54 protein-coding genes (2 of these 54 running past the window's edge) are annotated in these 54,918 nt (G+C 60.7%); 30 read left to right on the top strand and 24 right to left on the bottom strand.

Going from position 1 to position 54,918, the window contains the following annotated elements:
• The 3 genes from trpB to ACQ4LH_RS01570 form a co-directional block, all read left to right on the top strand.
• Window positions 1-795 carry the 3' portion of a tryptophan synthase subunit beta gene (gene trpB, locus ACQ4LH_RS01560; RefSeq protein WP_430695597.1) on the top strand. 420 nt of this gene lie to the left of the window's left edge, so only the last 795 of its 1,215 coding nucleotides appear in the window; its start codon lies beyond the left edge, outside the window; it ends in the stop codon at window positions 793-795.
• Entirely contained in the window at window positions 795-1,604 is an 810-nt protein-coding gene (trpA, locus tag ACQ4LH_RS01565; RefSeq protein WP_430695599.1) for a tryptophan synthase subunit alpha, read from the top strand. The genes trpB and trpA overlap by 1 nt, the downstream gene beginning before the upstream one ends.
• Before the next feature lie 201 nt (window positions 1,605-1,805).
• A complete protein-coding gene (locus ACQ4LH_RS01570; protein ID WP_430695601.1) occupies window positions 1,806-2,438 on the top strand; it encodes a TetR/AcrR family transcriptional regulator in 633 nt (210 codons plus the stop codon).
• 30 nt (window positions 2,439-2,468) lie between these two features.
• Here ACQ4LH_RS01570 and argA read toward each other — a convergent pair whose 3' ends face one another.
• The 4 genes from argA to ACQ4LH_RS01590 all read right to left on the bottom strand — a co-directional run bounded on the left by argA (window position 2,469) and on the right by ACQ4LH_RS01590 (window position 7,240).
• On the bottom strand, window positions 2,469-3,767 hold the full coding sequence (argA, locus tag ACQ4LH_RS01575; protein ID WP_430695603.1) for an amino-acid N-acetyltransferase: 1,299 nt from the start codon (window positions 3,765-3,767) through the stop codon (window positions 2,469-2,471).
• A 99-nt stretch (window positions 3,768-3,866) separates the two neighbouring features.
• A complete protein-coding gene (argE, locus tag ACQ4LH_RS01580; RefSeq protein ID WP_430695605.1) occupies window positions 3,867-5,045 on the bottom strand; it encodes an acetylornithine deacetylase in 1,179 nt (392 codons plus the stop codon).
• A 212-nt stretch (window positions 5,046-5,257) separates the two neighbouring features.
• Complete coding sequence (locus ACQ4LH_RS01585) at window positions 5,258-6,523, bottom strand: inorganic phosphate transporter (RefSeq protein WP_430695607.1); 1,266 nt, start codon at window positions 6,521-6,523, stop codon at window positions 5,258-5,260.
• A 39-nt stretch (window positions 6,524-6,562) separates the two neighbouring features.
• Window positions 6,563-7,240 carry a TIGR00153 family protein gene (locus tag ACQ4LH_RS01590; protein WP_430695609.1) on the bottom strand — a complete coding sequence of 226 codons (678 nt, stop codon included), beginning with the start codon at window positions 7,238-7,240 and terminating at the stop codon, window positions 6,563-6,565.
• 149 nt (window positions 7,241-7,389) lie between these two features.
• Between ACQ4LH_RS01590 and ACQ4LH_RS01595 the strand changes: the two genes are divergently transcribed.
• Window positions 7,390-7,989, top strand: coding sequence for a serine acetyltransferase (locus ACQ4LH_RS01595; protein ID WP_430695611.1), 600 nt, complete (start codon window positions 7,390-7,392; stop codon window positions 7,987-7,989).
• A gap of 26 nt (window positions 7,990-8,015) precedes the next feature.
• Window positions 8,016-9,380: an inorganic triphosphatase gene (locus ACQ4LH_RS01600; protein WP_430695613.1), complete on the top strand. Its 1,365-nt coding sequence runs from the start codon at window positions 8,016-8,018 to the stop codon at window positions 9,378-9,380.
• Between the two features lie 90 nt (window positions 9,381-9,470).
• On the opposite strand, the gene ACQ4LH_RS01605 is transcribed toward ACQ4LH_RS01600, so the two are convergent.
• Window positions 9,471-10,529 carry a polyamine ABC transporter substrate-binding protein gene (locus ACQ4LH_RS01605; protein ID WP_430695615.1) on the bottom strand — a complete coding sequence of 353 codons (1,059 nt, stop codon included), beginning with the start codon at window positions 10,527-10,529 and terminating at the stop codon, window positions 9,471-9,473.
• A gap of 150 nt (window positions 10,530-10,679) precedes the next feature.
• The gene (locus ACQ4LH_RS01610) at window positions 10,680-12,056 is read right to left on the bottom strand and encodes a glutamine synthetase family protein (RefSeq protein WP_430695617.1); all 1,377 of its coding nucleotides are present in this window, start codon (window positions 12,054-12,056) and stop codon (window positions 10,680-10,682) included.
• A 276-nt stretch (window positions 12,057-12,332) separates the two neighbouring features.
• On the opposite strand from ACQ4LH_RS01610, the gene ACQ4LH_RS01615 reads away from it, so the two are divergent.
• The 9 genes from ACQ4LH_RS01615 to ACQ4LH_RS01655 all read left to right on the top strand — a co-directional run bounded on the left by ACQ4LH_RS01615 (window position 12,333) and on the right by ACQ4LH_RS01655 (window position 22,543).
• Window positions 12,333-13,085: a gamma-glutamyl-gamma-aminobutyrate hydrolase family protein gene (locus tag ACQ4LH_RS01615; protein WP_430695619.1), complete on the top strand. Its 753-nt coding sequence runs from the start codon at window positions 12,333-12,335 to the stop codon at window positions 13,083-13,085.
• A gap of 43 nt (window positions 13,086-13,128) precedes the next feature.
• A complete protein-coding gene (locus ACQ4LH_RS01620; protein WP_430695621.1) occupies window positions 13,129-14,487 on the top strand; it encodes a glutamine synthetase family protein in 1,359 nt (452 codons plus the stop codon).
• Between the two features lie 95 nt (window positions 14,488-14,582).
• Entirely contained in the window at window positions 14,583-15,956 is a 1,374-nt protein-coding gene (locus tag ACQ4LH_RS01625; protein ID WP_430695623.1) for an aspartate aminotransferase family protein, read from the top strand.
• 159 nt (window positions 15,957-16,115) lie between these two features.
• Complete coding sequence (locus ACQ4LH_RS01630; protein WP_430695625.1) at window positions 16,116-17,213, top strand: extracellular solute-binding protein; 1,098 nt, start codon at window positions 16,116-16,118, stop codon at window positions 17,211-17,213.
• A gap of 68 nt (window positions 17,214-17,281) precedes the next feature.
• On the top strand, window positions 17,282-18,373 hold the full coding sequence (locus ACQ4LH_RS01635) for a polyamine ABC transporter substrate-binding protein (RefSeq protein ID WP_430695627.1): 1,092 nt from the start codon (window positions 17,282-17,284) through the stop codon (window positions 18,371-18,373).
• 113 nt (window positions 18,374-18,486) lie between these two features.
• Window positions 18,487-19,629, top strand: coding sequence for a polyamine ABC transporter ATP-binding protein (gene potA / locus ACQ4LH_RS01640; protein WP_430695629.1), 1,143 nt, complete (start codon window positions 18,487-18,489; stop codon window positions 19,627-19,629).
• Between the two features lie 26 nt (window positions 19,630-19,655).
• Window positions 19,656-20,537, top strand: coding sequence for an ABC transporter permease subunit (locus ACQ4LH_RS01645; RefSeq protein WP_275961549.1), 882 nt, complete (start codon window positions 19,656-19,658; stop codon window positions 20,535-20,537).
• The gene (locus ACQ4LH_RS01650) at window positions 20,534-21,427 is read left to right on the top strand and encodes an ABC transporter permease subunit (RefSeq protein WP_430695631.1); all 894 of its coding nucleotides are present in this window, start codon (window positions 20,534-20,536) and stop codon (window positions 21,425-21,427) included. The genes ACQ4LH_RS01645 and ACQ4LH_RS01650 overlap by 4 nt, the downstream gene beginning before the upstream one ends.
• A 177-nt stretch (window positions 21,428-21,604) precedes the next feature.
• Window positions 21,605-22,543 carry a sensor domain-containing diguanylate cyclase gene (locus tag ACQ4LH_RS01655; RefSeq protein WP_430695633.1) on the top strand — a complete coding sequence of 313 codons (939 nt, stop codon included), beginning with the start codon at window positions 21,605-21,607 and terminating at the stop codon, window positions 22,541-22,543.
• 2 nt (window positions 22,544-22,545) lie between these two features.
• On the opposite strand, the gene ACQ4LH_RS01660 is transcribed toward ACQ4LH_RS01655, so the two are convergent.
• The 11 genes from ACQ4LH_RS01660 to ACQ4LH_RS01710 form a co-directional block, all read right to left on the bottom strand.
• Window positions 22,546-22,974, bottom strand: a complete 429-nt coding sequence (locus ACQ4LH_RS01660) for a hypothetical protein (protein WP_430695635.1) — start codon at window positions 22,972-22,974, stop codon at window positions 22,546-22,548.
• 103 nt (window positions 22,975-23,077) lie between these two features.
• Window positions 23,078-23,464: a hypothetical protein gene (locus ACQ4LH_RS01665; protein ID WP_430695636.1), complete on the bottom strand. Its 387-nt coding sequence runs from the start codon at window positions 23,462-23,464 to the stop codon at window positions 23,078-23,080.
• A gap of 40 nt (window positions 23,465-23,504) precedes the next feature.
• Window positions 23,505-25,709, bottom strand: a complete 2,205-nt coding sequence (locus ACQ4LH_RS01670) for an OsmC domain/YcaO domain-containing protein (protein WP_430695637.1) — start codon at window positions 25,707-25,709, stop codon at window positions 23,505-23,507.
• Window positions 25,710-25,787: 78 nt separating this feature from the next.
• Window positions 25,788-26,237 carry an NUDIX hydrolase gene (locus ACQ4LH_RS01675; RefSeq protein ID WP_430695638.1) on the bottom strand — a complete coding sequence of 150 codons (450 nt, stop codon included), beginning with the start codon at window positions 26,235-26,237 and terminating at the stop codon, window positions 25,788-25,790.
• Window positions 26,238-26,292: 55 nt separating this feature from the next.
• Window positions 26,293-26,697 (bottom strand): DUF1801 domain-containing protein, encoded by a 405-nt coding sequence (locus ACQ4LH_RS01680; protein WP_430695639.1) that lies wholly within the window; start codon window positions 26,695-26,697, stop codon window positions 26,293-26,295.
• A gap of 94 nt (window positions 26,698-26,791) precedes the next feature.
• Window positions 26,792-27,574, bottom strand: a complete 783-nt coding sequence (locus tag ACQ4LH_RS01685) for a Crp/Fnr family transcriptional regulator (RefSeq protein WP_430695640.1) — start codon at window positions 27,572-27,574, stop codon at window positions 26,792-26,794.
• A 176-nt stretch (window positions 27,575-27,750) separates the two neighbouring features.
• Window positions 27,751-28,194, bottom strand: a complete 444-nt coding sequence (locus ACQ4LH_RS01690; protein WP_430695641.1) for an MAPEG family protein — start codon at window positions 28,192-28,194, stop codon at window positions 27,751-27,753.
• A gap of 126 nt (window positions 28,195-28,320) precedes the next feature.
• On the bottom strand, window positions 28,321-28,686 hold the full coding sequence (locus ACQ4LH_RS01695; RefSeq protein ID WP_430695642.1) for a lysozyme inhibitor LprI family protein: 366 nt from the start codon (window positions 28,684-28,686) through the stop codon (window positions 28,321-28,323).
• Between the two features lie 88 nt (window positions 28,687-28,774).
• Window positions 28,775-29,371: a hypothetical protein gene (locus tag ACQ4LH_RS01700; RefSeq protein ID WP_430695643.1), complete on the bottom strand. Its 597-nt coding sequence runs from the start codon at window positions 29,369-29,371 to the stop codon at window positions 28,775-28,777.
• A gap of 346 nt (window positions 29,372-29,717) precedes the next feature.
• Window positions 29,718-31,211: a M20 family peptidase gene (locus ACQ4LH_RS01705; RefSeq protein ID WP_430695644.1), complete on the bottom strand. Its 1,494-nt coding sequence runs from the start codon at window positions 31,209-31,211 to the stop codon at window positions 29,718-29,720.
• A gap of 17 nt (window positions 31,212-31,228) precedes the next feature.
• Window positions 31,229-33,604, bottom strand: coding sequence for a penicillin acylase family protein (locus ACQ4LH_RS01710; RefSeq protein WP_430695645.1), 2,376 nt, complete (start codon window positions 33,602-33,604; stop codon window positions 31,229-31,231).
• 107 nt (window positions 33,605-33,711) lie between these two features.
• On the opposite strand from ACQ4LH_RS01710, the gene ACQ4LH_RS01715 reads away from it, so the two are divergent.
• Both ACQ4LH_RS01715 and ACQ4LH_RS01720 read left to right on the top strand, forming a co-directional pair.
• Window positions 33,712-34,767: an AraC family transcriptional regulator gene (locus ACQ4LH_RS01715; protein WP_430695646.1), complete on the top strand. Its 1,056-nt coding sequence runs from the start codon at window positions 33,712-33,714 to the stop codon at window positions 34,765-34,767.
• A gap of 34 nt (window positions 34,768-34,801) precedes the next feature.
• Window positions 34,802-35,587 carry a substrate-binding periplasmic protein gene (locus ACQ4LH_RS01720; protein ID WP_430695647.1) on the top strand — a complete coding sequence of 262 codons (786 nt, stop codon included), beginning with the start codon at window positions 34,802-34,804 and terminating at the stop codon, window positions 35,585-35,587.
• On the opposite strand, the gene ACQ4LH_RS01725 is transcribed toward ACQ4LH_RS01720, so the two are convergent.
• Window positions 35,588-36,196, bottom strand: a complete 609-nt coding sequence (locus ACQ4LH_RS01725) for a DUF6436 domain-containing protein (protein ID WP_430695648.1) — start codon at window positions 36,194-36,196, stop codon at window positions 35,588-35,590.
• A gap of 85 nt (window positions 36,197-36,281) precedes the next feature.
• Between ACQ4LH_RS01725 and ACQ4LH_RS01730 the strand changes: the two genes are divergently transcribed.
• Window positions 36,282-37,214, top strand: coding sequence for an alpha/beta hydrolase (locus ACQ4LH_RS01730; RefSeq protein ID WP_430695649.1), 933 nt, complete (start codon window positions 36,282-36,284; stop codon window positions 37,212-37,214).
• Here the strand turns inward: ACQ4LH_RS01730 and ACQ4LH_RS01735 are convergent, their stop codons facing one another.
• The gene (locus ACQ4LH_RS01735) at window positions 37,215-37,982 is read right to left on the bottom strand and encodes a hypothetical protein (protein ID WP_430695650.1); all 768 of its coding nucleotides are present in this window, start codon (window positions 37,980-37,982) and stop codon (window positions 37,215-37,217) included.
• Window positions 37,983-38,086: 104 nt separating this feature from the next.
• Between ACQ4LH_RS01735 and ACQ4LH_RS01740 the strand changes: the two genes are divergently transcribed.
• Window positions 38,087-38,710 (top strand): 2OG-Fe(II) oxygenase, encoded by a 624-nt coding sequence (locus ACQ4LH_RS01740; protein ID WP_430695651.1) that lies wholly within the window; start codon window positions 38,087-38,089, stop codon window positions 38,708-38,710.
• A gap of 6 nt (window positions 38,711-38,716) precedes the next feature.
• On the opposite strand, the gene ACQ4LH_RS01745 is transcribed toward ACQ4LH_RS01740, so the two are convergent.
• Window positions 38,717-39,274, bottom strand: coding sequence for a DUF6160 family protein (locus tag ACQ4LH_RS01745; protein WP_430695652.1), 558 nt, complete (start codon window positions 39,272-39,274; stop codon window positions 38,717-38,719).
• A gap of 221 nt (window positions 39,275-39,495) precedes the next feature.
• Between ACQ4LH_RS01745 and ACQ4LH_RS01750 the strand changes: the two genes are divergently transcribed.
• The gene (locus ACQ4LH_RS01750) at window positions 39,496-40,008 is read left to right on the top strand and encodes a DUF523 domain-containing protein (protein ID WP_430695653.1); all 513 of its coding nucleotides are present in this window, start codon (window positions 39,496-39,498) and stop codon (window positions 40,006-40,008) included.
• A gap of 37 nt (window positions 40,009-40,045) precedes the next feature.
• Window positions 40,046-40,483 (top strand): DUF4399 domain-containing protein, encoded by a 438-nt coding sequence (locus tag ACQ4LH_RS01755; RefSeq protein WP_430695654.1) that lies wholly within the window; start codon window positions 40,046-40,048, stop codon window positions 40,481-40,483.
• 71 nt (window positions 40,484-40,554) lie between these two features.
• On the opposite strand, the gene serA is transcribed toward ACQ4LH_RS01755, so the two are convergent.
• The gene (gene serA, locus ACQ4LH_RS01760; protein WP_167146271.1) at window positions 40,555-41,784 is read right to left on the bottom strand and encodes a phosphoglycerate dehydrogenase; all 1,230 of its coding nucleotides are present in this window, start codon (window positions 41,782-41,784) and stop codon (window positions 40,555-40,557) included.
• 185 nt (window positions 41,785-41,969) lie between these two features.
• On the opposite strand from serA, the gene ACQ4LH_RS01765 reads away from it, so the two are divergent.
• The 5 genes from ACQ4LH_RS01765 to ACQ4LH_RS01785 all read left to right on the top strand — a co-directional run bounded on the left by ACQ4LH_RS01765 (window position 41,970) and on the right by ACQ4LH_RS01785 (window position 46,694).
• A complete protein-coding gene (locus tag ACQ4LH_RS01765) occupies window positions 41,970-43,364 on the top strand; it encodes an FAD-binding oxidoreductase (RefSeq protein WP_430695655.1) in 1,395 nt (464 codons plus the stop codon).
• 161 nt (window positions 43,365-43,525) lie between these two features.
• Window positions 43,526-44,191, top strand: coding sequence for a fumarylacetoacetate hydrolase family protein (locus ACQ4LH_RS01770; RefSeq protein WP_430695656.1), 666 nt, complete (start codon window positions 43,526-43,528; stop codon window positions 44,189-44,191).
• Between the two features lie 124 nt (window positions 44,192-44,315).
• Complete coding sequence (locus tag ACQ4LH_RS01775; RefSeq protein WP_430695657.1) at window positions 44,316-45,251, top strand: SdiA-regulated domain-containing protein; 936 nt, start codon at window positions 44,316-44,318, stop codon at window positions 45,249-45,251.
• 84 nt (window positions 45,252-45,335) lie between these two features.
• On the top strand, window positions 45,336-45,683 hold the full coding sequence (locus ACQ4LH_RS01780; RefSeq protein WP_430695658.1) for a NirD/YgiW/YdeI family stress tolerance protein: 348 nt from the start codon (window positions 45,336-45,338) through the stop codon (window positions 45,681-45,683).
• Between the two features lie 90 nt (window positions 45,684-45,773).
• Window positions 45,774-46,694: an SdiA-regulated domain-containing protein gene (locus ACQ4LH_RS01785; protein ID WP_430695659.1), complete on the top strand. Its 921-nt coding sequence runs from the start codon at window positions 45,774-45,776 to the stop codon at window positions 46,692-46,694.
• On the opposite strand, the gene ACQ4LH_RS01790 is transcribed toward ACQ4LH_RS01785, so the two are convergent.
• Window positions 46,675-48,072, bottom strand: a complete 1,398-nt coding sequence (locus ACQ4LH_RS01790) for a NorM family multidrug efflux MATE transporter (RefSeq protein WP_430695660.1) — start codon at window positions 48,070-48,072, stop codon at window positions 46,675-46,677. The genes ACQ4LH_RS01785 and ACQ4LH_RS01790 overlap by 20 nt on opposite strands.
• Before the next feature lie 138 nt (window positions 48,073-48,210).
• Here ACQ4LH_RS01790 and ACQ4LH_RS01795 point away from each other — a divergent pair, with 138 nt between their 5' ends.
• Window positions 48,211-49,140, top strand: coding sequence for a LysR substrate-binding domain-containing protein (locus ACQ4LH_RS01795; RefSeq protein WP_430695661.1), 930 nt, complete (start codon window positions 48,211-48,213; stop codon window positions 49,138-49,140).
• 340 nt (window positions 49,141-49,480) lie between these two features.
• Window positions 49,481-50,269, top strand: a complete 789-nt coding sequence (locus ACQ4LH_RS01800) for a gamma-glutamyl-gamma-aminobutyrate hydrolase family protein (protein ID WP_430695662.1) — start codon at window positions 49,481-49,483, stop codon at window positions 50,267-50,269.
• Window positions 50,270-50,325: 56 nt separating this feature from the next.
• Here the strand turns inward: ACQ4LH_RS01800 and ACQ4LH_RS01805 are convergent, their stop codons facing one another.
• Together ACQ4LH_RS01805 and ACQ4LH_RS01810 are read right to left on the bottom strand one after the other, a co-directional pair.
• Window positions 50,326-51,825, bottom strand: coding sequence for a YifB family Mg chelatase-like AAA ATPase (locus ACQ4LH_RS01805; protein WP_430695663.1), 1,500 nt, complete (start codon window positions 51,823-51,825; stop codon window positions 50,326-50,328).
• 39 nt (window positions 51,826-51,864) lie between these two features.
• Entirely contained in the window at window positions 51,865-52,134 is a 270-nt protein-coding gene (locus ACQ4LH_RS01810) for an accessory factor UbiK family protein (protein ID WP_430695664.1), read from the bottom strand.
• A 427-nt stretch (window positions 52,135-52,561) separates the two neighbouring features.
• On the opposite strand from ACQ4LH_RS01810, the gene glnK reads away from it, so the two are divergent.
• The 3 genes from glnK to ACQ4LH_RS01825 form a co-directional block, all read left to right on the top strand.
• Entirely contained in the window at window positions 52,562-52,900 is a 339-nt protein-coding gene (glnK, locus tag ACQ4LH_RS01815; RefSeq protein WP_021700071.1) for a P-II family nitrogen regulator, read from the top strand.
• Between the two features lie 36 nt (window positions 52,901-52,936).
• Window positions 52,937-54,250, top strand: a complete 1,314-nt coding sequence (locus tag ACQ4LH_RS01820) for an ammonium transporter (protein WP_430695665.1) — start codon at window positions 52,937-52,939, stop codon at window positions 54,248-54,250.
• Between the two features lie 79 nt (window positions 54,251-54,329).
• Window positions 54,330-54,918, top strand: the start of a protein-coding gene (locus tag ACQ4LH_RS01825; protein WP_430695666.1) for an ammonium transporter. 662 nt of this gene lie beyond the right edge of the window; only the first 589 of its 1,251 coding nucleotides appear in the window; its start codon is at window positions 54,330-54,332; its stop codon lies off the right edge, out of view.

A 54,918-nucleotide genomic window follows, 5' to 3' on the forward strand; every position in this document is an offset into this window, starting at 1 on the left:
GGCACCACCGACATCGACCGCCAGCAGGCCAACGTGTTCCGCATGAAGCTGCTGGGTGCCACCGTGATTCCGGTGGTCGCCGGCACAGGCACGCTCAAGGACGCGATGAACGAAGCGCTGCGCGACTGGGTGACCAACGTGCACAACACCTTCTACATGATCGGCACCGTGGCCGGCCCGCACCCGTACCCGGCGATGGTGCGTGACTTCCAGGCGGTGATCGGCAAGGAAACCCGCGAGCAAATCCTCGCCCAGGAAGGCCGCCTGCCAGACAGCCTGGTGGCCTGCATCGGTGGCGGCTCCAATGCCATCGGCCTGTTTCACCCCTTCCTTGATGACAAAGACGTACAGATCGTCGGCGTGGAAGCGGCCGGCTACGGCATCGAAACCGGCAAGCACGCCGCCAGCCTCAACGGCGGCGTACCCGGCGTACTGCACGGCAACCGCACCTTCCTGCTGCAGAACGACGACGGCCAGATCATCGACGCCCACTCGATTTCCGCGGGCCTGGATTACCCCGGCATCGGCCCTGAGCACGCCTGGTTGCACGACGTTGGCCGGGTTGAGTACACCTCGGTGACCGACGAAGAAGCCCTGGCCGCGTTCCACACCTGCTGCCGTCAGGAGGGCATTATCCCGGCCCTGGAAAGCGCCCATGCCCTGGCTGAAGCCTTTAAGCGTGCGCCGAAGCTGCCCAAGGAGCACCTGATGGTGATCAACCTGTCCGGCCGCGGCGACAAGGATATGCAGACCGTTATGCACCACATGGAAAACACCTCGCAGGAGAAACACTGATGAGCCGCCTGCAAACCCGCTTTGCCGAACTGAAAGAGCAGAACCGCGCCGCCCTGGTGACCTTCGTCACTGCCGGTGACCCGAACTACGATGCCTCTCTGGCCATTCTCAAAGGCCTGCCGGCTGCCGGTGCTGATGTGATCGAGCTGGGTATGCCCTTTACCGACCCAATGGCCGATGGCCCGGCGATCCAGCTGGCGAATATCCGCGCCCTGGAAGGTGGTCAGGACCTGGCCATGACCCTGCAGATGGTTCGCGAATTCCGTGAAGGTGAACAGGCCACGCCGCTGGTGCTGATGGGCTACTTCAACCCGATCCACAAGTACGGCGTCGAGCGTTTTATTGCCGAAGCCGTGGCCTCCGGCGTTGATGGCCTGATCGTGGTCGACCTGCCGCCAGAGCATAACGTCGACCTCTGCGATCCGGCTCAGGTCGCGGGTTTGGACTTTATCCGCCTGACCACCCCAACCACCGACGACAAGCGCCTGCCGAAGGTGCTTAACGGCAGCTCCGGCTTCGTCTATTACGTCTCGGTCGCCGGTGTGACCGGTGCCGGTTCGGCGACCCTGGATCACGTCGAACAGGCTGTTGCCCGTCTGCGTCGCCATACCGATTTGCCGCTGTGCATCGGCTTCGGCATCCGCACCCCGGAACATGCCGCGACTATCGCCCGTCTGGCCGATGGCGTAGTGGTGGGCTCGGCACTGATCGACCAGATTGCCAACGCCACCAGCAGCGAGCAGGCGGTGGATGGCGTGCTGAGTCTGTGTGCGGCACTAGCTGAAGGCGTGCGCGGCGCGCGGGTCTGACCCCTCGGATCTGCTGCGCGTCGGCGATACTGCGTTAAAAATGGCCTCGGAATGCTCATTTACAACTCGTAAACTCCGCTTCCTCGGCCATTTTTGCCTTGTCTCACTCTAGCTCGCGAGATCCGAAACCGGTTCTGAGAAACTTGCGAGTCGGCCGCTGCCTGGCGTCCAATAGCGCGTCCCTTGTCCTTGAGCCTCGCCATGTCACGTCCACCTATCGCCCGCAAACCCCGCGCCAGTAGCCAGAGCCGCATCGCCGGCATTCTTGCCGCTGCCCGTGAGTTGCTGGCCGAGCAGGGCGTGGCCAGCCTGTCGATCTACAGCGTGGCGGAACGGGCGCAGATTCCGCCGTCGTCGGTGTATCACTTCTTCGCCAGCGTTCCGGCGTTGCTGGAAGGGCTGACGGCAGATATCCACGGGGCGTTTCGTGCCTGCCTGCAGGAGCCGATTGAGCATGCGCTTCTGCGTGACTGGCGTGATCTGTCGCGTTTAGTGGAGCAGCGCATGCTGGCGATCTATGCCGCTGATGCCGCTGCGCGTCAGTTGATCCTGGCGCAGCACGGCCTGGCGGAAGTGACCCAGGCGGATCGCCAGCACGACATCGAACTGGGCCAGTTGATGCAGCAGTTGTTCGACCGCCACTTCCCGTTGCCGCAACTGCCGGATGATGTCGATGTCTTCGCCCTCGCGATGGAGCTAGGCGACCGCGTGTATGCGCGCTCGGTGCAGCTGCACGGTGAAATCACCCCGCGCATGGCCGAGGAAGGCATGCGGGTGTTCGATGCTTACCTGGGTTTGTATCTGCCACCCCATCTACCAAAAAGGGCGCTCTAAGCGCCCTTTTCAATTCCCCCCGCAGCTCGCTCAGAGCGCCTTTTCAAACACCTGCGAGTTGCGCTGGTAGTTGTACAGCGAGGCGCGCGCAGCGGGCAGGCGGTCGACGCTGCTGGGCTCGAAGCCGCGTTCGCGGAACCAGTGAGCGGTGCGCGTGGTGAGTACGAACAGGGTTTTCAGGCCCTGGGCGCGGGCGCGTTCCTCGATGCGTTCGAGCAGCTCGTCGCCACGCCCGCCGTGACGGTAGGCCGGATTCACCGCCAAGCACGCTAGCTCGCCGAAATCCGAGTCGGCAATCTGGTACAGCGCGGCGCAGGCGATAATCAGCCCTTCGCGTTCGACGATGCTGAACTGCTCGATCTCGCGCTCCAGCACTTCGCGTGAGCGGCGCACCAGGATGCCCTGGTCTTCCAGCGGAGTGATCAGCTCCATTAGCCCGCCGACATCCTCGATGGTTGCCTCGCGCAGCGATTCGAACTGCTCCTGGGCCACTAGGGTGCCGTTGCCGGTGCGGGTGAACAGCTCGCTGAGCAGCGCACCGTCTTCGGCATAGCTAACGATATGGCTGCGGCGTACCCCGGCCTTGCAGGCTTCGGCGGCGGCGTCGAGCAGTTCACCCTGGTAGCTGCTGCCCAGACGCTGCAGATGCGCTGGCACCTGTTGTGGGCGCAGCTCGCGTACCAGCTTGCCGGCTTCGTCGAGCAGGCCGCATTCAGCGCCGAACAGCAGCAGCTTGTCGGCGTCCAGGTCGATGGCGGCGCGGGTGGCGACGTCTTCGCAGGCCAGGTTGAAAATCTCCCCGGTGGGCGAATAACCCAGCGGCGACAGCAGCACGATGCTGCGCTCATCCAACTGGCGGTTGATGCCCTTGCGGTCGATACGCCGCACTTCGCCGGTATGGTGATAGTCGACGCCATCGACCACGCCAATCGGCCGCGCGGTTACAAAGTTGCCGCTGGTGATGCGCAGGCGGGAGCCCTGCATCGGCGAGCGCGCCATGTCCATCGATAGGCGCGCTTCGATGGCGATGCGCAGCTGGCCGACGGCGTCGATCACGCATTCCAGGGTCGGGCTGTCGGTGATCCGCAGGTCGCGGTGATAGCGCGGGGTCAGGCCGTTGGTGGCCAGGCGCGCCTCGATCTGCGGGCGCGAACCGTGCACCAGTACCAGGCGCACGCCGAGGCTGTGCAGCAGCACCAGGTCGTGAACGATATTGCCGAAATTCGGGTGGGCAACGCCTTCGCCCGGCAGCATCACCACAAAGGTGCAGTCACGGTGGGCATTGATATAGGGCGAAGCGTGGCGGAGCCAGTTGACGTGGTCGTGCATTGCTTGAAGAACCTGTGTCGAATACGGAACGCATGGATTGGCGCGGGCGCGCCAGACGAGGCAGCCAGGAGCGGTTTTATCGTCGCAGTTGGGGCAGCTTCACGCGTTCTCTCCTCCGGATGGCACAGGTTGTTTGGCTTGCAGGCAGTAATGCTCGATTAGCTGTTGCAGCAGACGCACAGTAGGCTGCAAACGTGACATTTCCAGGTACTCCCCCGGCTGGTGAGCGCAGTCGATATCGCCTGGGCCGAGCACCAGGGTTTCGCAGCCAAGCTGCTGAAGATAAGGCGCTTCGGTGGCAAATGCCACTGCGGCGGCGGTATGCCCGGTCAGACGTTCGGCAATGCGTACCAGCTCACTGTCGGCGTTTTGCTCGAATGGCGGCACGCTGGGGAACAGTGGGGCGAAGTCGATTTTCACCTGATGCTGCTCGGCTAGCGGCTGCAGCTTCTGGCGGATCGCCGCGCGCAGGGCTTCTGGCTGCATGCCGGGTAGCGGGCGCAGGTCGAATTCCAGCGAACACTGGCCACAGATGCGGTTGGGGTTGTCGCCGCCGTGGATGCAGCCGAAGTTCAGGGTCGGCTTGGGCACGCTGAATTGCGGGTTGTTGTATTCGCGCTGCCATTGCGCGCGCAAGCCACGCAGTTCCAGCATCACGTCCTGCATGGCTTCCAGCGCACTGTGGCCGAGGTTGGGGTCAGAGGAGTGGCCGCTCTGCCCCAGGATGTCGATGCGCTCCATCATGATGCCCTTGTGCAGGCGGATCGGCCGCAAGCCGGTCGGCTCGCCGATCACCGCTGCGCGGCCCAGCGGTCGTCCGGCTTGCGCTAGGGCGCGGGCGCCGGACATCGAGCTTTCTTCATCGCAGGTGGCGAGAATTAGCAGCGGCTGCTGGAAACGCTGTGCCAACAAGGGTTGCACGGCTTCGATAATCAGGGCGAAAAAGCCCTTCATGTCGCAACTGCCCAGGCCTATCCAGCGGCCGTCGACTTCGGTGAGCTTGAGCGGGTCGGTCTGCCACAGCGCAGTGTCGAACGGCACGGTGTCGCTGTGCCCGGCCAACACCAGGCCGCCTGGGCCGGTGCCATAGCTGGCGAGCAGATTGAATTTGCCGGGGGAGATTTCCTGCACGTCGCAGGCGAAACCGAGGTCGCCGAGCCAACTCGACAGCAGTTCGATCACCGCGCGGTTGGACTGATCCCAATGTGCCTGGGTGCAGCTCACCGACGGAGCGGCGATCAGGGCGGCGAATTGGTCTTTGAAGGAAGGCAGGGGCATCGGTCATCTCCGCAAGCGAGGCCCATCATAGGGCCATCGCCGGCAGAGATAAAACCGCGAAGGGCATTCTTAGAATCTGTTTACGATCTAGCGAGCTAGAGCCCTGCAAGGCAAAAACAGGCGAGGAAGCGGAGTGTACGAGTTGTACATGAGCATTCCGAGCCTGTTTTTAACGCCGCAGGGCCGACGCGTAGCAGATCGTAGATAGGTTCTTAGAGGAAAATGCCGCGCAGGATATAAAAGAAGATAATCGACAGCGCTGCACCCACCGGCAGGGTGATCAGCCAGGACATAAAGATCTTGCCGATCACGCCCAGGTTCAGCGCGCCGATGCCGCGCGCCAGGCCGACACCGAGTACCGCACCGACCAGGGTGTGGGTGGTGGACACCGGTAGGCCGATGGCCGAGGCGCCTACCACGGTGGTGGCGGTGGCCAGTTCGGCGGCGAAACCACGGCTTGGGGTCAGTTCGGTGATTTCCTTGCCGATGGTGGCGATCACCTTGTAGCCGTAGGTGGCCAGACCGATGACGATACCCACGGCGCCGAGTAGCAACACCCAGCCTGGTACGGCCGACTTGGCACCAACAGCCATTTCGCCGCCGGACTGAATCACCCCGACAATTGCCGCCAGCGGGCCAACTGCGTTGGCCACGTCGTTCGAGCCGTGGGCAAAGGCCATGGCGCAAGCGGTGAAGATCATCAGTACGGCGAAGACTTTCTCCACGCTGGCGTAGTGGAAGTCCTTGTCCGCTTCGACGTCGATCTTGATGCGGCTCAGCAGAACGATGCCGAGCAGCATGATCAGGCCGCCTACACCCAGCGAAAGGAAGAAACCCTCAGTGCTGGAGAGGTTCAGGCCGATATGCTTGAGGCCTTTGGTCAGAGTCATGATGCTGACCATGAAACCGGTGGCGAACATATACAGCGGCACGAAGCGCTTGGCGTTGAGGAAGGGGTTGTCAGTGTCGATGATCAGCTTCTGCACGCTGACAAACAGACCGAAGGCGACAAAGCCGGACAGCACGGGGGAAACTACCCAGCTGGCGACGATCGGGCCAACGCCGGCCCAGTTCACCGCATCCATGGACACGCCAACGGCGGCAAAGCCGATCACCGCGCCGACGATGGAGTGGGTGGTGGAAACCGGCCAGCCCTTGGTAGAAGCCACCAGCAGCCAGGTGCCGGCTGCCAACAGCGCCGACATCATGCCCAGGACCATCAGGTCCGGAGTGATCATCGACGCGTCGACGATGCCGCTCTTGATGGTTTCGGTCACCTCGCCGCCGGCCAGATAGGCACCGGCGAACTCGAAGACCATGGCGATCAGGATCGCCTGTTTGATGGTCAGGGCCTTGGAGCCCACCGAAGTACCCATGGCGTTGGCCACGTCATTGGCGCCCACACCCCAGGCCATGAAAAAGCCGAAGAGACAGGCAAGCAGCAGCAATACGAGGCCGTAGTCCGCAATCAGAGACATAAATAATTAATCCGTAGATTCCAGAAAGGACACTGGCGCTTAGCGCGCCAGCAGTTGTTCCAGTCGGTTGCCGACACGTTCGGCACGATCGGCTACGTCGCCGATCCATTCGATGATCTTGTAGAGGAACATCACATCGACAGGGGGAAGGTCCTTCTCCAGTTTGAACAGCGCACGCCGCACTTCGATTTGCATCTTGTCGGTGTCGCGTTCGATTTGTTCCAGCTCCATGACCATGGATTCGACCAGCGCCGCTTCACGGCCACCGAAGCCGGTCTCCAGCAGCTCGTCGAGCTCGTTCATGGCTTTCAGCGCCTGGGCGCTGGCATCCACAGTGCGCTGCACAAAGGCGCGCATCAGCGGCTGCAGAGCCTGTGGAATGGCCATTTCGCGGCCAAGCATGAGGCCGGCGATGTCCTTGGCGCGGTTGGCGACTTTGTCCTGTACACTCAGCAGCTCAAGCAGATCCGAGCGCGGTACGGGCAGGAACAGGCTCTTGGGCAGGTGCAAACGCACACTTTTCTTGAGCTTGTCGGCCTCATGTTCGAGGCTGGCCATTTCCTGTTGTACCTGTTCTACCTTGGCCCAATCCTTGACCATCACGGCTTCGAAGAAAGGCACCAGATTGGCTGCGCACTCGTGGGCTTTGGCAAAGTGTTTTTGCATCGGCCCAATCGGTGAACGGCCAAACAGGCTGGCAAATGGATTGACTGGCATAGGGTGAACCCCGGCGTTGAGAAGGCCGCAAGTATACGGATGACCCGGGACGCCCGCCAGTTCGTGTCATCGGCTGGTAATAATTCGATAGGAATTGGCCCCGGACTCCGGTCAGCCAGTTGTACAGTAAAAGTATCCGAGGTCGCGGAATGACATTCGCCCAATTGAAACGCTACTGGCATATCGAGCTGCTAGGCGGCGCGCACAAGCGCTTCTCCTGGCGGCGCTTGCTGGTCAAGTACCGTCAGCGTTCACGTTATCGCTATCTATTCTGGTACCGCTTTGCGCAATTTCTCCACCAATCCGACTCGAAGTTCTGGCGCAACCGCGCCCGCCGTCTGAGCGACCGTCTCAGCGAGCGCTTCGGCATCGAGATCCCGCTGGATACGCAAATAGGCGAAGGCCTGTTCATTCCCCATCCGGTCGGCATTGTGATTACCCGCAAGGCGGTGATCGGCAGGAATTTCAGCATCTTCCAGAACTGCACCATCGGCCAGAAGCATGACGAGGCCGGCTCGATCGTGATCGGCGATAACGTCAGCGTAGGGGCCAACGCCTGTATCATTGGCGATAATCTACGCATCGGCGACGACGTCACCATCGCCGCGGCCTCGTTCGTCAATAAAGACATCCCCGACCGGCACACCCATATCAGCACCTACACATCGCGACTGATCGAGAATAAAGCCGATTACTCTCCGATTAGTACGCCGCACTCGCGCAAGGCGCGCGACAGTTCGGCCAGCTGAATTCACGTATCCAGACCTAGAGTCCCATGAACAAAGAAACCGAAATCAAACTGCGGGTTAGCCGTGAAACCCTGGCCGCCCTGCGTGATCACCCGTTGCTGAAGAAGCGCAGCAAGAGTGGTTGGGAGCAGCGCGAACTGTTCAATCAGTACTTCGATACGCCCGAGCGTGACCTGGCTGCGGCCAAGGTGGCCCTGCGCGTGCGCCGTGACGGCGAGCAGTTTATCCAGACCCTGAAAACCCGCGGGCAGAGCGTGGCCGGTTTGTCCGAGCGCAATGAGTGGGACTGGAACCTGGCCAAGGCCAAGCTGGATCTGAAAAAACTCGATGACAGCTGCTGGCCGGCGGCCCTGGCCGAACTGGACAAGAAGCAGCTGGTGCCGATCTTCACCACCGACTTTATTCGCGAGAAGGCAGAAATCGCCTGGGGCCGTGGCAAGGCCAAGGTGGTGATTGAGGCCGCGCTGGACCTGGGCAAGGTGATTGCCGGCGAAGGCGAAGAAGAAATCTGCGAGCTGGAACTGGAGCTGCGCCAGGGTGAGCCTGAGGCTCTGCTGGAGCTGGCTGCCGAGCTGGCTGCCGACCTGGCGCTGATGCCCTGCGATATCAGCAAGGCCGAGCGCGGTTATCGCCTGTTCGATGCCGGCAGCTACAGCCTGAATCTGCCAGCGCCGAGCCTGAACGCGGAAACCAGTCTGGATGACAGCGTCGCGGCACTGGGCTGGCACCTGCTGGGCAGCAGCCAGCGCCTGGCCGAACAGTACCGCTTCAATGGGCATTGGCGTTTGCTGGTCGAGTGGCTGGAACAGCTGATCGGCTTGCGTGCGCTGCTCAGCAGCCTGGGTCAGGCCGCGCCGCGTGCCAGCAGCCATGCCCTGCGTGAACTGCTGGATGCCTTGCTACTGGAATGGCGTCCGCGCCTGCTGGCCGGTCAGGACGATGACAGCCTGCGCAAGAACGCTCCGGCGCTGTTCGCCGCCGAGCTGCAGGGCAACCGCTGGGGCCTGTTCTCGCTGAACCTGTCGCGCTGGTTGCTGGCGCGCAGCTGGACGGTGGAGCGCAACAACCGTGGCAATCGCCAGGGCGCTGCCCCGCTGGGCAACTGGCTGCCGACTCTGATTGCCGAAGAAGGTGCCACTCTGCAGCTGCGCCGTTATCAGCAGCAGCCGGAAGACCTGGCCGAACAGCTGCCGCGCATCGAGCGTTTGCTGGTCTGGCTGCATCTGGCCCGTGAGGTTTTGGAGGTGCCGGAAGTCGACCGTTTGTACGGTGAGTTGAACAAGTTGGCAGAACTGGCCAATCAGCCCATTGACCCGGAAGTGCTGGCTGCGCGCAAGGCGCAGCTGCTGACCATCGGTTCGCTTAAAGCCTGGCGTCAGCTGGTCAAGTAACTGCGGCGGCGCTGGCGCTTTTTGTAGGAGCCAGCTAGCTGACTCCTACAGTCGCTAGCCCGGAATACATCCGGGCTCCTCTCGCATCACTCAACTGCCATCACGAAAGCGCGTCCACACTGCGTCGCGGGTAGCGCTGTGCTTTTCCGGCAGGGTTTCCAGTGGGTGCAGACGGCGTTTGGTGTCGCGGTCCGGGTAGAGATCCGGCTGGTTGCGCAGGGCTTCGTCGAGAAACTCGCGGGAATCGGCATTGCCGCTGGGGTACAGGGTTTCGGCGGTGATCAGCGCGGCGACCTTGGGCTGCATCAGGTAGTTGATAAAGCGATGCGCAAGGTCGGGGCGCTTGGCGCTGCTGGGGATCACCAGGTTATCGATAAACAGGATCGAGCCTTCATCCGGCACCAGAAAGCGCACCGGCTGGCCGGCATCGGCGGCGGCCAGGGCATCGCCGACCCAGGCCATAGCCACGCACAGCTTGCCCTGGTTGAGGTCATCGATATAGCGCTCGCTATCGACGTAACGCAGGTTCGGCCGCAAGCCATCCAACACCAGGCTGGAGCGCTCGATGCGGCTCGGCGCGCTGCGTGCCAGGCTACGGCCCTGGTAGTTGAGCAGCAGGGTCAGGGTCTCGTCAGGAGCGTCCAGCACGCTGATGCCGCAACTGGCCAAGCGCGAACTTTGCTCGGCATCGAATAGCAAGCTCCAGCTATTGGGCAGTGGGCCACCAAAGGCTGTTTCGGCCTGCGGCGTGTTGATCGCCAAACCGACTGCGCCCCACAGATACGGCAACGCATGACGGTTGGCCGGGTCGAGGGCGACCAGGGTGCTCAGCAGCTGTTTGTCGAGGTGCTTGCGGTTGGGCAGCAGGCTGAAATCCAGTGGCTGCAGGGTGCCGTTCTTGATCATCGCCGGTAGGGTGTCGTGCGACGGCACGGCAACATCGATCGCTTCACCGCTGGCCAGTACCGTTTCCAGCTCTTCGGCGGTGCTGAAGGTGTGGTATTCCACGCGGATACCGGTTTCCGCCTCGAAGTCTTTGAGCACCTGCGGGGCGATATAGTCGTTCCAGTTGTAGACGCGAATCACCTCTTCGGCGCTGGCCAGCAGCGGCGTCAGGGCAAGCAGCAGTGAGGCAAACAGGCGTGGCATGGAGATCTCCCGAGCAGGTTGATGTCGCGTCAGCAGGAATTCGCGGCGCAGGTTGCCCGTCATCGCGCCGAGGCGTGAATAAAAAGGCAGGTGCTGCGCAACGTGTGGAATAGAAAACGCCGGCTCAAAGGCCGGCGTTTGGGTGTTGCATCAAACCGTGTGCAAGTACCAGTTGTATTCGAGGTCGGAGATCGAGTTTTCAAACTCGGCCAACTCGCTTTCCTTACAGGCAACGAAGATATCGATGTATTTCGGGTCGATATAACGGGCCAGCACTTCACTGTCGTCCAGCTCGCGCAGGGCATCGCGCAGGTTGTTCGGCAGGCTCTGTTCGTTCTGCTCGTAGGAGTTGCCTTCCACCGGTGCGTTTGGCTCGATCTTGTTGGTCAGGCCGTGGTGCACGCCCGCCAGCAGTGCCGACATCAGCAGGTAGGGGTTGGCGTCGGCGCCCGCTACGCGGTGCTCGATGCGTACGGCGTCGGCCGTGTCATTCGGTACGCGCAGCGCTACGGTGCGGTTGTCGATGCCCCAGCACGGCGAGTTCGGCACGTAGTACTGCGCACCGAAGCGACGGTAGGAGTTGACGTTCGGGCAGAGGAAGGCCATCGACGCCGGCATGGTTTCCAGTACGCCGCCGATGGCATGGCGCAGCGCGTCGTTCTGTACCGGGTCCTCGCAGGCAAAGATGTTGTTGCCTTCCTTGTCGAGAATCGAGATATGCACATGCAGCCCGTTACCCGCCTGGTTGGGGTACGGCTTGGCCATGAAGGTGGTGTCCATTTCATGGTCGTAGGCGATGTTCTTCACCAGGCGCTTAAGCAGCAGCGCGTGGTCGCAGGCCTTGATCGGGTCGGCGACGTGGTGCAGGTTGACCTCGAACTGCGCCGGGGCGCTTTCCTTGACGATGGCGTCGGCAGGGATGCCCTGCTCCTTGGCGCCTTCGAGGATGTCCTGCAGGCACTCGGCGTATTCGTCGAGGTCGTCGATCAGGTACACCTGGGTCGATTGCGGGCGCTTGCCCGACAGCGGCGACAGCGGCGGCTGCGGACGGCCGTTCACGTTGGCCTGGTCGATCAGGTAGAACTCGAGCTCGAAAGCGGCACAGATGGTAAGGCCCAGTTCGTCGAACTTCGCAACCACCTGGCGCAACACTTCCCGTGGGTCGGCAAAGAACGGCTGGCCTTCCATTTCATGCATGGTCATTAACAGTTGCGCGGTTGGGCGCTTCTGCCATGGCTCATTGCTCAGGGTGTTGGGGATGGGAAAGCAGACACGGTCGGCGTCGCCGATATCCAGACCCAGGCCGGTGCTTTCCACCGTCGAGCCGTTGATATCCAGGGCGAATAGAGAAGCCGGGAGATTAATGCCGCGTTCGTAAACCTTATGCAGGCTCGCACGCTCGATACGCTTGCCGCGCACCACACCATTCATATCTGCGATCAGAAGGTCGACGAACAGGACCTCAGGATGTTTCTTAAGGAACGCGTTCGCTTCATTAAGCTGAACGGCACGCGGGGGTACCGACATGATGCAACACCTTTTTTGTTAAAAATATCAATCATGCAACTGCACGGGTGTGAGTCAATCTTAAACACCAGATGCTGTCAAGAGAGGCGCATTTTGCCCCAAAAGGGGGCTTGATGGCCAGTTTTAGGGCATTACAGGGCAATACCGCTCTGCTCAAAGCCTTGCCTGCCGCGGTGCTCAGTCGGGTGTGTTCAATTTTTTACATGACTATTGTGAAAAAAAATGAACAACGCTAAGCTCGGTCGAAACCCATAACAGCAATAAAACGGGTGTCTCATGTCACGCCAGCCGATTATCGGCGTTAGTGCCTGTACCAAGCAGATCGGGCACAACATCTACCACACCGCAGGCGATAAATACTTGCAGGCCATCGTTCAGGTGGTTGGCGGTATGCCCGTCATCATTCCCGCACTGGGCGAGCAGCTTGATCAGGCTTACCTGCTGCAGCACATCGATGGCCTGGTGTTTACCGGCTCACCTTCCAACGTTGAACCGCACCACTATGCGGGTGACGCCAGCGAACCTGGCACCGCCCATGACCCGGCGCGTGACAGTACAACCCTTCCCTTGATTAAAGCAGCAATTGCCGCCGGTATCCCGGTGCTCGGCATCTGCCGTGGCTTTCAGGAGATGAACGTGGCCTTCGGTGGTGCGCTGCACCAGCGCGTACACGAGGTTGATGGGCTGATGGATCACCGTGAACCCGGTGACCTGCCCACAGAACAGCAATATGGCCTGCGTCACGCGCTGCATGTGCAGCCGGGCGGGCTGCTCGCCGGCCTCGGCTTGCCGGACGAGATTCAAGTTAATTCCATTCATGGCCAGGGCGTTCAGCGTCTGGCGCCGGGCCTTCGCGTAGAAGCACTGGCGCCTGACGGGTTGATCGAAGCCTTCTCCGTCGAAGGTGCCAAAAGCTTCGCATTGGGGGTGCAATGGCACCCTGAATGGCAGGTACGATCCAACCCGAATTATCTCGCCATCTTCCAGGCCTTTGGTGAGGCTTGCAGGAAGACGGCGGGGCAACGCTGAGCCGACTATATATAGGTCGGCTCTCACCAACCCTGAGGTCTCTATGAGCACCAAACTAGACCAGCTTTCGAGCTGGCTGAAAGAACGCAAAATCACCGAAGTTGAATGCCTGATCAGCGATCTTACCGGCATTGCCCGTGGCAAGATTTCGCCGACCAACAAGTTCCTCGACGAGAAAGGCATGCGCCTCCCCGAGAGTGTGCTGCTGCAGACCGTAACCGGCGACTACGTCGAGGACGACATCTATTACGACCTGCTCGACGAGGCGGACATCGATATGTTCTGCCGCCCGGACGAGAACGCGGTGTTCCTGGTGCCTTGGGCCATTGAGCCGACTGCGATGGTGATCCACGACACCTTCGATAAGCAGGGCAACCCGATCGAGCTGTCGCCACGCAACATCCTCAAGAATGTACTCAAGCTCTACGCTGACAAGGGCTGGAAGCCGATCGTCGCGCCGGAAATGGAGTTCTACCTGACCAAACGCAACAGCGACCCGGACTTCCCCCTGGTTGCGCCGATGGGCCGCTCCGGTCGTCCGGAAGTGGGCCGTCAGTCGTTCTCCATTGATGCCGCCAACGAATTTGACCCGCTGTTCGAAGACGTCTACGACTGGTGTGAAATCCAGGGCCTGGACCTCGATACGCTGATTCATGAAGACGGCCCGGCGCAGATGGAAATCAACTTCCGTCACGGCGAGGCCCTGCACCTGGCCGACCAGATCACCGTGTTCAAGCGCACCATGCGTGAAGCGGCGCTCAAGCACGACGTGGCCGCCACCTTTATGGCCAAGCCGATCACCGATCAGCCGGGCAGCGCGATGCACATCCACCAGAGTGTGGTGGACATCAAGACCGGGCAGAACCTGTTTTCCAATGCCGATGGCAGCATGAGCGAACTGTTTATGCACCACATCGGCGGCCTGCAGAAGTACATCCCTGAGCTGCTGCCGCTGTTCGCGCCGAACGTCAACTCGTTCCGCCGCTTCCTGCCGGATACCTCGGCACCGGTGAACGTCGAGTGGGGCGAAGAGAACCGCACCGTGGGCCTTCGTGTACCGGAAGCCACGCCGCAGAACCGCCGCGTGGAAAACCGCCTGGCCGGTGCCGACGCCAACCCGTATCTGGTGCTCGCCGCCTCCCTGCTGTGCGGCTACATGGGCATGGTCGACGGCCTGCAGCCTAGCGCCCCGGTTGTTGGGCGTGGCTATGAGCGGCGTAACCTGCGTCTGCCGATCACCATCGAGCATGCGCTGGAGCGTATGGAGGCCTGTAAGGACGCCGAGCAGTACCTGGGCGACAAGTTCATGCGCGGCTACGTCGCGGTGAAGCGCGCCGAGCACGAGAACTACAAGCGGGTCATCAGTTCCTGGGAACGTGAGTTCCTGCTGCTGTCGGTGTAACCGTCAGGTGGCTGGCGTGGGTGATCCCTGCGCCAGTCACTGCCAAGAATTTTTATCGGGCTGCAACGCGCAGCCTGTGTAAGCAAGGTGTCGTTATGAACAGTCAAGTGACCAACCCGAAAACCCGCGAGTGGCAGGCCATGAGCCGCGAACATCACCTCGCGCCGTTCAGCGATTTCAAACAGCTGGCGGAAAATGGGCCGCGCATCATCACCAAGGCCGACGGCGTGTACCTGTGGGACAGCGAGGGCAACAAGATCCTCGACGCCATGGCCGGGCTCTGGTGTGTGGCGATTGGTTATGGTCGCAAGGAACTGGCAGACGCCGCCGCGAAACAGATGCAAGAACTGCCCTACTACAACATGTTCTTCCAGACCGCCACGCCGCCGGCGCTGGAACTGGCCAAGGCGATTTCCGAGCTGGCCCCGCAAGGTATGAACCACGTGTTCTTCACCGGTTCAGGTTCGGAAGGCAACGACACCATGCTGCGCATGGTGCGCCATTACTGGGCGATCAAGGGCCTGCCGAACAAGAAGGTCATCATTAGCCGGGTCAACGGCTACCACGGCTCCACCGTGGCCGGCGCGAGCCTGGGCGGCATGAAGTACATGCACGAGCAGGGCGACCTGCCGATTCCGGGCATTGTGCATATTCCGCAGCCGTACTGGTTCGGCGAGGGCGGCGACATGAGCCCCGAGGCATTTGGTATCTGGGCCGCCGACCAGCTGGAGCAGAAGATCCTCGAAGTTGGCGAAGAGAACGTGGCCGCCTTTATTGCCGAGCCGATCCAGGGCGCGGGCGGGGTGATCATCCCGCCGGACAGCTACTGGCCGCGCATCCGCGAAATCCTCGCCAAGTACGACATCCTGTTTATCGCCGATGAAGTGATCTGCGGATTCGGCCGTACCGGCGAATGGTTCGGTAGCGATTATTTCGGCAACACCCCGCACATGATGACCATCGCCAAGGGCCTGACCAGCGGCTACATCCCCATGGGTGGGCTGATCGTGCGCGACGATATCGTCGAGGTGCTCAACCAGGGCGGTGACTTCAACCACGGCTTTACCTATTCCGGGCACCCGGTGGCTGCTGCTGTGGCCCTGGAGAACCTGCGCATTCTGCGCGAAGAAAAGATTGTTGAACGAGTCAAAGCAGAAACGGCACCGTATTTGCAAAAGCGTCTGCGTGAGCTGGCCGATCACCCGCTGGTGGGTGAAGTGCGTGGCGTCGGTATGTTGGGCGCCATTGAGCTGGTGCAGAACAAAGCCAGCCGCAAGCGATTCAGCGCAGATGTGGGCGTTGGCATGATCTGCCGCGGTCACTGCTTTAATAATGGTCTGATCATGCGCGCCGTAGGCGACACCATGATCATTTCGCCGCCGCTGGTAATCAGCCATGCGGAGATCGACGAACTGCTGGACAAGGCCCGTAAATGCCTTGATCTGACCGCTGCAGAGGTGCTGGTCTAAGGTTTAATAATCTTTGGTTTCAGATGCTTACGTCTGAATGTTGTCAACCGGGGTGTGACCTTGCCAGACTGCGCCACTGCGTAGGTCAGGCTCACCGGAAGGTGTTGCAGATGGCTGCGCATCTTCCGGAAAACGACTACAACAACAGGAGCTGTACGCATGAACACATTCGGCAAAACCCTTCTCGCGTTGTCCCTAGCTGGGGCCGTAGTAAGTGCCGCACACGCGGATGACAAGGTCCTGCACGTTTACAACTGGTCCGACTACATCGCAGAAGACACCCTCGACAACTTCCAGAAAGAAACCGGCATCAAGGTCGTCTACGACGTCTTTGACAGCAACGAAACCCTGGAAGCCAAACTGCTGGCCGGCAGCTCCGGTTACGACATCGTGGTGCCGTCCAACCCGTTCCTGGCCAAGCAGATCAAGGCCGGTGTGTTCCAGAAGCTGGATAAATCCAAGCTGCCGAACTGGGAAAACCTCGACAAGAACCTGCTCAAGGCACTGGATCCAAGCGATCCGGGTAGCCAGTACTCGATTCCCTACATGTGGGGCACTATCGGTATCGGTTACAACGTCGACAAGGTCAAGGCCGCGCTGGGCGCCGATGCGCCAGTCAACTCCTGGGACCTGGTGTTCAAGCCAGAAAACATCGCCAAGCTGAAAGACTGCGGTGTGTCGTTCCTCGATTCGCCGACTGAAATCATCCCGGCCGCCCTTAACTACCTGGGCTTCAAGCCGGACAGCACCGATGCTGGCGAGCTGAAGAAAGCCGAAGAGCTGTTCCTTTCGATCCGTTCCTCGACCTCCTACTTCCACAGCTCCAAGTACATCGGCGACCTGGCCAACGGCAACATCTGCGTGGCCATCGGTTACTCGGGCGACCTGTACCAGTCCAAGTCCCGTGCTGAAGAAGCCAAGAACGGCGTGAACATCTCCTACAGCATCCCGAAAGAAGGTGCTGGCAGCTTCTTCGACATGATGGCCATCCCGGCTGATGCGAAAAACGTCGAAGCCGCTCACGTGTTCCTCAACTACCTGATGAAGCCAGAGGTCATGGCCAACATCACCAACTTCGTACAGTTCCCTAACGGTAACGCCGCGGCCACCCCGCTGGTTGACGAAGTGCTGCGCAACGACCCGGGCATTTACCCGGACGCGGCCACCATGGCCAAGATCTACACCTTCCCGGATCTGCCAGCTAACGCGCAACGCGCGATGAACCGTAGCTGGACCAAGATCAAATCGGGTCAGTAATGCCATAGCCCTAACGGTGTGCGGCGGGTTGCTCCGCCGCATTCACCCACAACAATAAGGAAGCTCCTATGCGTCGTACTCCACTTCTGGCCGGCCTGCTGGCCGCCGCCGTCAGCGTCTCCGCCGTGCAAGCCGCCGAGCCTGTGGTCAATGTCTACAACTGGTCTGACTATATCGGCGAAACCACCCTGGCCGACTTCCGGAAGGCTACTGGCATCAAAGCCATGTACGACGTGTTCGACTCCAATGAAACCCTGGAAGGCAAACTGCTGGCGGGCCGTTCCGGCTACGACATCGTGGTGCCGTCCAACCATTTCCTCGGCAAGCAGATCAAGGCGGGCGCGTTCCAGAAGCTCGACCGCAGTCTGCTGCCGAACTGGCAGAATCTTGACCCGGTGCTGCTCAAGCAACTGGAAGTCAACGATCCCGGTAACCTGTATTCGGTGCCGTACTTGTGGGGCACCAACGGTATTGGCTACAACGTAGCCAAGATCAAGGAAGTGCTCGGTGTCGACGAGATCGACTCCTGGGCCATGATCTTCGAGCCGGAGAACCTGAAAAAGCTCAACGCCTGCGGCGTGGCGTTCATGGATTCTCCAGACGAGATGTTCCCTTCCGTACTCAATTACATGGGCCTCGACCCGCGCAGCACTGATCCAGAGGACTACAAGAAGGCCGAGGCCAAGCTGATGGCCGTGCGGCCTTACGTCACCTACTTCCATTCCTCGAAATACATCGGCGACCTGGCCAATGGCGACATCTGTGTAGCGTTCGGCTACTCCGGCGACGTATTCCAGGCTGCCGCACGCGCCGAGGAAGCGGGTAAGGGCATCGAGATTGCCTACAGCATTCCCAAGGAAGGCGCCAACCTGTGGTTCGACATGATGGCCATCCCGGCCGACGCGAAGAACGTCAAGGAAGCGCACGCCTTTATCAACTACCTGCTCGACCCCGCGGTGATCGCCACGGTCAGCGACTATGTCGGCTATGCCAACCCAAACCCCAAGGCCGGCGAGCTGATGGACCAGGAAGTGCGTAACGATCCTTCGGTTTATCCATCACAGGCCGTGCTGGACAAACTCTACATCTCCACTGAACTGCCGCCGAAGATCCAGCGTGCCATGACGCGCTCGTGGTCGAAGATCAAGTCAGGTCAGTAAGCGGAAACTGAAAGACCCCGTACGCCAGGCCCGGCCTGAGCGTACGGCCCGCTGCGCCAAGCGCGGCAGATTATATTCGGGTCAGTGACCCAATTTTTGCGGGAGTTTTGGTAATGGCAGTTGCTTCCAGTGCCTATAAAAAGGTTCTCGAGGGTGATCAGCAACCGAAAGAGGTGCTGGTCAAGATCGAGCGTGTGACCAAGAAGTTCGACGAAACCATCGCGGTTGATGACGTTTCGCTGACCATCAACAAGGGTGAAATATTCGCCCTGCTCGGTGGCTCCGGCTCGGGTAAATCGACTCTGCTGCGCATGCTCGCCGGCTTCGAACGTCCGACCGAAGGGCGCATTCTGCTCGACGGCGAAGACATCACCGACCTGCCGCCCTACGAGCGGCCGATCAACATGATGTTCCAGTCCTACGCACTGTTCCCGCACATGAGCGTGGCTGACAACATCGCCTTCGGCCTCAAGCAGGACAAACTGCCGAAAGCCGAAATCGACGCCCGCGTCGAAGAAATGCTCAAGCTGGTGCACATGACCCAGTACGCCAAGCGCAAGCCGCACCAGCTCTCTGGTGGTCAGCGTCAGCGTGTGGCCCTGGCTCGCTCGTTGGCCAAACGGCCGAAACTGCTGCTGCTCGACGAACCCATGGGTGCTCTGGACAAGAAGCTGCGTTCGCAGATGCAGCTTGAGCTTGTCGAGATCATCGAACGCGTCGGCGTGACCTGCGTGATGGTGACCCACGACCAGGAAGAGGCCATGACTATGGCCCAGCGCATCGCCATCATGCACCTGGGCTGGATCGCCCAGATCGGCAGCCCGGTGGACATCTACGAAACCCCGACCAGCCGTCTGGTCTGCGAATTTATCGGCAACGTCAACCTGTTCGAAGGCCAGGTGGTCGAGGACATGGAAGGCCATGCGCTGATCGCCAGCCCGGATCTGGAACGCAATATCTACGTCGGCCACGGCGTCAGCACCTCGGTGCAGGACAAGAGCATCACCTACGCCATCCGCCCGGAAAAACTGCTGGTCACCACCGAGCAGCCAACCTGCGAACACAACTGGTCGCGCGGCACCGTGCACGACATCGCCTACCTCGGTGGCCACTCGGTATTCCACGTGCTGCTGCCAAGCGGCAAGGTGGTTCAGTCCTTTGTTGCCAACGCCGAACGGCGTGGCGCACGACCTACCTGGGACGACGAAGTGTTCGTCTGGTGGGAGGACGATAGCGGGGTGGCATTGCGCTCATGAACATTATCCGAAGCATCAGCCGCCGCATGCCCACGGGCCGGCACCTGGTTATCGGGGTGCCGTTTCTCTGGTTGTTCCTGTTCTTTATGTTGCCGTTCTTCATTGTTTTGAAGATCAGCTTCGCCGAAGCCGACGTGGCCATCCCGCCGTACACCGACGTGTACACCTGGGTGGAAAACAAATTCACCCTGGTGCTCAACCTGGGTAACTACATCTTCCTCAGTGAGGATGCGCTGTACCTGGCGGCCTATATGGGCTCGCTGAAGATGGCCACGATCAGCACTTTGCTTTGTCTGGTTATCGGCTTCCCGATGGCCTATGCCATCGCCCGTGCCGACAAGGACAAGCAGATGGTGCTGTTGCTGCTGATCATGATGCCGACCTGGACGGCGATCCTGATCCGCGTGTATGCCTGGATGGGCATCCTCAGCAACAACGGCCTGCTCAATGGCTTCCTCATGTGGCTGGGGCTGATCAACGAGCCGCTGCAGATCCTCAACACCAACCTGGCGGTGTACATCGGTATCGTCTATTCGTACCTGCCATTTATGATCCTGCCGCTGTTCGCCAACCTGGTTAAACACGACCAGAGCCTGCTGGAAGCGGCTGCGGACCTGGGTTCGAGCACCTACAACAGCTTCTGGAAAATCACCGTGCCGCTGGCCAAGAACGGCATCATCGCCGGCTGCATGCTGGTATTTATCCCGGTGGTCGGTGAGTTCGTGATTCCTGAACTGCTCGGCGGCCCGGAGACCCTGATGATCGGCAAGGTGCTGTGGCAGGAGTTCTTCAACAACCGCGACTGGCCTGTTGCCTCTGCTCTGGCTGTGGTGATGCTGGCGATCCTGATCGTCCCCATCATTCTGTTTAACCGCAACCAAGCGAAAGAGATGGAGGGTCGACCATGAAGCGTTTCAGTTTCTCCAACTTTATGTTGTGGGCCGGCCTGGTCTTTATCTATATGCCGATGCTGATCCTGGTGCTCTACTCGTTCAACGCCTCGCGGCTGGTAACGGTATGGGGCGGCTGGTCGGTCAAGTGGTACGTCGGCCTGCTCGACAATACCCAGCTGATGAACTCGGTAATGCGCTCGCTGGAAATCGCCTGCTACACCGCGATTGCCGCCGTAGCGTTGGGCACCATGGCCGCCTTCGTGCTGACCCGCGTTACGCGCTTTAAGGGTCGCACGCTGTTCGGTGGCCTGGTCACCGCGCCGCTGGTCATGCCTGAGGTGATCACCGGTCTGTCGCTGTTGCTGCTGTTCGTGGCCATGGCCCAGCTGATCGGCTGGCCTGCCGAGCGTGGTGTGCTGACCATCTGGATCGCCCACACCACCTTCTGTTCTGCCTATGTGGCAGTGGTGGTGTCGTCGCGCTTGCGTGAGCTGGACCTGTCCATCGAAGAAGCGGCCATGGACCTGGGTGCCAAACCGTGGAAGGTGTTCTTCCTGATCACCATCCCGATGATTGCGCCTTCGCTGGCGGCCGGCGGCATGATGTCCTTCGCCCTGTCGCTGGACGATCTGGTACTCGCCAGCTTCGTTTCCGGGCCGGGTTCGACCACCCTGCCGATGGAAGTCTTCTCTGCCGTGCGTCTGGGCGTGAAGCCGGAAATCAACGCCGTGGCCAGCCTGATCCTGTTGGCGGTGTCCTTCGCCACCTTCCTGGTGTGGTTCTTCGCCCACCGCGCCGAAGAGAAGCGCAAGAAGGCCCTGCAGCAGGCCATGGATGAAACCACCGGTGCCGCGCTGATGAACGGCCCCGACAGCCGTCGTGACCCATCCCAGGTGCATGCCTGATCGCACCTCGCCGTAACCCACAAGGGCCGCATTAGCGGCCCTTGTGCATTCTGCGCAACCAGCACGTCCGCCGTTCCTTTCGCCCGCTACCAGTACTGGCCAGTCAGCCCGGCCAATGTTGCGCCGCCCGCTGATCTTGGTTACAACCTCAGCTATCAGCCGTCCGGATTGCCTGCCATGACCGACTCGAACAGCGCCGACAGCGCGGTGTACAAGACCCTGCTGGAGTCGACCAAGGCCATTCCCTGGAAGATCGACTGGGCGAGCATGACCTTCGCCTATATCGGCCCGCAGATCGAAACCCTGCTCGGTTGGCCACAGGCCAGCTGGGTTAGCGCCAACGACTGGGCCGAGCGCATGCACCCCGAAGACCGCGATACGGTGGTGGCCTTCTGCGTGTCGCAGTCCCAGGCCGGTACTGACCATGAAGCCGACTACCGCGCCCTGACCCGCGATGGCGATTACGTGTGGATTCGCGATGTGGTGCATGTGCTGCGTAACGAGGCTGGCGAGGTCGAGTCGCTGATCGGCTTTATGTTCGATATCAGCGAGCGTAAACAGACCGAGCAGCAACTGCTGCAATTGCAGCAACAGCTCGAAGAACTGTCCTACCTCGACGGCCTCACCGGCGTGGCCAACCGGCGCATGTTCGACAGCCGCCTGCAGGTGGAATGGAGCAACGCCCAACGTACCGGCCAGCCGCTGTCACTGATTCTGCTGGATATCGACTACTTCAAGGAATACAACGACCACTACGGTCATATCCAGGGCGACGACTGCCTGAAAAGCGTCGGCAAAGCCTTGAGCGGCGCCGCCGTGCGCCCGCGTGATCTGATGGCCCGCTATGGTGGCGAAGAGTTTGTCCTGCTGCTGCCGGAAACCGATGCCCAGGCCGCCGCGCAGGTCGCTGAGCGCTGCCGCCAGCTGATTCGAGAGCAGAACATCCAGCACGCCCATTCTCAGGTCAGCCCGCTGCTGACCTTAAGCCTCGGCGTCGGCACCCTGACCCCCGGCCCGCTTGACCAGCCCCAGGCCTTTCTCGAAACCGTGGATCGTTTGCTCTACCAAGCCAAACACCAGGGCCGCAATTGTGCGGTGTTGGCCGCAGTGCCCTAGCGCTATGCGCAGGGCACGACCTGCGCAACATGGGTCGGGGTGGCGTTGCGCATTAGAGGGAAGATGAACTTGCCGAAGTAGTTCGCGGCGTTGCTTGTTATCTGGATGCAGGTTTCACTTTCCGGCGGCAACTCCGCCTGCAGGGTATAAGCCGGGCTACCCCATGACGACACCGCAAAGGTATGGCTACCGGAGGTAACCTCAAAGGTCACCGTGCGGCTTATCTTCATCTGCGACAGCAGCACTTTGTCGTTATCGCTGAAATCGAAGCCGCTCTCGCCCAGCTTCGCCTTGTCTTTGGCAATCACCATAATTGTCGCCGTGCCGCCTGCCTCAACGGCCTGGGTAACTGGTTCGGTTTTGCGTGCGCTGTCACTTTGGCAGCCCGCCAATAGCAGCAGGCTGGTGCTCAGAAGCATCTTGATGTTCATGCATTCATCCATGAATAGGTCGTAACGAATAAGGGTTAGTGGTTTTATCTGGGGCACTGCAAGCCGGCTCCGATGAGCACGGTCAGGCGTGCAATTAGGCGCTCTAGCGCTTGATACGTAACGCCAGCAGGAAGATCAGCGTGGCGCTGATTACCACGATATCCATGATGATCGTTGCAGCGGCCTTGCTCAGAAACGCCTGGCCATAAATCAGCACCAGGGTTACGAAAATCGCCTTGCTTGATGCCGCTATGGCCGCGCAGAAGGCGCGGTGTTTTTCGTTCAGTGCGCCATAAATCAGTATCACGCCCATCAGGCCAACCAGTGCTGACCAGCTGCGAATCACGAGGGATTCCAGCTGGCCGGAGAACGTCGTTCCAAACATCGATTCAAGCGCAGCCTGCGGCGCGAACAGGCCGTAGAACATGGTTGCGGTGAGCACGCCGGACACCAGCATTAGCCATTTGAAGTTGCCTAATACAAAGTTCATACGTTCCCTCGTGTGTGTGGTGATTGGGTGTGCGTGGTGTTCAAACCGATACAGCGGCCACTTTGGCCCGCGCCGCGTGCAGCTTCTTGTAGCTCTCAATCAAGCGCAGATGGCGGTCCAACCCTTCGAGCTGCATGTTGGTCGGCGTCAGGCCGAAGAAGCGCACGCTGCCGTCCAGCGAGCCCAGCACCGCATCCATCCGCTCATTGCCGAACATACGGCGGAAGTTGGGCTCGAAGTCGGCCATCTCCAGCTCATCGTCCAGCTGCACTTCCAGCGCTGCGTTCAACGCCTGATAGAACAGGCCGCGCTCGACGGTGTTGTCGTTGTACTGCAGGAAGGCCTCTGTCAGTTCCTTGGCGTCGTCGTACTTCTTCAGCGCCAGGTGGATCAGCAGTTTCAGCTCAAGAATCGTCAGCTGGCCCCACACCGTGTTGTCGTCGAATTCGACGCCGATCAGCGTGGTGATATCGGTGTAATCGTCGACATCGCTGTTCTCCAGATTGCGCAGCAGGGATTTCAGGCCGCGATCATTCAGGCTGTGCAGGTTGAGGATGTCCGCGCGGAACAGCAGCGCCTTGTTGGTGTTGTCCCAGATCAGATCCTCGACCGGATAAATTTCGGAGTAACCCGGCACTAGGATGCGGCAGGCCGTGGCGCCCAGGTGCTCATACACCGCCATATAGGCCTCTTTGCCCATGGCTTCGAGAATGCCGAACAGGGTCGCGGCCTCCTCGGTGTTGGCGTGCTCGCCCTGGCTGGAGAAGTCCCACTCGACGAATTTGTGATCCGCCTTGGCGCTGAAGAAACGCCACGACACCACGCCGCTGGAGTCGATGAAATGCTCGACGAAGTTGTTCGGCTCCATCAGCGCCTGGCTTTCAAAGGTCGGCGGCGGCAGATCATTCAGGCCCTCGAAGCTGCGACCCTGCAGCAGTTCAGTCAGGCTGCGCTCCAGCGCCACCTCGAAGCTTGGGTGGGCGCCGAACGAGGCGAACACGCCGCCGGTGCGCGGGTTCATCAGGGTTACGCACATCACCGGGAATTCGCCGCCCAGGGATGCGTCCTTGACCAGCACCGGGAAACCCTGGGCTTCCAGGCCCTGAATACCGGCGAGGATGGCCGGGTACTTGGCCAGCACTTCCTGCGGCACGTCCGGCAGGCACAGTTCGCCTTCGAGAATTTCGCGTTTGACCGCGCGCTCGAAGATTTCCGACAGGCACTGCACCTGGGCTTCGGCCAGGGTGTTGCCGGCGCTCATGCCGTTGCTGAGATAAAGGTTTTCGATCAGGTTGGAAGGGAAGTACACCACCTCACCATCAGACTGACGCACAAAGGGCAGCGAGCAGATGCCGCGCAGGGTGTTGCCGGAGTTGGTGTCGTACAGGTGCGAGCCGCGCAGCTCATCGTCCGGGTTGTAAATCGCCAGGCAGTAGTCGTCGAGAATCTCTGCCGGCAGCGCATCCTTGGGCCCCGGTTTAAACCAGCGCTCGTCCGGGTAATGCACAAACGCTGCACCCGCGATCTCCTCGCCCCAGAACTGATCGTTGTAGAAGAAATTGCAGTTCAGCCGCTCGATAAACTCGCCCAGCGCCGACGCCAGCGCGCCTTCCTTGGTCGCGCCCTTGCCGTTGGTAAAGCACATCGGCGAGTGCGCATCGCGGATATGCAGCGACCACACGTTGGGCACGATATTGCGCCATGAGGCGATCTCAATCTTCATGCCGAGCTTGGCCATGATTCCCGACATATTGGCGATGGTTTCTTCCAGCGGCAGGTCCTTGCCGAGGATGCGCGTGCCTTCGCCAGCAGTCAGCGCCGGAATCAGCAGCGCCTGGGCATCGGCGTCGAGGTTTTCCACTTCCTCGATCACGAACTCCGGCCCGGCCTGCACCACCTTCTTCACCGTGCAGCGGTCGATGGAACGCAGAATGCCCAGGCGATCCCTCTCGGAGATATCCGCCGGCAGTTCGACCTGAATCTTGAAGATCTGCTGGTAGCGGTTTTCCGGGTCAACGATGTTGTTCTGCGACAGGCGAATGTTGTCGGTGGGGATGTTGCGCGTGTCGCAATACAGCTTCACAAAGTAAGCCGCGCACAGCGCCGAGGAGGCCAGAAAGTAATCAAACGGCCCCGGCGCCGAGCCATCGCCCTTGTAGCGGATGGGCTGGTCAGCCACCACCGTGAAGTCATCGAACTTTGCTTCAAGTCGGAGGTTGTCGAGAAACTTGACCTTGATTTCCATGCGGGATTACCAGAATACGGGCTAAACGAATGGCGGCCATTATCCGGGTTTTCGGCGGGAAGTCTTGCGCGGTGCGGGTTAGCTCTGACGAGCGAGCAAGAGCGATTGCAGTAACTCCGGTAGCCACTCAGGTTTCAAGAGTGACGGCGGCGCTTGCTGCAGCTGCGCCAGATCCCACCATTGCCACTGCTGAATCGTGCTCTGTTCTTCCTCCGTCCAGTCGGCGGCAAACACCGTCGTATTGGCCGGGCACTCCACCAGAAAGTACTGCTCAAGCCATCTGGCCGGCACCGAGCGCGCTACGGCATAGACCTCATCGCGCTCTTTCAACAGCGCACCGATTTCCAGCCTCAGCCCGGTTTCCTCATACAACTCGCGAGTGGCTGCAGTCCGGTAATCCTCACCCGCCTTCAACTCGCCGCCAGCGGTCGCCCAGAAGGGTGCTTGATGCTCGTCCTTGTAGTTAAAAAGCAGCAGCCGACCATCGCCGTCGACAATTATTAAGCGTGCGGATTTTCTGACGTCCATGCTTGTCTCGGATTTATTGAAGATGGATGGGGCGGTATATAGACGGCCCGTCAGCCTACGCGCCCAGTAGTGGCAAGTGTTTCAGACTCTGATACTTCAACGCCAGCAGCAGGCAATGCCTTAGCGGCACCTGCTCAATATCCGTATCCAGAGGGATCACAACGGCTCTATTGCCCTCATATCCGAACTCGTCACGGTAGATTTCCTTGAAGGTGGCGACCAGGCGCGTCTGGCAGTGGAAAAACACCCTGATTGCACTCGGCTCTTTGGCTTTCCAGTCGATACGAATCGGTGAACCACCCTTGATCGAATAACTGGCCTCGCCCCACTTAAGTGTTTCTTCGATATCGCCCAGTTTATGTTCAGCCGCAATGGCCAGAATCAGCGCGCGTACGCGCTCAAGCTGCTGCTTAGCCTCTTTGGGGCAGCTAGCAAACTTGCTCTGAATATCTGGATTCATAGGCTTTCACCCACTCATATCATTCGCACTGCTGCAACTGCAGCAGCACGATGCCGACCGGCCCATCGGCAGCCTCGATCAGAGTAGCCAAGGTCTACGCCTGCGTCTTGGGCAGCGTCGCAGTGGGAATAGCGTCAACATCAGTGATTACTTGGCGCTGCGGTACGTAATCAAGCAGCAGGTCTGTTTCCTTTTTCACCACCGAGTAGCACTCGCAACTCAGCGCCTCAAGTTTTGGCCGATCCAGTACCTTGATCAATCCGCGCGCATAGGAAATTACCCCGAGATGCTGCAATTTCAACGCGGCCTGGGTAACGCCTTCGCGGCGAACGCCGAGCATGTTGCCAATAAATTCCTGGGTCATGGTCAAGTGGTTGTGTGACAGGCGATCCATGGAAAGCAGCAGCCAGCGACAGAGCTGCTGGTCGATCGAGTGATGCCGGTTGCAGACGGCAGTCTGCGAGACCTGCGTAATCAGCGCCTGGGTATAACGCAGCATAAGCATTAACAGCTGGCCGTGGCGGTTGAACTCCTCTTTCACCCGCAGCCGGGGGAGCCGATAGGCGTAACCGGCGCTTTGTACCAGCGAGCGGCTCGGTGTGCTTTCCCCACCCATCAGCAAACTGATGCCGAGCAACCCCTCGTTGCCCACCACAAGGATCGCGGTCGAGGCGCCGTTTTCCATCATGTACTGCAGCGAGACGATGGCATCAGTAGGGAAGTAAACGTGACGCATCGGGCGCCGAGACTCATACAGCAACGCGCGTAACGGCAATGGCACCAGCTCTAGGTGCGGGAACAAACGGGTTTGCACCTCGGGCGACAAGGCGGCCAGAAGATGATTCTGCTGCGGCTCGGGCTGGGGTTTAGCGGACATTTAGCTGCTCTTGGCACTGAATCGTTAGAGATACTCGCTCAAAGCGCTTGGAGCATACGTGCTGTCCAGTACGAATTCGGTGCAGAACCCCACATAGGCTTGGGCTCTGAGCGTTCGCAGGAAACGAGTCCCTGCATAACCTTAGCGGCCCAATCTAGGGAGTGTTTAACGACTTCTTATGCCGCACCTGAAGTCGTTAAAAATTCAGCAATGCCAATGTAGAGCAACCCAAACAGCGGGATATTTGACAGCACAAAAAGCACAAATCTGAGCTCAATTTTGTTTATCAACACCTGGATAAGGCTATGCACTACTCGCAATAAGACATACGTCCAAGCAAAGTAAAAACTTGCTGCCGTATCAACGCCCATCAATGCAAGCGTCAGCACAAGGGCATAGAAAAGCGTCGGCTGTTCCAGCAAATGATTGTAATTGTCCGCTTTCCAGCGCACGTGCGCAGGCAACAAAGCCATCTGCTCGCCGCGCGGCGCGTTGGGGTCAAGCTTAATGCGCGCGGCGCGCACGGCAGGCAAGCGAGTGGCATACATCCACACCCACATCACCATCGACCATGCAATCAACGCGAGCACTGGGCCAAGAAGTTGCACTGATATCGTCATAAATAATCTCCAGGTTTTATAGTTGTCTAGGGATACACGATGTTGGATTAGGAACGGGCTTTAGCCCGTCCCAGTGAGCGAAACGAGCGGTTTGAACCCGTTTTTAGAGGGGGCTTTGCATTGAACTTAATAACCATAGTAATTCATATCGGCCGTGAAGGATTTTGTGAGTCGTTCTCGACAGCCAGACTCGCTTGCACTTTCCCACTCGCCACCATATGTCTCGCTCATTGAAAGACAGAATGTGCGCCTGAATTCTTCCCAGTGCACTTTTGCTTCTTTCAGGTTTTTAAGGGCTTCTTTTCCATCCGGACTAGGCTCCTGCTCGGCCTCCTTCAGTAATTGAGAGAATTTCACACTCATGGCGTGCTCATTCTCTTTCCAGCGCTCAAGGCTGTTTTCAGCGTATTCAGTCTGCGATAAAGCAAAAGCTGAACCAGACGCGAGAAATATAAGCACACCAATTACTTTTTCTGTGCGAGTCCATGCCATAGCTAATAGCACCCTGTAACGTTTGGTAAAGAGGCGGGCTTTAGCCCGTCCTAGTGAACGAAGCGAACGATTTAAACCAGTTGTTAGCTTACGTGAACACATTACTCATTTCAGTTTCGAGTAGTTCTTTAGCGCCATTTTCAATGAGTGCACCGTGTGCAGCAATAATGGCGTCAAAGTCGAGAGCTAAAAGCGCCTCAAAATCTTTTTTAAGTGTTTTACCCTTGGCTGTTACACGCTTCAACCATGGGCCGCCTATGTTTAGACCTGGTTTGAAGCCGAGTAGCTTGAAAGCAAATTTTGTAAACCACGAAAAATAGTTCCAGTCAGAATGATATTGAATGCTGTCGGTGGTTATTAATAGTTTGTGCTCTTTAATGAGCAGTGCTGCTTCCGGAAAAATGGCAGATTCAAAAATGAAAAATTCGGAATTTTTGATAGGTCCCGTAGTGCTTACGCTGATAGTTTTTGTTGGGTTTGGCGATTTATATGTTTCTTGGCCTGACTGAGTCCAGAACTCACATTTATATCTGTTTAGGTAAAATTCATCGTCAAGGCCATGAAAGTCACCCAGTCTAATTAGTTTGCTCACCTTGCCAAGGAGGTCCAAAGCAGCAAGGCCTTCCTCGTTCATTCGGACCGGGTTTATTAATATTATTTCTGGGCCGCTTTGTAGAATGATCATGTTTCTGTTCATTCTCATTCCGGGCCCCATCTTAATGCTGCCACGCAGCAAAAATACGCCTGGGTATAAGTTCTGGATTTGGTCGTGTGGATATGCTGGCGGATACATTACTCTTCCTTAAGTAAGCTAACTACTAATTATGCAGCATGCCCAGATTTGGATCTCGCGCATCCATATCTGACCATCAGCTATTGATGGTCCGTTCTTGCCCAGCTTGAGGTTTTTTACAACGTCCATATCGTGCCCGCTGGGTGGCAGTGTCCTGCCGGCAGTCTGCCGGTATCAGGTGGGCGGCTCAAGATGGGGTGCGCGCGAGGGGCGTTGCGCCCCTCGCGCCATTTTCCGATTAGTCGGGCGGGTTATTTAGACTCTGCAGCAACCGGTAATAAAACCCGCTGGCGTTGACCAACGTTTCCATACCCACTCGCTCATTGGTGCCGTGCATGCGCGGCAGGTCTTCGCGTTCCATCAGCAGGGGGCTGAAGCGGAAGATGTTGTCGGTCAAGGGCTCGTAGTAGCGCGAGTCGGTGCCGCCAACGGTGAGGTTGGGGCTGACCAGGGTGTTGCTGAAGCTCTGCCGGATGACTTCGGCGAAGGTTTTGTAGGCTGCGCCGTTGACGTCGGAGACTGCCGAGGGCTCGCGGCCGGCAGGCATGACTTTGACCTGGATCTGCTCGTCCGCCACGGCGTTGCGCACGTGTTCGGCAACGCTGGCGATGCTGTCGCGTGGGTGGATGCGCAGGTTTAGGGTGGCGCGGGCGCTGGGCGGCAGGACGTTTTCCTTGATGCCGGCGCGTAGCAGGGTTGGTGACAACGAGGTTTGCAGCTGCGCGGCACCGGCCGGCGAGGCGGCCAGCTGTTGTTCCACCAATGGGCCGAACAGCCAGAGGTTGGCGAAGATCAATCGATAACCGAAGGATTGTGCCGGGGTAAAGCTGGCCAGCAGGTCGCCGGTGGGGCCGTCGAAGCCGCGCTGGAAGGGCGCATCGCCTACCCGTTGCAGGGCCTGGCTCAGGCGACCGATGGCGGTTTTATCGAAGGCCGGCGGCTGTGAGGAATGGCCGCCCTGGGCGTTGGCTTGCAGGGTCAGGCTGACGTAGCCCTTTTCCGCGATGCCGACCACGGCTACATCCTGGCTGACGCCGGGGATTTGTCCGCGCACCACAAAGCCGCCTTCATCGCTGACCCAGGCCAGGCGTCTGCCTTGCTCCTGTAATTGCGCGGCGATACGCCGGTTGCCTTGGTGGCCGCCAATCTCTTCATCGTGACCGAAGGCTAGCAGCACATCGCGTTGCGGCTGGAAGCCCTGGGCGATCAGGGTTTCCACCGCTTCGAGAATCGCCACCATCGAGCCTTTGCTGTCGATGGCGCCGCGCCCCCAGACAAAGCCATCGGCAATCGCCCCGGAGAACGGCGGGTGGGTCCACAGCTCTTCGGTGCCGGGCGCGACGGGCACTACATCCTGGTGCGCCATCAGCAGTGCGGCGGGCAACTGGCTGTCTTTGCCCGGCCAGCGCAGCAGGATGCTCGGGCTGCCGGTGGCTAATTGCTCGGTGGTTGCCGTCAGGCGCGGGTAGCGCTGCGTCAGCCAGTCACGCAGGCCGGCAAAGGCTGCATCACTGGCGGCCTGTTGGCTGGCCGGGGTGCCGACTTGATGCGACAGGGTTGGCAGGCGAATGGCTGCGGCCAGGCTTTCGGCGGCGCGTTGGGCATCCAGCCCCTCAGGCAGGCTGACCGGCGCGCTATTGAACGCGGCGGGCGGCAGCAGCAATGTGCGGCCGATGACTACGGCAATCAGGCCGAGCAGGGCGATCAATACCACCAATAACAGGCGTTTCATGGCAGGCTCCTGCGCGCTTAGGGACGAAGAATCAGCTGGCTGCGGCTATTGGCCTTGATCGCCTCTGCATCCAGGTGCATCGGCACGTACTCGCCGCGCATATAGGCTTCGGCCTGGTCCTTGTAGTGCTTATCGAACAGCACGCCACTCTGCCCGACCGGGTTGATACCAAGCGCGGTGCTGGCGTCGGCCATATCGATCAGCCGGCGGGTCGAGGGGCCGTAGACCACTGACCAGGGCGCGGGGCCGACCGGTTGCGACAGGTTGTTCGGCGTTTCATGGCCACCCGGTGCGGCGAATGGGCCGACGTTGAACAGCTTATCCAGCGGCTGCTGTTGGCCCAGCGGGTGGCTGTGGGTGAGGGTATGCGCGCTGCCCCAGGTCCACTGAGTGGTGTCGTCACCCAGAGTGCTGCGCAGATGGGCAAGGCTGGCCTGCCAGGCGGCCTTGACGGTATCGGCGCGGCTTTCCACGGCATCGCTACCGCGCTTGTCCCACCAGGGTGAGTTGGCATCGGCGGCCAAGCGCGGCAGGGCGCTGTCGAGTACGCGGGTTTGCAGCAGGTTGGTGAAGAAGGCTTCACCCAGCTCGTCGGCCATGGCCGCAAACGTCAGCTGATAGACCAGCTGGTTGAACAGTGTGGCGGCGGTGGCGTCGAGAGTATGTTGGCCATCCCAGCTCAACAGTTGCTCGACTAGGGCTTGCTCCTCGGCATCACCCGCTGCTGCTCGCAGGTCGGCGGCCAGCGGAGCGAGCAGGCGCTGCGGGTAGCCGGTGCCGGGTTCCAGTTGCAGCGCCTGGCTGTTGTTCAAGTCCCACTTCACGCTGTTGTCGCTGAGGCGTTCATTCAAGCGCTGACCGCGGTCGGCGAGGTTGTAGTAGCCGGGTATTTCCATGCCGGTCGGCGACACAGGCTGGTAGTTGGCGGAGAGGATATAGCCGCGCGCCGGGTTCTCTTCCTGCGGGTTGGCGCTGAACGGGAAGTAGCCGTCTTTTTCCGCCTCGCCACTGGCGCCGTCGAGGATAAAGCTCGGGTTGACCCCGGCCGGGCGGCGCGGCAGTTTCGCCGCCGCCCACCAGCCGATATCGCCCGTGGCATTGGCCCACACCACGTTCAGCCCCGGCGCCTCGATATGCTCGACGGCGGCGCGGGCCTGGTCCAGGCTGGCGGCGCGGTTGAGCTGGTAGAAACCATCGAGGATCGGGTTCTCGGTTTCGAGAAACGCCCACCACATGGCAATCGGCGTGCTGCCGACCGTTTCACCGAGGGCGCTGTTGATCAGCGGGCCATGGGGCGAGCGGCGGATGGTCAGGCTGACCGGCGCGGCGTCCTTGACGCTGATCTGCTCGACGCGGCTTTGCAGCTCGACCCACTGGCCGCGATACCAGACCTGGTTGGGGTTGGCCGGGTTGGTTTTCTCGGCGATCAGGTCGAGGTCGTCGTTCTGGAACATGGTCAGGCTCCAGGCGAACGCTTGGTTATGCCCAAGCGATGCCACCGGGTTGAGCGCCTGGTGATGGCCATACAGGCTGAAACCGGGGTAGCTCAGGTTGGCCTCGTACCACACCGACGGCACGGCGAAGCGGATATGCGGGTCGCCGGCCAGCAGCGGTTTGCCGCTGGCAGTGCGGCTGCCGGATACCGCCCAGGCATTGCTGCCCTCGAACTGCGGCAGGCCGGCGTTGAGCAGCGCGGCGTGGCTCAGCTCGGCGATGGCATTGAGGTCCTGCCAGTCGCCGGCGGCGAGGTTCTGCCCGACCACGCCTTGCGGGTGCCAGTCGAAGTCGAAGGCCTTGAGGTAGTCGGCGCCTAGCTGGTCGCGGATATGCGTCAGCACCGGCTCGGTGCGAAACGCCGCGGCGAAGCTGTAGGCCATATAGCCGGCGACGCTGAGGGTATCGGCCGCAGTGAAGGGGCGCTTCTCGATGCCCAGCACATCGAACTCCACCGGTGCCGGCCGGCTGGCCTGGTACTGGTTGATGCCATCCAGATAGGCCTGCAGCGCCTTGCTCGCCGGGGTGTTCATGTCCATCTTCGCCGCGTAGTGGTCGGCGTGCTCGCGAATGCCCAAGGTGCGGAACAGGCGGTCGGTGTCGACCAGCTTGCTGCCGAGAATCTCCGCCAATTCGCCACGGGCCAGGCGTCGCAGGATTTCCATCTGGAATAGGCGGTCCTGAGCGTGTACATAACCCAGCGCGCGGTACATATCGGCCTCGTTCTGCGCCTGGATATGCGGCACGCCGCGCTCGTCGTAATCCACCGTGACCGGCGCCTGCAGTGAACTCAGGCTCAGCTCGCCCGAGCGTTGCGGCTGCTTGCTGTCGAGGTACCAATAAGCGCCGGCGGCAGTGGCGGCGACTATTACGGCAAGGACGGTCAGGGTGCGTTTCATGAGTTTTCCTTGTTATAGGTTTACGCACATTGTGCGGGCTGGCCACGGCGCAGGCATTGACCAAATGCAGCTGAAGTGAAAGTCTTTGGTCAATCAAAGGAAGGTGTATGAATCAGGATCCGCATAACAGCATCGCCAGCGCGCTGACCCATTCCTCGACCCTGCGCCGCCTGCTCTACGAGGCTTTGGCTGATCTAGGGCTCGACCCGACTGACACCTATCGCCAGGCCTACCAGGGCGTGGTGCTGGCGCCGCCGCTGCTCAATGCCCGTGAGGACCACGACAATGCGCCGCGTTTCTGGCAGGCGCTGGCGGGCATCAGTGGTGATGCCGATATCGGCCTGCACCTGGGTGAAACCATGCAGCCACGGCCCATGGATGTGGTGGGTTATCTGCTGCTGGCTAGCCGCGATCTGGGACAGGCGCTGGAGGGCTTTGTGCGCTTTCAACATATCCTTTCCGGTGGCTTTGCCGCGCGCCTGGAGCTGGACGACGAGCAGGTGCGGCTGATCTTCGACCTCAACTACCGTGGCGTCGGCTCGCTGCGCCAGCAGATGGAGTGTTTGGCGCTGCTGTTGCAGAAGATGCTCGCCAGCATCAACAACGACGGCAGTTTCCGGCTGTCGGGGCTGGACTTTCGTCACCCCGCACCGCGTCGCCTGAGCGAGCATCGACGCTTGTTCGGCCTGCTGCCGCAGTTTTCACAGGCGCATGACGCGCTGATCTTCCCGCGTGCCTGGCTTGGTCGGCCATCGCGCAGCGCCAACCCACGGCTGTTCGAGGTGCTCTGGGCGCAGGCAGAAGTTGAGTTGGCGGAACTGGAGGAAAACCAGTTGCTCAATCGCGTGCGCTACTGGCTGGAAGTCAATATTGGCGTGCAGCTGTGCGATCTGCCGCGCTGCGCCAAGGTCCTTGGTTACAGCGTCGGCGGCCTGCAACGAGCGTTGGCCGAACAACAGCAGAGCTTTCGCCAGCTGCACGATGAGGTTCGCCGCCTACGCGCCCAGACCCTGCTCGACAGCGGTCTGGCGATCCGCGAAGTGGCCCGCGCCTGTGGCTTTGCCGAGCTTTCGCCGTTCTATCGTGCGTTCAAACGCTGGCAGGGCGAGACGCCACAGGGCTTTCGCCGACAGTCGGGTGCGGGAATAACAGCGTCAGACTGATCTAGCCTTTCTACACAGGCCTGAGGTAGTGGTTATGTGGCGAATGATGGCGAGTGGAGTGTTGGCGCTGCTGGCGATGCCCTGCCTGGCGGCGCCTCCGGTGCAGATCTGTCTGGGTGACAGCAACGAGTGGCCACCCTACACCTATTGGCAGCGCACCTATGGCGAGGTGGACCGCAGCCGTCTGACTGGGTCGGCCAGCACCCTGGTGCTGGAGATTCTGCAGCGTTTGCAGCTGCCCTATGAAGTGCACTACATGCCCTGGGCGCGGGTGCAGCAGGAGCTGGCAGACTTTGCTGAAAAGGGCCGCTGCGAGCTGACCTGGGATGCCAGCTACAACGCCGAGCGTGCGGCCTATGCGCATTACAGTGCGCGCCTCTACGAAACGCGCCTTGGGCTGTTCTATTCCGCTCAGCGCTTTGCCGAAGTGCCGTTGCCCGCCTTGTTGCAGAACCTGCAGCCCTATCGGGTGTGCGGGGTGATTGGCTACAACTATCAGCCGTTTGGCCTGGGGGAGCCGATCAAGCGCTTCCCCGGCATTCAGCAGAACCTGGATATGCTGCAGCGTCAGCGCTGCGACTTCTTTCCCAGCGAGATTGAGCCGTTATATGGCGGCCTGGCGCTGGGCATCTATCAAGGCCATGAGCAGTTGCGGCATGTGCCACTGGTCGCCAGTAAGGAGTTCTTTCTGCTGGTCAGCAAGGGCTCAGCGCGGGGTGAAAGTTTGGTCACGCAGTTTGATCAGCAGCTTAAACAGCTGCAGGCCAGCGGCGAGGCGCAGCAGATCTTTCAGCGCTTTACGCCGGACGGCCTGAAGTAGTCAGTTGCTCTGCCAGTCGCAGAAACAGCCCACCGCCAGGGTGTTGCTGGCGTTGACCGGGCGCTTTTCAATTAGCGCATCGAGAATCGGCTCGATAAAGCTGTTGCTGGAGGTGCACACGGCGCCTTCGCTGTAGGGGCCAAAGTAGGCCAGTTGGCCATTGCGGTCCCAGATCGCCACGGCGGGACTGGCGGGGATCTGCGTACTGCCTGGCAGTTCAGCCAACGGTTGTAGGGCGCTGAGGGTGCTGGGCAGTTGCCCTTTGCTGCCAGGTTTTTGTACGGCATAAAAGCTCACGCCCTGGGGGGCAAAGCGTTCGATAAGTTCGGCCAGGTGCTGCTGGTTGCCGACATTGCACGGGCAGGCCGGGTCCCAGAAGTGCACCAGGCGGATCGGCCCTGTGCCGGCCAGCTCATCCGGCAGGCGCAGCTGTTCGCCGTAGAACAGCGCGGTCTGCTCGCTGAAACTGCGCAGGTAGCGCGCTTCGTACCACCAGTAGGCGGCGAGCATGGCGGCGGCCCAGAGCAGAATCAGCAGGCTGGCGAGTAGGGTCTTGCGCGTGGGTCGAGTCATGAGCAGCCTTCGGCAAACAGGCGCGCAGCTTGCCATGACTGGCGCGACAGCTGAATATCCGCATCCTGATTGCATTGGCCTGGATGGCCTTTGACCACCCCGCATGATTGATGGAAGCCCTATGCCAGAGCCGTTTCAGCCGGATAACCTGATTGCCAGTCTGCGACCCTTGGCCGCAGCCGCGCCGCTGTCGCTGGCCGAACAGGGCTATCGGCAGTTCTATGGCTTTAGCGATGGCTTGGCGCAGCACAGTCGCCTGGGCGTGGTGCAAGCCGCCGGCTACCAGATTGCCCTGCAGGCCTGGTGGCCTGAGCAGCCGCGCGCCACTCTGGTGCTGCTGCACGGTTATTACGACCACAGCGGCCTCTACCGCCATGTGATCGAGTGGGCGCTGGGCATGGGCTTTGCGGTGCTGAGTTTTGATCTGCCGGGGCATGGCCTGTCCAGCGGGGCGCGCGCCAGCATCGGGGATTTTGCCGAGTACCAGACGGTGCTGCAGGCGGTGCTGGTTGAAGCCGCCGCGCTAGAGCTGCCGCAGCCCTGGCATCTGTGCGGGCAGAGTACCGGCGGTGCGATCCTGATTGATTACCTGTTGACCGGCGCGCCGTTGGCGCAGATTGGCGAAACCATTCTGCTGGCGCCGCTGGTGCGCCCCCGTGCCTGGGTTTGGTCGCAGCTCAGTTACCGGGTGATGCGCAATTTTGTCAGCGAGATTCCCCGGCGCTTCAGCGTCAACTCCAGCGACGCGGCGTTTATCGACTTCGTCCATCACCAGGACCCACTGCAGCCGCGCAATCTACCGACCGCCTGGGTCGGTGCGCTTAGCCAGTGGGTGCCGCGTATCGAGGCGGCGCCGCGCAGTACGCGCAGCCCGTTGATTATTCAGGGTGAGGCAGATATGACCGTGGCCTGGCAGCACAACCTTCAGGTGCTGCAGGACAAATTTGCCGCGCCGCAGATTTTGCGTTTGCCCGAAGCGCGACATCATCTGGCCAATGAAGCGCCGGCCTTGCGCCAGCGTTACTTCGAGTTTCTTAGCCAGCGTTTGAGCTAATCAGATACCGCGCGGTGCCGGGGCCAGCGCTGCGCTGCTCTGGCCAACCGCCAGGCCGCTGCGGATGGCGGCTAGTGCGGCCTGGTAGTAGCTCTTGCCGCTTTCGGACTGAGCAAAACTGACAAATTCTTCCAGCTCCGGATCGCTCAGCTCGCGGTAGACGTGCAGCAGGGTGTTATCCAGATCCGCACCAATCTGCTCCATCAGGCGCTGGCGCTGGCCATTGAGCATGGCTTGTGCGTTGTCGCCCCCGAGCAGGCCGGGGAGCATCTGGCTCAGGCTGTCCGCAGCCACACCAGCCAGCGCCAGGCTGACTTCCGCACCGGCTTCCTTGGCTGGCAGGGCCTGGGCCAGGTGGCGAATCAACAGGCGGCGGGTGGCGCTGGCTTCACTGCGCGGCAGGCCGTTGGCGTAGCGCGCCAGTTGATCGCTGCGGGTGGCTAGCAGTTCGGCGTCGACAATCTTGCGCCCCAGTGGCGACTGGAAGAATTGCAAAGCGCTGCCCGGGTTGCCGAGGCTGTCACGCAGGCCCTGCTGGGCGCGCTGATCCACCGCGGCGGCGGCGAAGCGCTGGTTGCTGTTATTCACCAGCGCCTGGTGCACCGCCGGCGGCAGACTGCTGCGGTAGCGTTCCTGGGCGGCCTGCAGGGCATCGCTGAAGTGCATGCGCTGCTGCGGCCAGCCGGCCGCCTGATACAGCTGCAGGTAATCGTCCGCCAGGGCGGGCAGGCTGAGCAGCAGGGTCAGTACAACGGAAAGGGCGCGCATTAAGGACTCCATTCAGGGGCGGCTATTTTCTGCGGCATGCTGACGCTTGTCGAGGCTCGGCGTGGCTGTGAATCAAACGCCGACAGGCTGGTAGAATCGCCGGCATGACGACCGATACCCACACCGCGCTCCTGACCCGCATCGTTGACGACCTGGCCGAACAGGGTTGGTCGCTGCAGCCGCAGTTTATTGCCCCATCTCTGACCCTCGAATTGGCCGAAGAGTGCCGTAAACGTGCCGCACAAGGTGCGTTGGCACCCGCCGGCATTGGCCGTGGCGCGCAGCAGCAGATCCGCGAAGGGGTGCGCGGCGATCATATCCAATGGCTGGAAGTCGGTCAGACTCCAGCGTGCGATCAATATCTGCAGGCGTTTGATGAGCTGCGGGTGGCGCTGAACCAGGGCTTGTACCTGGGGCTGGAGGATTTCGAGGGGCACTTCGCCCTGTATCCGCCGGGGGCGTTCTACCAGAAGCACGTGGACCGCTTTCGCGATGATGATCGCCGCGCGGTGTCGGCGGTGTTCTACCTCAACGAGGATTGGCAGGCCGAGCAGGGCGGCGCGCTACGCCTGTATCTGCCGAACGGCGAAACCCGCGATGTATTGCCCCAGGCGGGCAGCCTGCTGCTGTTTCTCTCCGCCGATATGCCCCACGAAGTGCTGCCGGCGACGCGCGAACGGCTGTCGTTGACCGGCTGGTTTCGCCGGCGGGGTAATGGACCGTTGTAGCCGTACTTAGTGGCCCCAGACCTTGAAGGTCCCGCGTAGATCGGTGATATCGCGCATCTCGATACTGCCCAGGCGGCTTTCGCCGACGTACATATCGGCCGCTACCCGTACGCGGATGCGCTGCGCCGGGATGCCGCTGGCCACCAGCTGATCATTGATGGTGGTGAGGTCGGGCAGGGTCAGCTGCAGCTGCTGTTTGCCACTGCCGTTGGTGACGATATCGATCTTCAGGGTGGGCAGGTTGACGCCGAATATCGGCAAAGTCAGGCCCAGTTGCGCGGCGCCGAAGGCAAAGCTGCCGCCGGAGCCATTCGGGCAGCTGGCTGGCGTGGTGCAGCCGTTATCGATCTTTACGTTGCGCAGCGAGGCGTTGCCGCCGTCATCCGTCCAGCGCACCTGGCTGATGGTCGCCAGCACATCCGCACGGATGCTGATGCCCGCCTGGCCGCTGATCTCGCTCAGGCTCTGGTTATCCATCGGCAGCAGGGCGGCCTGGCTCGGCAGAGCGTAGGCCGCAAGGCTGGTAGCGAGTGATAGGGCGACGGTGCGAAGTGGGCGATACATGGAGGCGTCCTCGACTAGAGTGCCGAGAGTCTGTGCCTGGCCTGGCGCGCGCGCCATCGGGCCGGGGTGCTTCCCGCCGAAGGATAGGCCGGCGTTGCGCGCGAATGGCGCTGCCTGCGTGATGTGCTTGGCAATCTGCCCGGCAGCCCGTCCCTTTGATCGGCGGCCAGCAAGCGCAGTAACCTGGCGGTGTTACGGCGGGTGACTAATGAGAGTGAGCGATGCAGAAGATTCTGGTGAGCCGTTGTCTGTTGGGCCAGCGCGTACGCTACGACGGCGGTGCCCATGGCCCGTTTACCCTGCTTGAGCGCTGGCAGCAGGAGGGCCGTATTGTGCCGCTGTGTCCGGAAGTCGCAGGTGGCCTGCCGACCCCGCGTGCGCCAGCGGAAATTGCCGGCGGTCAAGGCGCGCAGGTACTCGATGGGCATTTGCCGGTGCTGACCGTGGACGGTGAGGATGTCACTGCCGCTTTTGTCGAGGGTGCCGAGCAGGCCTTGGCGCTGGTGGCGCAGCATGGCATTCGCCTGGCGCTGCTTAAGGCGCGTAGCCCGTCGTGCGGCAATCTGGAGGCCTACGATGGCACCTTCAGCGGTGTGCGTGTGCCTGGCGAAGGGGTGACTGCCGCCTTGTTACGACGCGCAGGTGTGCAAGTGTTCAGCGAGGAGCAACTCGAGCAGGCGCTGCTGGCGCTGGCTGAACTGGAGGCCAGCGAGGGAACGTCTGCAGGTGTCTAGAGTCCACCTCTTCTCTGCCGCGTATCAAGGAATCGACATGAATAGACGTCTGACTTCATTTGCTCTGAGTGCTGCCCTGCTTTGCGGGATCTTTACCTCGGCCTGGGCCGAGATGCCGCGCACAGCGGCACCGGACGGCGCTGCCGTGTATTTTATCGAGCCCCGGGACGGCGCTACGCTGGAGCAGACCTTCACCGTCAAGTTCGGGCTCAAGGGCATGGGCGTGGCACCTGCCGGCGTCGCCGTGCAGAACACCGGGCACCACCACCTGCTGGTGGATGTGAGCACGCTGCCGGCCATGAACGCGCCTTTGCCGATGAGTGATCAGGTGCGTCACTTCGGCGCGGGGCAGACGGAGGCCGAGCTGAGCCTGGCACCGGGTACCCACACCCTGCAGTTGCTGCTGGGTGATCAGAACCATGTGCCGCACGAGCCGCCAGTGCTCTCGGAGAGGATCACCGTAACGGTGAAGTGAGCGTCCAGCGCTAAAAGCGGGTGCAACAAAAAAAGGGAGGCCGAAGCCTCCCTTTTTCGTTGTCGCAGTACTTAGAACAGTACGCGGCTACGGATGGTGCCTTTAACGTGCTGCAGCTTCTCCAGCGCCAGATCGGAGTAATCGGCGTCGACGTCGATTACCACGTAGCCGACCTTGTCGTTGGTCTGCAAGAACTGGCCGGAGATGTTGATGCCGTTTTCGGCGAACACGTTGTTGATCTCGCTCATCACGCCCGGGATGTTGGCGTGGATGTGCAGCAGACGGTGCTTGCCCGGGTGCGCCGGCAGGGCCACTTCGGGGAAGTTGACCGAAGACACCGAGGTACCGTTGTCGCTGTACTTGACCAGCTTCTCGGCCACTTCCAGACCGATATTGGCCTGAGCTTCGGCGGTCGAACCGCCGATATGCGGAGTCAGGATCACGCGGTCCAGGCCGCGCAGCGGGCTTTCGAACTCTTCGTCGTTGGACTTCGGTTCAACCGGGAACACGTCGATGGCTGCGCCGATCAGGTGTTCGTCCTTGATCGCGGCGGCCAGGTGATCCAGCTCGACCACGGTGCCGCGTGCGGCGTTGATCAGGATGCCGCCCTTTTTCATCGCGCGGATTTCCTTTTCGCCGATCATCCACTGGGTGGATGGCAGCTCAGGCACGTGCAGCGACACGATGTCGCACATGCCCAGCAGGTCGTGCAGCTTGGCGATCTGGGTGGCGTTGCCCAGCGGCAGTTTGGTCACGGTGTCGTAGAAGAACACCTGCATGCCCATGGCTTCGGCGAGTACCGAGAGCTGGGTGCCGATCGAGCCGTAACCGACGATACCCAGCTTTTTGCCACGGATTTCGAAGGAATTGGCCGCCGATTTGATCCAGCCGCCACGGTGGCAGGAGGCGTTCTTCTCGGGGATGCCGCGCAGCAGCAGGATGGCCTGGGCCAGTACCAGTTCGGCCACGGAGCGGGTGTTCGAATACGGCGCGTTGAACACGGCGATACCGCGCTCGCGGGCGGCGTCGAGGTCAACCTGGTTGGTGCCGATGCAGAAGCAGCCTACAGCTACCAGGCGCTTGGCGCAGTCGAAGACTTCGGCAGTCAGCTGGGTGCGCGAGCGGATACCGATAAAGTGCGCGTCGGCGATCTTTTCTTTCAGCTCGTCGTCGGAGAGTGCGCCCTTGAGGTACTCGATGTTGGTGTAACCAGCGGCCTTCAGGGTGTCCACTGCATTCTGGTGGACGCCTTCAAGAAGAAGGAACTTGATCTTGCTCTTGTCGAGAGAGGTCTTGCTCATCGGAGTACCTGTTGTCCCACAAATGGTGTCAGGGAAGGGTCAGCGACGGTGCTGACCGCACCCGCAGATCGGCGCAGAGGCACGATTCACGGGGGGCGTATGCTAGCATACGAGCCCCGCGAAACACCTACCCTGGCAGATGAAGCGTGCTCAGGGTGACCATGAATCGTTTGAGAGTTCCGTAGATGACCAACCCTGCGCTGATCGAAGAGCTGAAGACCCTGGTTGAGCCCGGCAAGGTGCTTACCGATGCCGACTCCCTCAACGCCTACGGCAAGGACTGGACCAAGCACTTCGCCCCAGCGCCGCTGGCGATTGCCTTCCCCAAGAGCATCGAGCAGGTGCAGGCCATCGTCCGTTGGGCCAATCAGCATAAGGTGGCGCTGGTGCCGTCGGGTGGCCGCACCGGTTTGTCCGCCGGCGCGGTGGCGGCAAATGGCGAAGTGGTGGTGTCCTTCGACTATATGAATCAAATTCTCGACTTCAACGAATTTGACCGCACCGCCGTGTGCCAGCCAGGCGTGGTGACCAAGCAGCTGCAGATGTTTGCCGAGGACAAGGGCCTGTATTACCCGGTGGACTTCGCATCTGCTGGCTCCAGCCAGATTGGCGGCAATATCGGCACCAATGCCGGCGGGATCAAGGTGATTCGCTACGGCATGACCCGCAACTGGGTGGCCGGCCTCAAGGTCGTCACCGGCACTGGTGAGCTGCTGGAGCTGAACAAGGATCTGATCAAAAACGCCACCGGCTACGACATGCGTCAGCTGTTTATCGGCGCCGAAGGCACCCTGGGCTTCGTCGTCGAGGCCACCATGCGCCTGGATCGTGCGCCGAAGAACCTTACCGCGATGGTCCTCGGCACCCCGGACTTCGATTCGATCATGCCGGTGCTGCACGCCTTCCAGAACAAACTGGATCTGACCGCCTTCGAATTCTTCTCCGACAAGGCCCTGGCCAAGATCATGGCCCGTGGCGACGTGCCGGCGGCGTTTGAAACGGATTGCCCGTTCTACGCCCTGCTGGAACTCGAAGCCACCACCGAGGAAGTCGCCGAAGCGGCCCTGGCTACCTTCGAACATTGCGTCGAGCAGGGCTGGGTGCTGGATGGCGTGATGAGCCAGAGCGAGCAGCAGCTGCAGAACCTGTGGAAGCTGCGTGAGTACATCTCGGAAACCATCAGCCACTGGACGCCGTACAAGAACGACATCTCGGTCACCGTGTCGAAAGTGCCGGCGTTTTTGCACGATATCGACGCTATCGTCGGTGAACACTACCCGGATTTTGAAATCGTCTGGTTCGGCCATATCGGCGACGGCAACCTGCACCTGAATATCTTGAAGCCGGAGAACCTGTCCAAGGACGAGTTCTTCGCCAAGTGCGCCACCGTCAACAAGTGGGTGTTCGAGACCGTGCAGAAGTACAACGGCTCGATCAGCGCCGAACACGGCGTGGGCATGACCAAGCGCGATTACCTGACCTACAGCCGCTCGGAAGCCGAGATTGGCTATATGAAGGCGATCAAGGCGGTGTTCGACCCGAACGGCATTATGAACCCAGGCAAGATTTTCCCGCTCTGACAGCCTGCGTGGCTGTGATTGCGCCTTTAGTCGCAACGACAGCCCGCGATGATTCGCCCACTATGGGCGATCAACTATTCAGATCGTAGGGTGGCATTGCCCGCCCTACACAGCCTGCTCCCACAAAGAGCGGTGCAACGCATTCCCATAAGGAGTTGCCCATGAGCTACCAGCATCAGTATGTCGATGGCACCCATATCCATTTCCCCATGGGCAAGGTGGTGTGCATCGGCCGCAACTACGCCGAGCATGCCAAGGAACTGAATAACCCGGTGCCGACTGAGCCGTTGCTGTTTATCAAGGCAGGCAGTTGTGTGGTGCCGCTGGATAACGGCTTTACCCTGGTCGAGGGTAAGGGTGACGTGCATTACGAGGCAGAAATCGCCGTGCTGATCGGCAAGCCACTGTCGCGTACGCCGAATGCCGAGGAAGTGCGCGACGCTATTTCCGGTTTCGCCCCGGCTTTGGACCTGACCCTGCGTGACCTGCAGGCCAAGCTCAAAGAGAAGGGCTACCCCTGGGAAACCGCCAAATCCTTCGACGGTGCCTGCGTGCTCGCGCCGTTCGTACCGGGCGATGCCGTAGAAGACCTCACCGATATCGGCATTCGTTTGGCGATCAACGGCGAAGTGCGTCAGGACGGTAACAGCCGCGACATGCTCAACCCGATCCTGCCGATGATCCAGCACATCTGTGGGCATTTCAGCCTGCAGCCCGGCGATGTGATCCTTACCGGCACGCCAGTCGGCGTCGGCCCGCTGCACAAGGGCGACGAGCTGGTGCTGGAGTTGGTTGGCCATAGCCGCTTCGAGAGTCGCGCGCTCTAACCACGTTTCGATCCGTCAGGCTTGGTTAATGGGCACCTGGAGGTGCCCGCTGGCCTGGCGGCGTAACAGAAACTTAAGGGTTGCTCTCTAGTCTGATAGCCATCGTTCTTATGAGTTGTGTGCGATGTCGATCTGGATTGCTCGGCTGGTGCGTCTGCGCTGGCTAATTGTGTTGTTCCTCCTCCTCGTGATTGCCCTGCTGGTGATGAATTATCGTCACTGGGATGATCGCTTTTCCTTCTGGGTTCAGCAGCAGCAGGTGGGTGCTGCCGAGCAGCAGGCAAGCATCTGGTTGCCGGGCTATAAGGCCGTGCTGCAGGGCAAACCGCTGCAGGGGCTGGAAGGTGATGAGGTGTCCGGGCTGACCTACAGCCCCGAGAGCGACACGTTGTTCACCGTAACCGGTAAACATCCGCAGCTGATCGAGCTGACCCTAGATGGTCAGGTGATGCGGCGTATCGACCTGCTTGGCTTTTCCAACCCCGAGGGGGTGGAGATGCTCGCCGATGGTCGCCTGGCGATTATCGATGAACGCAAACGCACCCTGACCACCTTCAAGCTGGGCGCGCTGACCCGCAGTCTGGAGTTTGCCGATCTGGCGTCCTTCGATCTCGGCTTTATCGATGCCGGCAACAAAGGCTTCGAGGGTATTGCCTGGGACTCCCGCAACGAGCGCGTTTTGTTGGGCAAGGAGCGTGGCCCGTTAGGACTGTTCAGCCTGCCGTTTCCGGGTGAAGACGGTGCCACGGGCATCCTCCAGCCCATGAGCTCCGGGCACCTGTTTCTGCGCGATATCTCCTCACTGACCTACGATCCTCGGACTGGGCATGCGCTGGTGCTTTCCGATGAATCCAGCCTGCTGCTGGAGGTGGATGCTCGGGGCGAGCCCGTCAGCTTTATCAGTCTGAGTCGCGGCATGAATGGCCTGCGTGGCGGCATTGAGCAGGCCGAAGGGGTGACCATGGATGCGGCAGGCAATATCTATATCGTCAGCGAGCCCAATCTGTTCTACGTCCTGCGCAAGGACCCCGTGGTCGAACAACCCGCTGCTGCGGATTAAGTTTGGCTTAAGCACCGATTAAGCCTGGCTTCAGCTAGGCCCTCTACTCTGGCCCCATCACCTAACTGATTAGAGGGTTACCCCATGAAGCGTTTCACTTTGGCTCTGCTGCTGGTTCCACTGTTTTCCACTGCGGCGATGGCCACCGGTTACACCGGCCCAGGCGCCACCACTCAGGTCACCACGGTGGCAGCTGCGCTGGATGCCGCCGATGACACCCCGGTGGTATTGCAAGGGCAGATCGTCAAGCGTCTGCAGGATGAGCTCTATGAGTTCAAGGACGCCAGCGGCACCATCAATGTCGAGATCGACGATGAGCATTGGCCCGCCCAGGCCATTTCCGAAAAGGCCACGGTGAAGATCAGCGGTGAAGTTGACCGCGACCTGACCAGTCGCGAAATCGATGTCGAGTACCTCGAACTGCTCAAGTAAGCCACAGCATCATCTATCCGCGTCAGCCCGAAGCCATGCTTCGGGCTGACGTCGTTGTGTCGTCCCGTTACTGTTTGCGAGTGAGCTGCCATGCGCGACCATTTCACCCTGAAGCGCCTGTTGTTGAGCCTTTTCGTACTGGCGTTGCTGCTACTTGGCCTGTTCGCTCAGGAGTACCGCCTGTTTGAGCGGGCCTGGTTCAACGTGCAGCAATGGCAACAGGCCGGTGATGGCCAGCAGGACTCGATGTTGTTGTCGGATTATCAGGTGGACCTTGAGGCCAAAGTGATCGAGGGGCTGAATGATGACGTCTCGGCGCTGACCTACGATCCCGATCGCAATAGCCTGTTTACCGTGACCAACCAGAAACCGCAGCTGATTGAGCTATCGCTGGATGGCGAGCTGCTACGGCGTATAGATCTGCATGGTTTTGGCGACGCCGAGGCGGTCGAGTACATCAGCCCTGGCCTGTACGTGATCACCGACGAGCGTCTGCAGCGCCTGATCAAGGTGCGGGTTGATGACACGACCACTGAACTGCATGCCGATCAGGCGCAGCAGTTCTCGCTGGGCATCGGTCTTAATGGCAACAAGGGCTTTGAAGGGTTGGCCTACGACTCGGCCGGGCAGCGCCTGTTTGTCGCCAAGGAGCGCGACCCGATGCGCATCTACGAGATTCACGGTTTCCCTCAGCGTGATCCGCAGCGTCCGTTCGCTGTGCACGTGGTGGATGACCAGAAGCGCGACGCCGGGTTGTTTGTGCGCGACCTTTCCAGCCTGCAATTTGATGAGCGCAGCGGCCATCTGCTGGCGCTGTCCGATGAGTCACGGCTGGTGCTGGAGCTGAATGTCGAGGGCAAGCCGATCAGCAGCCTGTCACTGCTCGGTGGGCGCAATGGCCTGACTCGCAGCGTGCCTCAGGGTGAGGGCATCGCCATGGATAACCAGGGCGTGCTCTATCTGGTTAGCGAGCCGAATCTGTTCTATCGCTTCAAGAAACCAGGCGCTTAGGCTGTGACGTGAAGGCTGCGGCCGCCGGTTGCAGCAGGCGCGCGGTTTTCCATTCAAAGCCCAGGGTCAGGCCGATGGCTGCACAGGCCAGGCCGCCGGCCAGCCCCCACCACACGCCTTCTGCGCCCCAGCCTAGCGGGAAGGCCAGAGCCCAGGCCAGTGGCGCGCCAACTGCCCAGTAGCAGCCAAGGCCGACCCAGAAGGTGGTCTTGGCGTCCTTGAGGCCGCGAATTGCGCCCATGGCGATGGTCTGGATGCCATCGAAGAACTCGAACCAGGCGGCAATCGCCAGCAGTGCCACGGCCAGGCTCACCACCTCGGCATAGGCGCTGTCGCTGTGGTCGAGGAACAGCCCGACCACCCAATGCGGTGCCAGCCAGAACAGGCAGGCGAACCCCAGCATGCACAGCGCGCCGAGGCCCAGGCCCAGGCGTCCGGCCTGGCGAGCCTGCAGCAAGCGGCCGGCACCGAAATGCTGACCGATGCGGAAGGTCACCGCGTAGGAAATCCCCACCGGCACCATAAAGGCCACGTACACCGACATGATCGCGATCTGGTGCGCCGCCAGCTGGGTGCTGCCCAGTGCGCCCATGCACAGCGCGGCAAAGGCAAACAGTCCGGACTCCACCGCATAGGTGCCGCCAATTGGCAGGCCCAGACGCAGCAGCTCTTTCAGCTCGGCCCACACTGGCCGTAACAGGCCGCGCCACAGTGGATAAGGGCTGTAGGCGCTGTGGTGCAGCACATGCCAGGCCAGCAGCAACGCCATGACATTCATCACCACGGCAGTGACCAGACCGATCCCTGCCAGGCCCAGCGGTGGTAGGCCGAACCAGCCCTTGATCAAGGCATAGTTGAGGACGAAGTTGGCCAGCGCCCCGCCAATGCTGATAGCCATTACCGGGCCGGGGCGGCCGATGGCGCTGGTAAAACCGCGCAGAGCCATAAAACTCATATAGCCGGGCAGGGCAAACACCAGGGTGGAAAGAAACTGCATGCCGCCGCTGACGTTCTCTGGCTTCTGGCCGAAATACAGCAGTGCCGGGCCGAGGTTCCACAGTGCCAGGCCGGCCAGCAGCGCCAGGCCCCAGCCCAGCCACAGGCCGTTTTGCGTCAGCCGGGTGACCCCGGCCGCGTCCTGCGCGCCGTGACGGATTGCCACCAGATTGCCGACCGAGGCAATCACCCCAACGCAGAAGATTGACACAAAGGAATAGCTGGCCGCCCCCAGACCTCCGGCCGCCAAGGTCGCGGGGCCAAGCAGACCCATCATTACCGTATCGGTAAACACCATCAGCACATGCGCAAGTTGCGCAGCAATCAGCGGCCCGGCAAGTTTCAGGATGGCGCGCAGTTCGCCACGAAGCGGATGCAGCATGATGAGTTCTACTCAGTCTGAGGGCTTGCCCGGGTGATCCGCGCAGGCAGAGAATGCGCCTATTCTCATGAGCCAAATGCGGCAGCACAAAAGGATAATAGCGATGACAGGCATGACTATTACTCATGGATTGGGTGCATGAGCCAGCGCCTGCCACCGCTTTATGCCCTTCGCGCCTTCGAAGCTGCGGCGCGGCACAGCTCCTTTACCCGCGCCGCCGAAGAACTGGCGATTACCCAGAGTGCGGTCAGCCGGCATGTGCGCACCCTGGAAGAACACTTCGCTTGCCGGTTGTTCGAGCGCCGTGGCCGCAGCCTGCAACTCACCGAGACGGCGCGCATGTTGTTGCCGGGGCTGCGCGATGGTTTCGAGGCGCTGGAGCGGGCCTGCAACACCCTGCGTGTCGACGATACGGTGCTGCGCCTGAAAGCCCCTTCGACGTTGACCATGCGCTGGTTGCTGGCGCGCCTGTCACGCTATCGCCTGCTCAGCGCCAGTGAGGTGCAACTGACCAGCGCCTGGATGGATGTGGATAAGGTGGACTTTCTGCATGAGCCATTCGACTGCGCGGTGCTGCTGAGCCAGGGCGACTTTCCGGAAGAGTGGGAAAGTACCGAACTGTTCGCCGAATGGCTGATTCCCGTGTGCGCGCCTGAAGCCTTGAGCGAACAACCCTGGGATCTGCCGCGTTTGCAGACCGCTGAACTGCTGCACCCGACCCCGGATCGCCGCGACTGGCGGCAGTGGCTGCAGGCCATGGGGTTGGCGGATCAGGTGCCGCTCAAGGGTGGCCAGGTGTTCGATACCTTGGAGCTGGGCATGGTCGCTGCGGCGCGTGGCTATGGCGTGTCGATCGGCGATCTGGTGATGGTCGCCGAGGATGTCGCTCAGGGCCGCCTCGGTTTGCCCTGGCCCAGCGCGGTGCCCAGTGGCTGCAGCTACTACCTGGTATGGCCAAAGGCGCGCCGAGGCCAGGAGCGCTTTCGCCGTTTGCGCGATTATTTAGTGGCCGATGTGGCGGCGATGCAGCTGCCCGTGGTCGAGCGGGTGGGCAATCGGGCGCGTTAGCACGGCATCGCATAAAGCGTAAAAAATATTGGACTATCGTTTAGCGGCTTTATCAGATTAATACTATTAAAACAGAGGCTTAGTTCGTTGGCTGGACTGAGTTGCCTGCAGCGTGCGGCCTTATTTCTTAACAATCCGAGCTTATTTGTTTGACATATTTTACGGCTTTGGCAGACTGGCTTCAGGGTTGTGACTGCCAGATGAGCGTTTCTAGCGCATCTGATGCCGCTGCGGCAGGCATCTAGACAGGCGCAATCAGCCGTAAAACAGAAGGTGCGTGACAGCCGTCAGCCCTTCTGCACAACAACGGCAGCCAATCCGGGCTGCCCCAAGGTGATGTATGTCCAACAACAATACGAAACAGCGCCCAGGCGCGCGTAAACCGGTTGTCCTGATGTCCATGGGCGCTCAAGAGCGCAAAGGGCATGCCTATCAAGTCATGACCCACAAATACATAACCCCCCTCGTCGAACTGTCTGGCTGCGTGCCGCTGCTGGCGCCTAGCTGCTGCGGTGCCGATGACATCGAGCAGTACCTGTCGATGGTCGATGGTGTGTACCTGACCGGCGCCGGCAGCAATATCGACCCGGCCCTCTACGGCCAGGAAAACCTGACCCCGAGCAAGGGCCAGGACCAGGATCGCGATCTGTTCGATATTCCACTGATCCGCGGCGCCCTGGCGCGCGGCCTGCCGCTGTTTGGCATCTGCCGCGGCATGCAGGAAATCAACGTGGCCCTGGGTGGCAACATCCACCAGAAGGTTTACGAAGTACCGGGTATGAATGACCACCGCGAAGACACCAGCGCGCCGGTGGCTGTGCAGTACGCCGACAGCCACAGCGTGCGTGCGCTGCCGGGCAGCTGGTTTGCTGAGCTGATGGGCCATGCGGATTTCCCGGTCAACTCGCTGCACGGTCAGGCCGTTGATCAGCTGGGCGAGGGGGTCGAAGCCCTGGCTCACGCCGAAGATGGTTTGGTCGAGGCGATTCACCTGCCGGGCGCGGAGCAGTTCACCCTGGCGGTGCAATGGCACCCGGAGTGGCAGGCGGCGCAGAACCCGCACTCGGTGAAAATCTTCAAGGCATTCGGCGATGCCTGTCGTGAACAGGCCGCCCGTCGCGACCAGTAAGAGCCCCAGCTCTATATAAAGAAGCCACGCATGCGGGGCTTCTTTATGGGCGCGATTCAGGCGCCGCTGTTGCTGGGTCGGTACTGCAAGGCTTCACCCAGGTGGCTGCGGCTGATATGCGCGGCACTGTCCAGATCGGCCAGGGTGCGCGCCACCTTCAACACCCGATGTGCCGCGCGCAGGCTCAGTCCCAGGCGTTCGCAGGCGTTTTCCAGCCACTGACGGTCTTCGCTCTGCAGGCTGCAGTGTTGCTGCATGCCATTGAGGTCGAGGTGAGCATTGGCGCAGCCCTGGCGCGCCAGTTGCTGCTGGCGCGCCTGCACCACCAGGGCGGCCAGCTCGGCGCTGCTTGGGCCTTGCTCCGCGCTGGCGTTAAGCCGGGTGGTTTCCCTCGGTACGCTGAGGTGCAGGTCGATGCGGTCGAGCAAAGGGCCGGAAAGCTTGCCGCGATAGCGTTGGATCTGTTCGCTGCTGCAGCGGCAGCGCCCAGACGGATCGCCAAGATGCCCGCAAGGGCATGGGTTCATCGCCGCCACCAGCTGAAAGCGTGCGGGGAAACGTACCTTGTCGCGGGCGCGGGCAATCACGATATGACCGCTTTCCAAAGGCTCACGTAAAACTTCCAATACTTTTCTATCGAATTCAGGAAGCTCGTCCAAAAAAAGCACGCCCTGGTGAGCCAAGGTAATTTCGCCAGGTTGCGGACGACTGCCTCCTCCGACCAGCGCCGGACCCGACGCACTGTGATGGGGCGAGCGAAAAGGCCTTTGTGGCCATGCACTTAGCGGTGTGTGGCTGGCCACGGAATGAATCGCCGCCACTTCCAGAGCTTCCTGCTCATCCAGTGGTGGCAGCAGGCCCGGCAAGCGGCTGGCCAACAAGGTTTTGCCGGTGCCGGGCGGCCCAGTAAACAGCAGATTGTGCGAACCGGCCGCTGCTACCAGCAGTGCGCGTTTGGCGGCAATCTGCCCCTGCACCTCGGCCAGATCGGGGTAGGGCAACACCTGACGCAGCAAGCCTTGAGCCTGATACGGCGCAATCGGCGTTTGGCCGTTGAGATGGGCGGCGACTTCCAATAGGTGCTCGACGGCAATCACCGTCAGCCCCGACGCCAGGCTGGCTTCTTCGGCATTGGCCTTGGGCACCACTAAGGTGCGTCCGGAGGCGCGGGCGGCCAGTGCAGCAGGTAATACGCCCTGTACTGGGCGAATCGCCCCGGAGAGCGCCAGTTCACCCAGGCATTCGAGGTGCTCCAGCGCGCTGGCCGGCACCTGGCCGCTGGCGGCGAGAATACCGAGGGCAATCGCCAGGTCGAAACGTCCGCCGTCCTTGGGTAAATCCGCGGGTGCCAGATTGAGGGTGATACGTCTGGGTGGAAAATCGAAGGCGCAGTTGAGGATGGCGCTGCGCACCCGGTCCTTGCTTTCCTTGACGGCGGTTTCCGGTAGGCCGACCAGTGCCAGTGTAGGCAGGCCATTGGCCAAATGGGCTTCGACGGTGACGGCGGGGGCTTCAACACCCACCTGGGCGCGGCTGTGGACTATGGCCAGGGACATCGATCACTCCTTGATCGGCTGATGCATCCGCGGTGGGCGTTACTCGCTGGTCGTTGGGGCGTTTGCGCTGCGGGTTTCCATTTCGGCGACCTTGGCTTCGAGGGCTTCCAGGCGCGCGCGGGTGCGGGCGAGCACGACCATCTGGCTATCGAATTCATCGCGGCTGACCAGGTCGAGCTTGCTGAAGGCGCTTTGCAGCAGCACTTTGAACTGGGCTTCGAACTCGCCGCGAGGCAAGGGCGCATCACCGTTGAACAGGCGCGAGGCGTGGCTGGTCAGGGCGTCTAGCAGGGCTTTAGGTGGCAGCATGGTGAGGTTCCGTTTGCAGGTGGCGGCAGTGTAGCACGCAGCTTTATCCGGCTTGCCGGGTGCGCCCGGGTCAGGATTGGCGAGGCCTGCACAGTTTTCGCGCGTTGCTTGGTAGGCGACTGCACTGTTGTTGTGCGCTTGTTGTTGGCTATTACCGGGCTAAAACGCCCGTTTGCCGGGTAACTGCATGAAATAAATCGGTTTTGGCGGTTCTGGCAAGCTTTCTGCTTTGTCTCTTGCGACGCATGCACCGATGCAGTTCCGGTGCGTCAGGCGAAGCGGGGAAGTGTTTCGTCGGGAGCGGTTGGTGAGCATCGGTGCCGCTGGGTCAGGGCTGCGATGCATTACAAAAGCCAGGCACTGCGCTTAGACTTGGGCCGGGTTCGTAATTCCTGGGGCAAGTCCACCATACACGGGAGAGAGTTACATGAAGCTAGTCACTGCCATCATCAAGCCGTTCAAGCTGGACGACGTCCGTGAGTCACTGTCGGAGATCGGCGTGCAGGGCATCACTGTCACTGAAGTCAAAGGCTTTGGTCGCCAGAAGGGCCATACCGAGCTGTACCGCGGCGCTGAATACGTGGTCGATTTCTTGCCAAAAGTGAAAATCGACGTGGCCATCGCTGACGATCAACTCGATCGCGTGATCGAGGCCATCACCAAGGCTGCTAACACCGGCAAGATCGGTGACGGCAAGATTTTCGTTGTAAACCTGGAACAGGCGATCCGCATCCGTACCGGCGAAACCGGCACCGACGCAGTTTAAGCCTCCGAACGAACCCCACGCCCCAGGAGTTAAACCATGACTCTGCGAAAAATCGCAGGGCTAGGAGCCCTTTTGTCTCTCGTTCCTGGCTTTGCCATGGCCGAAGAGGCAAGCCTGAACAGCGGCGACACCGCTTGGATGTTGGTTGCCACTGTACTGGTGCTGTTTATGACCATCCCTGGTCTGGCGCTGTTCTACGCCGGCATGGTGCGTTCGAAGAACGTGCTGTCGGTGTTGATGCAGTGTTTTGCGGTAACCGGGTTGATCAGCATTCTGTGGGTCGTTTACGGCTACAGCCTGGCCTTTGACAGCACCGGCATGGAGCAGGGGGTCGTCAACCTCAACTCCTTCGTCGGCGGTTTCTCCAAAGCCTTCCTTTCTGGTTTGACCCTGGACAGCCTGGTGGCTGGGATTCCGGAGAGTGTCTTCATCACCTTCCAGATGACCTTCGCCATCATCACCCCGGCGCTGATCGTCGGTGCCTTTGCCGAACGCATGAAGTTCTCGGCCATGCTGATCTTCATGGCGGTGTGGTTCACCCTGGTTTATGCGCCTATCGCGCACATGGTCTGGGGCGGCAACGGGGCATTGATGTGGGACTGGGGCGTGCTCGACTTTGCGGGCGGCACCGTGGTGCACATCAACGCCGGTATCGCCGGTCTGGTGGCCTGTCTGGTGCTGGGCAAGCGCAAGGGGTTTCCAACTACCGCCATGCCGCCACATAACCTCGGCTACACCCTGATCGGCGCAAGCATGCTCTGGGTCGGCTGGTTCGGCTTCAACGCAGGTTCTGCGTTGGCAGCCAACGGCAGCGCCGGTATGGCCATGCTGGTAACCCAGATTGCCACCGCTACAGCGGCGCTGAGCTGGATGTTCGCCGAGTGGATCACTCACCGCAAACCAAGCGTTCTGGGCATTGCCTCGGGTGCTGTGGCGGGTCTGGTGGCGATCACTCCGGCGTCCGGTACTGCAGGGCCGATGGGCGCTCTGGCGATTGGTCTGGCAAGTGGGGCGATCTGCTTCTTCTGCGCCACCAGCCTGAAACGCAAGCTGGGTTATGACGATTCCCTCGACGTGTTCGGCGTGCACGCCGTGGGCGGCATTGTCGGCGCCATTCTCACCGGGGCGTTCGCCGCACCGGCCTTGGGTGGCTTCGGCACGGTGGAAGATATTCCGGCGCAGTTGTGGATCCAGTTCGAGGGGGTGGCCTTCACAGTGGTGTACACCGCGGTGGTGACCTTCGTGATTCTGAAAGTGATCGACCTAGTAATGGGCCTGCGTGTCAGCGAAGAGGAAGAGACCATCGGTCTTGATCTCGCCCTGCATAACGAGCGCGGCTACAACCTGTAAGCACACGGAGCGCGTCCGGAGCCAACCCCGGACGTCTTAACCGAATAGCGCTAAAAAGCGCAACGGCAAGAGGTGAACCATGGACAACACAGCATTGACTGCACTGCAGTACGGTTTTGATACCTTCTACTTTTTGGTTTGCGGCGCCCTGGTAATGTGGATGGCAGCGGGTTTTGCCATGCTCGAATCCGGTCTGGTGCGAGCCAAGAACACCACTGAAATTCTCACCAAGAACATCGCCCTGTACGCAGTGGCGAGCATCATGTACCTGGTGATCGGCTACCACATCATGTACTCCAGCCCGGAAGGCGGCATCCTGCCAAGCCTGGGTTTCCTGTTGGGTGAAGAGAACAGCGTTGAGTCGGTTCTGGCCGGCGGTGACGATGCTCCGTACTACTCGGCTCGTTCGGACTTCTTCTTCCAGGTGGTGTTTGCCGCGACCTGCATGTCGATCGTTTCCGGTGCCGTTGCTGAGCGCATGAAGCTGTTTGCCTTCCTGGCATTCGCTGTGGTCATGACCGGTTTCATCTACCCGGTACAAGGCTTCTGGAAATGGGGTTCGGGCTTCCTTAACGCAGCAGGCTTCCTCGACTTCGCCGGTTCTGGCGTGGTGCACATGGCTGGCGCTACTGCTGCTCTGGCTGGCGTACTGCTGCTCGGCGCACGTA

This window comes from Pseudomonas peli (genome assembly GCF_050563605.1).
Classification (GTDB): domain Bacteria; phylum Pseudomonadota; class Gammaproteobacteria; order Pseudomonadales; family Pseudomonadaceae; genus Aquipseudomonas; species Aquipseudomonas peli_A.

What these genes read in the sequence shown, in the direction of transcription:
- ACQ4LH_RS01765 (WP_430695655.1), top strand. Translation starts at nt 41,970, where the DNA reads ATGACCAACCCTGCGCTGATCGAAGAGCTGAAGACCCTGGTTGAGCCC.
- ACQ4LH_RS01675 (WP_430695638.1), bottom strand. Translation starts at nt 26,237, where the DNA reads ATGGACGTCAGAAAATCCGCACGCTTAATAATTGTCGACGGCGATGGT.
- ACQ4LH_RS01595 (WP_430695611.1), top strand. Translation starts at nt 7,390, where the DNA reads ATGACATTCGCCCAATTGAAACGCTACTGGCATATCGAGCTGCTAGGC.
- ACQ4LH_RS01720 (WP_430695647.1), top strand. Translation starts at nt 34,802, where the DNA reads ATGTGGCGAATGATGGCGAGTGGAGTGTTGGCGCTGCTGGCGATGCCC.
- potA (WP_430695629.1), top strand. Translation starts at nt 18,487, where the DNA reads ATGGCAGTTGCTTCCAGTGCCTATAAAAAGGTTCTCGAGGGTGATCAG.
- ACQ4LH_RS01785 (WP_430695659.1), top strand. Translation starts at nt 45,774, where the DNA reads ATGCGCGACCATTTCACCCTGAAGCGCCTGTTGTTGAGCCTTTTCGTA.
- ACQ4LH_RS01770 (WP_430695656.1), top strand. Translation starts at nt 43,526, where the DNA reads ATGAGCTACCAGCATCAGTATGTCGATGGCACCCATATCCATTTCCCC.
- ACQ4LH_RS01570 (WP_430695601.1), top strand. Translation starts at nt 1,806, where the DNA reads ATGTCACGTCCACCTATCGCCCGCAAACCCCGCGCCAGTAGCCAGAGC.
- ACQ4LH_RS01750 (WP_430695653.1), top strand. Translation starts at nt 39,496, where the DNA reads ATGCAGAAGATTCTGGTGAGCCGTTGTCTGTTGGGCCAGCGCGTACGC.
- ACQ4LH_RS01810 (WP_430695664.1), bottom strand. Translation starts at nt 52,134, where the DNA reads ATGCTGCCACCTAAAGCCCTGCTAGACGCCCTGACCAGCCACGCCTCG.
- ACQ4LH_RS01685 (WP_430695640.1), bottom strand. Translation starts at nt 27,574, where the DNA reads ATGTCCGCTAAACCCCAGCCCGAGCCGCAGCAGAATCATCTTCTGGCC.
- ACQ4LH_RS01610 (WP_430695617.1), bottom strand. Translation starts at nt 12,056, where the DNA reads ATGTCGGTACCCCCGCGTGCCGTTCAGCTTAATGAAGCGAACGCGTTC.
- ACQ4LH_RS01695 (WP_430695642.1), bottom strand. Translation starts at nt 28,686, where the DNA reads ATGGCATGGACTCGCACAGAAAAAGTAATTGGTGTGCTTATATTTCTC.
- ACQ4LH_RS01670 (WP_430695637.1), bottom strand. Translation starts at nt 25,709, where the DNA reads ATGGAAATCAAGGTCAAGTTTCTCGACAACCTCCGACTTGAAGCAAAG.
- argE (WP_430695605.1), bottom strand. Translation starts at nt 5,045, where the DNA reads ATGCCCCTGCCTTCCTTCAAAGACCAATTCGCCGCCCTGATCGCCGCT.
- ACQ4LH_RS01690 (WP_430695641.1), bottom strand. Translation starts at nt 28,194, where the DNA reads ATGACGATATCAGTGCAACTTCTTGGCCCAGTGCTCGCGTTGATTGCA.
- ACQ4LH_RS01635 (WP_430695627.1), top strand. Translation starts at nt 17,282, where the DNA reads ATGCGTCGTACTCCACTTCTGGCCGGCCTGCTGGCCGCCGCCGTCAGC.
- ACQ4LH_RS01600 (WP_430695613.1), top strand. Translation starts at nt 8,016, where the DNA reads ATGAACAAAGAAACCGAAATCAAACTGCGGGTTAGCCGTGAAACCCTG.
- ACQ4LH_RS01820 (WP_430695665.1), top strand. Translation starts at nt 52,937, where the DNA reads ATGACTCTGCGAAAAATCGCAGGGCTAGGAGCCCTTTTGTCTCTCGTT.
- ACQ4LH_RS01790 (WP_430695660.1), bottom strand. Translation starts at nt 48,072, where the DNA reads ATGCTGCATCCGCTTCGTGGCGAACTGCGCGCCATCCTGAAACTTGCC.
- ACQ4LH_RS01590 (WP_430695609.1), bottom strand. Translation starts at nt 7,240, where the DNA reads ATGCCAGTCAATCCATTTGCCAGCCTGTTTGGCCGTTCACCGATTGGG.
- ACQ4LH_RS01650 (WP_430695631.1), top strand. Translation starts at nt 20,534, where the DNA reads ATGAAGCGTTTCAGTTTCTCCAACTTTATGTTGTGGGCCGGCCTGGTC.
- serA (WP_167146271.1), bottom strand. Translation starts at nt 41,784, where the DNA reads ATGAGCAAGACCTCTCTCGACAAGAGCAAGATCAAGTTCCTTCTTCTT.
- ACQ4LH_RS01795 (WP_430695661.1), top strand. Translation starts at nt 48,211, where the DNA reads ATGAGCCAGCGCCTGCCACCGCTTTATGCCCTTCGCGCCTTCGAAGCT.
- ACQ4LH_RS01620 (WP_430695621.1), top strand. Translation starts at nt 13,129, where the DNA reads ATGAGCACCAAACTAGACCAGCTTTCGAGCTGGCTGAAAGAACGCAAA.
- ACQ4LH_RS01745 (WP_430695652.1), bottom strand. Translation starts at nt 39,274, where the DNA reads ATGTATCGCCCACTTCGCACCGTCGCCCTATCACTCGCTACCAGCCTT.
- ACQ4LH_RS01605 (WP_430695615.1), bottom strand. Translation starts at nt 10,529, where the DNA reads ATGCCACGCCTGTTTGCCTCACTGCTGCTTGCCCTGACGCCGCTGCTG.
- ACQ4LH_RS01710 (WP_430695645.1), bottom strand. Translation starts at nt 33,604, where the DNA reads ATGAAACGCACCCTGACCGTCCTTGCCGTAATAGTCGCCGCCACTGCC.
- ACQ4LH_RS01725 (WP_430695648.1), bottom strand. Translation starts at nt 36,196, where the DNA reads ATGGCAAGCTGCGCGCCTGTTTGCCGAAGGCTGCTCATGACTCGACCC.
- ACQ4LH_RS01680 (WP_430695639.1), bottom strand. Translation starts at nt 26,697, where the DNA reads ATGAATCCAGATATTCAGAGCAAGTTTGCTAGCTGCCCCAAAGAGGCT.
- ACQ4LH_RS01615 (WP_430695619.1), top strand. Translation starts at nt 12,333, where the DNA reads ATGTCACGCCAGCCGATTATCGGCGTTAGTGCCTGTACCAAGCAGATC.
- ACQ4LH_RS01660 (WP_430695635.1), bottom strand. Translation starts at nt 22,974, where the DNA reads ATGAACATCAAGATGCTTCTGAGCACCAGCCTGCTGCTATTGGCGGGC.
- ACQ4LH_RS01800 (WP_430695662.1), top strand. Translation starts at nt 49,481, where the DNA reads ATGTCCAACAACAATACGAAACAGCGCCCAGGCGCGCGTAAACCGGTT.
- ACQ4LH_RS01775 (WP_430695657.1), top strand. Translation starts at nt 44,316, where the DNA reads ATGTCGATCTGGATTGCTCGGCTGGTGCGTCTGCGCTGGCTAATTGTG.
- ACQ4LH_RS01780 (WP_430695658.1), top strand. Translation starts at nt 45,336, where the DNA reads ATGAAGCGTTTCACTTTGGCTCTGCTGCTGGTTCCACTGTTTTCCACT.
- ACQ4LH_RS01700 (WP_430695643.1), bottom strand. Translation starts at nt 29,371, where the DNA reads ATGATCATTCTACAAAGCGGCCCAGAAATAATATTAATAAACCCGGTC.
- ACQ4LH_RS01805 (WP_430695663.1), bottom strand. Translation starts at nt 51,825, where the DNA reads ATGTCCCTGGCCATAGTCCACAGCCGCGCCCAGGTGGGTGTTGAAGCC.
- ACQ4LH_RS01740 (WP_430695651.1), top strand. Translation starts at nt 38,087, where the DNA reads ATGACGACCGATACCCACACCGCGCTCCTGACCCGCATCGTTGACGAC.
- trpA (WP_430695599.1), top strand. Translation starts at nt 795, where the DNA reads ATGAGCCGCCTGCAAACCCGCTTTGCCGAACTGAAAGAGCAGAACCGC.
- ACQ4LH_RS01755 (WP_430695654.1), top strand. Translation starts at nt 40,046, where the DNA reads ATGAATAGACGTCTGACTTCATTTGCTCTGAGTGCTGCCCTGCTTTGC.
- ACQ4LH_RS01735 (WP_430695650.1), bottom strand. Translation starts at nt 37,982, where the DNA reads ATGCGCGCCCTTTCCGTTGTACTGACCCTGCTGCTCAGCCTGCCCGCC.
- ACQ4LH_RS01730 (WP_430695649.1), top strand. Translation starts at nt 36,282, where the DNA reads ATGCCAGAGCCGTTTCAGCCGGATAACCTGATTGCCAGTCTGCGACCC.
- argA (WP_430695603.1), bottom strand. Translation starts at nt 3,767, where the DNA reads ATGCACGACCACGTCAACTGGCTCCGCCACGCTTCGCCCTATATCAAT.
- ACQ4LH_RS01665 (WP_430695636.1), bottom strand. Translation starts at nt 23,464, where the DNA reads ATGAACTTTGTATTAGGCAACTTCAAATGGCTAATGCTGGTGTCCGGC.
- ACQ4LH_RS01715 (WP_430695646.1), top strand. Translation starts at nt 33,712, where the DNA reads ATGAATCAGGATCCGCATAACAGCATCGCCAGCGCGCTGACCCATTCC.
- ACQ4LH_RS01585 (WP_430695607.1), bottom strand. Translation starts at nt 6,523, where the DNA reads ATGTCTCTGATTGCGGACTACGGCCTCGTATTGCTGCTGCTTGCCTGT.
- glnK (WP_021700071.1), top strand. Translation starts at nt 52,562, where the DNA reads ATGAAGCTAGTCACTGCCATCATCAAGCCGTTCAAGCTGGACGACGTC.
- ACQ4LH_RS01645 (WP_275961549.1), top strand. Translation starts at nt 19,656, where the DNA reads ATGCCCACGGGCCGGCACCTGGTTATCGGGGTGCCGTTTCTCTGGTTG.
- ACQ4LH_RS01655 (WP_430695633.1), top strand. Translation starts at nt 21,605, where the DNA reads ATGACCGACTCGAACAGCGCCGACAGCGCGGTGTACAAGACCCTGCTG.
- ACQ4LH_RS01630 (WP_430695625.1), top strand. Translation starts at nt 16,116, where the DNA reads ATGAACACATTCGGCAAAACCCTTCTCGCGTTGTCCCTAGCTGGGGCC.
- ACQ4LH_RS01625 (WP_430695623.1), top strand. Translation starts at nt 14,583, where the DNA reads ATGAACAGTCAAGTGACCAACCCGAAAACCCGCGAGTGGCAGGCCATG.
- ACQ4LH_RS01705 (WP_430695644.1), bottom strand. Translation starts at nt 31,211, where the DNA reads ATGAAACGCCTGTTATTGGTGGTATTGATCGCCCTGCTCGGCCTGATT.